We start from the raw sequence: 57,671 nt of genomic DNA, 5'->3' as shown, positions 1-57,671 counted from the left end.
CATCACCTTCCCGACTACGGTCGGGCCCGTCGCAAAACAGTGGCGGCTCGAATCGGCAAGCCCGCACGACGACAACGAATCCTCCGAAGTCGTGAAGATACAGGCCAGTACGGTCACGAAACTGCGCCAACACCACTACGTGACGCTGCAACCGTGTTCGATCTACGTCATGACGTGGAACCAAGCCATCTAGCCTCCCGGGAGAATACGCCAGACCACGATCAACGCCCGGCGCGGTCCGGGCGTTGATCTTTTCGCGAAACTTCGAGAACGCGGGCGCCGAAATAGAAGGACGCCCCGCGCGGGCATGATTGCCACCTATTGCGCGATCCCTCGCCGCCCCGATTCGACTTGATGCGCCTGCGCAGCTACGATGCCGCTGCTCAGGGAGGGCCTGCATCATGAACTCACATCGTATTCGCGCACGGGCCGCGGTGGCGCTACTGATTGCGGCCATCGCGCACGCGGAGGGGACAATCGACTGGGTCGTGACGGCGTATAGCGACGGCGCGCACAACGCGTTCACGGACCTTGCGCAATTCAACGGAATGTATTACCTCGCATTTCGCCACGGCGCAACGCACGCGTCGCTCGACGGCGAAGTCCGCGTTATGCGGAGCGCCGATCTGAAGTCGTGGGAGCCCTGCGGCACAGTCGACACCGCGGGCGACGATCGCGACGCGAAGCTCGTGGCCGTCGGCGACACGTTGTACCTGTACTTTGGCACGTGGGACATCGTTCATATGCCGGGAAACGCCGCGCCGGACCGCGGTGCTGTAAGGTCCTACTTCGCGACAACGAAGGACGGCGTGACGTGGTTCAAAGTACAGGGCGTGTACGAGCCGGGATTCTGGCTGTGGCGGTTGCGGCACCACGACGGCGCGTTCTACAGCGTCGCGTATACCGCCGTGCGCCCAAAGCCGGACGCGCGCGAATCGCGGCTGGTGCGTTCGACCGACGGGCTGAACTGGGAACTGGTGTCCGTCGTCACGACGGAACGGCTCGCCGGCGAGGCCGACATCCTGTGGCGGCCGGACGGCGCTGTGTGGGTGTTGACGCGCACGGGCGACGCTGCTGCCGACGCGGAGTGGCTTGTGTCCGACGCATCCATGAAAACATGGACCGGCAAGGGCACGGGCACGCCAGTGCATTCCCCGGTGTTCGCGACGTGGAAAGACCGCGTATTCGTCGCCGGACGCGATTACCGGAAGGATGGCAGTACGACGAAACTGTGGGAGTTCAAGGACGGCGCGTGCCAGGAAGTAGTGACGTTGCCAAGCAAGGGCGACACAGCCTACCCCGGGCTGCTCGTCGATCCGGCGACGGCCAAGGCCGGTGCGCCGGCGTTCTTCATCACGTGGTATTCGCAGCACGACGCCATGCCCGGCCAGCGAAACCGGGCCGATATCTACGCGGCGAGGGTTGTGGCGGAAGATTAGGGGGACGGACAGACGGGAACGGGGATATTGACTTGGCGGCAATATACGTATATGTTCGTACTCGCGCGTGTCACATCATACTGACGAAGAGGGTTCACCATGCCACCATTCGCCCGAGTTGCCTTCGTTCGCCTCTGCCTGCTCCTCGCATGCTCAACGGGACTGCATGTGGCCGGCGCGATCGTATATGTCTCCCAAGCGGGCGATGGAACAACCGGAGATTCCTGGGAAACGGCGCTGCCTAACATTTCCGACGCGCTGGACCAAGTTGGCGCGGGCGAAAAGATTTACGTCGCGGAAGGCACATATGCCATCAGCGAACCGATGGCCGTTCCGACCGACGTCGAAATCCTCGGCGGATTTTCCGGTTCCGCCAAAGGCAGTTCCGGCGAAAACGATCCCGGCATGTATCCGACAATACTGGACGGAGAAGATATCGCGGGCAGCGCATTTGTATGCAACAACGTCCTCGATGTGTTGATTGACGGATTCACATTTACGGGGTTTGTCGGTTCGGGCGACGGATACGGCAAGGGGGGCGCAATACGCTGCGAGGCGGACGCCGATGTACAAATCCGTGACTGTTTCTTCACTCGCAACGACATCGACGGATATGGCGGCGGCGTCAATGTCATAAACGCGTTTGCTCTAATCGAAGACTGCGTGTTTCTAAACAACTCCGCCCAGGAAGGTGGCGGCGTGAAGGTGCATTCGGGGTCGCTCCTGATGCGGCATTGCATATTCAACAGCAATGACGCGGGCCTTATCGGCGGGGGATTTTCCGGTTATGATTCGGACACTCGAACACGCGACTGCCTGTTTATCGACAACGATGGGCCATACGGCGGCGGGATCGAGTGCCACGAAGGCACGCGCGCAGAATTTGAGAATTGCCTGTTCGCAAAAAATAGGGCAAGCGTCCAGGGCGGGGGTCTCACTTTCACGTTTCAAGACGGAGTAGCGGTGATAAATTGCACGATCGCCGACAATGAGACGGATGGCAACGGCGGCGGCATATTCCTTCATGATTCAACCGGAGAAATAATCAACTCCATATTCTCAAAGAACAACGCGCATGCCATATTCGAAAACAGCACGACCGTCGACCCCTCTGTCGAAAATTGCTTGTTTCACGCCAACCCCGATGGCGCGTACTTCGACGAAGGATCGACGTCGATCGCGACCGCATCGGGCCCGGGCGGCATGAATTCTGTCCTGGCGGAAGCCGAAGGAAACATCGACGGCGACCCGCTGTTTGCCAATCCCAAAGTCGACGATTACCACCTCACGACCGGTTCACCCGCGATCGACGCCGCATCCAAAGATGACGCGCCAAATCACGACATAGACGGCGACAGCCGGCCCATCAAGCCAAGCAAGGCTGGCTCGAAGTTCGATATCGGGTTCGACGAATACAATCCCGGTGCACTCCTTGTCGTCGACGCACCGGGTGACGGCGACAAGCTGAAGATAGGTAAAGAGTACAAAATTCTCTGGCATTCCGACGGCTACACCGGATCCTCCGTGCGATTGGAGTTGGTGCGCGGCGGCGAAGTCGTTCGCGCAATTGGCGACAAAACGCCAAACGACGGTTTCGCCAAATGGACGGTCCCGAACGACGTACCGGCAAGAAAGGGTTATTCGGTCCGCATTACGAACGTGAACGACCCCATCTTCTCGGACGAGAGTGAAGGCGGCTTTAAGATCGTGAATCCGTAGCGCAGGAAGCGCCGTTATCGAGCGCGTTACCCTGCGTCTTTGACCACAACCTCCCGCTTGACGCGGTTCGTGGCGAATTGCGCAAGCGCGCCGGCGATCGCAACTGTGGCCCAGCACGCGGCGACAACCGTTCGGTCACGGCCGAGTTCGAGCGGCTCCTGCATGATATCGAGAAACTTCGGACCGATTAGGAAATAACCCAATCCGCATACGGTGAACCACGCGCCGATCGCGGCCGTCGCGAGGATCACGATGAACTTCTCGAGCGCGACGGCGAGCAAACCACCCAGGACTCCCGCACCGAGCACGGCGAAAACGATCCAGGACTCGGGCCGGCCCAATAGCAGCATGTGCGCGACAAGCGCCGTGGCGAGCATGCCGAGCATGAACAGTCCGAGTTTGAACAGAAAGATGAGCGCCGCCGCGCCGCACAGCCCGCCGATCAAGCCCGCCGCCACGGCAATCCAGTAGTTGCCCTGGCCGAAGTACGCGCCGAGCGTCGCCGCCATTCCGCCGGCGAGAATGAATCCTGTCAGGCAAATAATGACCTTGAGCGTGCGGTATCCGAGGAAACAATACAGCGTTCCCACAAAGATGGCGATGGCCACCGCGCCGTTTTCGGTCAATGGCGGAATGTTCGAGAGCTGTGCGGTCGGTTCCACGGGGAATGATAGTGGCGCGGCGCGGCGCGTGGTGTCAATGCTCTGGCGGCGCGGGTTTCGCTCGCCGCGCGTAGACAGCGGCGCCGAGCGCCAACGCGCAAACGCCTACCCATTGCGCAACCGTCATGCCAAAATGAGTAGAACCGCGTTGCGCGATGAACCAGTCGAACGTGAGACGAAGCAGTCCGTAGCCCGCGAACACAAAGGCGACGGTCGTGCCGGGCCGTTGCGATGCGCGGTACACACGTTCCGCTGCCATCCAGAGTGCAAGCGACGTCACGCTGACCGCAATAGGCACGGGCCAAACCGGCAGGGAACGATGGCTCGATGCGCCTTCGAGGATTCGTGGCGCGGAGTCCCCGGGCAATCCGGCAGACTCGACACGTCTAGCCAGAAATTCCGGCTGAAGCGAAATGACCTGCAGTTCACCCCAGAACGGCGAATCGTCTTTGTGCTCGCCCGGACGGAGCAGATTGTCGGGCACAGCAAGCTTGCCAGCGCGGTACTGGTGTTCGTACGCCGGCGTACCGTAGGGATACGTGATGCCCAGCGCCGATGGGCACAGGGACCCCGCGCAGCACCCGCCAAACAGGCAACCGATTTTGGCGAACGCAAGCGCTACGAACGTCGAGGGCGCAAGCGCGTCGAAGTAGTTCCATGCCGTTCTGCCGATAATCGCCGCGAAGATCAGCAGGCCGGCACACACGCCGAGCAGGAAATACGTGAGAGAGCCCGGCGCCGCGTAGGTGGGCGACAGAATGCGCAGGCCCGCGTCGCGTGCGGTGCCGTCGAGCCAGAGGCCAACGCGGCCGAACAACCAGCCGGTGACGATGGCTATGAGCATACCCTTCGCCAACGTAGCACCATCGAGCGACGCGCGTCTGACGCGAAATATCGCCGTCGCCGCGGCCGCGAGCACGGCGAGAAACATCATCGCCGAATACGACGCGACAAAGTAGTCGCCAATCTGAAACAGAAATGGCCGCATTGATCCAGGTAGCCGCCGTCAGAAGACGTGCGCCCCGCGTGCCCAATTGGGCGAACGGGGCGCGGGCGAATTCGGTTGCTTTAACCCGTGCTTATCGGCGGATCGGAACCACGCAACGGGAGGGCTCCTCGAGCTCGACCGGGCCCGCCGAAGCGATCATCGCGGGCGCGAACAGCCCGGCAACGATCGCTATCAGAAGTCCATACCATACCCAGCGGTTTGTCCATTTAGTGCGCATTGCGCTGTTCTCCCTGGCGACCCCTGTCGCCGATTATCGTTCAGCGATGATAACCGGGCATCGCAGTACTGGTTTTGCCTCGATGCCGGCATTCGCAAACGTCGTTGGCGCAAACAGGCCCACGACTACTGCAAGGACTACTGCGTACCAAATCAATCTCGACTTGTGCATATATGGTTCCTCCCCGACGTTTGTCCAGCGCGCCTCCCTTCGGCGCTCACTACTCCGGCGCAGGCGCTGCGCATCCCTCGGTGTGGTGCTTGGCGAGGTCATCTCCGTTGGCAACGACCGTTGGGGCAAACAAGCCACAGACAACGGCAACAATCAGCGTGTACCACATCCACTTGCGCATGCGCTTCCTTTCTTTCACTTGTCGTGACAAAACGACCGTTGTGAATCGACCCGATTACAGCCCCAGAACGTCGCCCTGCGCCGGAATCGGACAACGGACGCGCTGCTCTGCGTCTAATGCGGTGGCGATCATCGGCGGAACGAACAGCCCGGTGACGATACCGGCCGCCACGGCGTACCAAACCCAATTCTTGAACCGGCGCGACTTCATGGGATTCGACCTCCCATCACCCGTGACTAAAGCACGTCACCGGTTGCGGGGATCGGACAACGGTAACGCTCCAACTCGACTGCCGCGTTCGCGAACATGGTCGGCGCCAACAGTCCGCACGTGACCGCGGCAACGATGAAGTACCACACCCATTTTGACTGCTTGATTCTGCGCATCGATACGTCTCCTTTACCTGTGGTGCAACATGGAAAGTCACCGGCAACCCTTGCCACACCGATTTGCCATGCACCGGATGGATTATACGGTCTGGCGTGCTTCGCGCAAAGGGAATTATTTGCAGCAGATACAAGTTCTTTTTGGCGCAAAGCGGCACACACGATACCCCATCCGGGCCTCGATCGGTCCGGTGGCGGCGGCGCGTTGCGGCGCGCTTCTTTTGCAATTTTTCGGGGGTATTGGTATAGTTTGCCGTTTACTGGAATCCGGGTTTTCTGTAAGGAATTGGATGAATCTAACCATGCCAACCTACACCTACCAGTGCCAGGTTTGCCACGAGCCGACCGATGTCTTCCATGCAATGTCGGCGAAACCAAGGGTGAAATGCGCCTCGTGCGGCAGCGGAAAAATGAAGAAGCTGCTGGGCACGGGCGCGGGAATCATTTTCAAGGGTTCGGGCTTCTACCAGACGGACTATAAGAACTCGGGCGGAAACGGCAAGGGCGACACCGCGGCAAAGGCCGAGGGCAAGTCCGAGGGCAAGTCCGAAGGAAAGTCCGAGTCGAAGGGCGAATCGAAGTCTACGCCAGCGGCGGAAAAGTCGACGGCAAAGAAAAAGGACTGATACACGCTTCGGCGTGATGGCGGGCGCGTTCGCGCGGAACGCGCTCGAATTGTTTTCAGGGTGGCGAATGGGCCGGCGGGGGTACGCATAAGACGCACAGTTGGCATATAGAGTTGCCAACGCGGGGCATCCGCCGGGAGGGTCGATATGAAAACGGACGAGATCAAGTCGCTCACCGAAGCGCACATCATTAACACGTACGGTTCGCGGTCGATCGCATTTGTGCGGGGCGAAGGCACGAAGCTGTGGGACGCAGAAGGCAACGAGTACCTCGATTTCTTCGGGGGAATCGCCGTGGCGGCGCTCGGGCACTGTCATCCGAAGGTAACCGCCGCCATCACCCAACAAGCCGCCACCCTCGTCCACGTCTCAAACCTCTACCTCACCCAGCCCTGCGCCGAACTCGCCTCCCTCCTCTGCAAACATTCCTTCGCCGATAAATGGTTCTTCAGCAATTGCGGTGCGACGGCGATCGAAGCGGCAATCAAGTTGGCGCGGCGGTATTGGGCGCAGCAGGGCACGCCAAAGCCGGTGATTGTATCGATGCAACAGTCGTTTCACGGGCGGACGATGGCGGCGATTACAGCAACGGGGCAGCCGAAGTATCACGAAGGCTTCGCGCCGATGCTGCCGGGAATCGTACACGTACCGTTCAACGACCACGCCGAACTCATGAAGGCCCTGACCCCCGAGGTTGGGGCCGTTTTGTTGGAGCCCGTGCAGGGCGAAGGCGGCATTCGCGTAGCGGACACCGAATACCTGAAAAGCGTGCGCGCCCTGTGCGACGCGCGGAACGTGTTATTGATCTTCGACGAAATCCAGTGCGGCATGGGCCGCACGGGCACGCTCTTCGCCCACGAACAGTACGGCGTGACGCCGGACATCGTCGCGCTGGCGAAGGCGCTCGCGAACGGCATGCCGATTGGCGCGATGGGGTGTACCGAGAAAGTCGCTTCCGGGTTCAGCGTCGGGTCGCACGCGTCGACCTTTGGCGGGAATCCCGTGTGCACCGCGGCGGCAAAAGCGACTGTAGAAGCCATGCTCGAGCCCGGTTTTCTCGATCGCGTCAAACAGACCGGCGCGTATTTCATGGACAAATTGAACGGGCTGAAGGCGAAGCACGATTCCATCGTGGAGGTACGCGGCAAGGGCTTGATGATCGGTGTGGAATTGAAGAACGCCGTTGCGCCGGTCGTTGCGAAGATGCTCGATGCGCGGGTTGTGTGCGGGCCTGCGGGACTCAACGTGTTGCGGTTTGTGCCGCCGCTAATCGTAACGAAGGAACAGGTCGAACACGTCGTCGCAACACTCGACCGGGTGCTTGGAGCAAACTGATGTTCCTGGATTTCATCTCGCTTGCGGACCTCTCGACCGACGAGATTCTCGGTCTGATCGATCTGGCAGACCGGCTGAAACGCGAACTGCGCGCAGGAAAGGTGTCGCGTCCGCTCGAAGGGAAAACGTTCGCGCTCATCTTCGAAAAACCGAGCCTGCGCACGCGGGTGACCTTTGAAACGGGAATCTTTCAACTCGGCGGTCATGGAATCGTCCTCGAGTCGGGGCAGATTCGGCTGGGTGAGCGCGAATCCGTGCCTGACGTTGCGCGCAATCTCGAACGCTGGGTAGACGGAATCATTGCGAGGACGTTCAGCCACGAAGCGGTTGTCGATCTCGCCCGGTACGCGCGCGTGCCCGTGGTCAACGCGTTGACGGACAAGTTGCACCCCTGCCAGGTGGTGGCGGACGCGCAAACGCTGCGCGAGCACCGCGGCAACCTGGGCAGCTTGAAGCTGGCCTTCGTGGGCGACGGAAACAACGTGTGCGCCTCGTGGCTCAATTTTGCGGCGCGCGTTCCGCTTAATGTAACTGTCGTGTGCCCGAAGGGCTACGAACCCGATCCCGAGATTCTCGCGTTCGCGCAGCGCGAGGCGAAGGGCGAAATCGAAGTAACGCAAGACATCGAAGCCGGATTGAAAGACGCCGATGCCGTCTATACCGACGTGTGGGCGAGCATGGGCCAGGAAGACGAGAGCAGCAAACGCAAAAAGATTTTCGCCCCCTTCCAGGTGAACGCGAAGCTGATGTCGCTCGCAAAAAAGGACGCGCTGTTCCTGCACTGCCTGCCGGCAAAACGCGGGTTTGAAGTGACCGACGACGTGATGGACGGCCCGCAGTCGATCGTGTTCGACGAAGCGGAGAACCGGCTGCACGCGCAGAAGGCGATTCTCGTGCAGCTCATCCAAAACAACGCCGGAGAAAGGTCATGAGCGATCCGCGGTTTCCCATCGGGCCTTTCTCGCTCGAAGGCGACATGACGCCGGACACACTGAACGGGTTCATCGAGATTATCGAAAACGCACCCGCGGAGTTTCGCGCGGCCGCCGCCGGCTTGTCGGACGCGCAATTGGATACGCCCTACAGGGACGGTGGCTGGACGGTCCGTCAAGTGATTCATCACATGGCCGACAGCCATATGAACAGCTACATTCGATACAAGCTCGCGTTGACGGAGGACAACCCAACGATTAAACCGTATGCGGAAGATCGATGGGCGGAACTTGAAGACGGGAAGAGCGCGGACGTGGAAGTCTCGCTCTGCCTCTTGAAATGCGTGCATGAGCGCTGGGTCATGTGCATGCGCGCGATGACGCTCGAGCAGTGGCAGCGCACGTTTCATCATCCCGAACGCGGCATTGTTCCGCTCGACGAGACGGCCGCGTTGTACGCGTGGCACTGTAAACATCACCTCGCGCACATCACACATCTGCGCGAGCGGATGGGTTGGTAGATACAAGAATTTGAACTCACTCGTGCTCGTGCTCGTCATTCGTAATCGAGTCTCGTGCATCGATTCACGGGCAACAAGCACGAACCTTTAGAGCAACTGGAACGACAAGGAACACGTTAATGGCAACGAAGGTCAAAAAGATTGTGCTCGCCTACTCCGGCGGGCTGGACACGTCGGTCATTCTGAAATGGCTGCAGGAAACCTACAAGGCGGACGTGGTCGCGTTCATCGCGGACATAGGCCAGATGGAAGAGACCGATGAAGCGAAGGACAAAGCCGTCAAGACGGGCGCTTGCGCGGTGTATTGCGAAAACCTGCGCGAGGAGTTCGCGCGCGATTTCGTGTTTCCGATGATGCAGGCGAACGCGATGTACGAGGGCTGGTACCTCATGGGCACGAGCGTGGCGCGGCCCCTGATCGCGAAGGCGCAGATCGACGTGTTGCGCAAGGAGAAGGCGGACGCCGTCTCGCACGGTGCGACGGGCAAGGGTAACGATCAGGTGCGCTTCGAGCTGACGTACTACGCGCACGAGCCCAACGTCACGATCATTGCGCCGTGGCGCGATCCCCAGTGGGACCTCACAAGCCGCACGAAGTTGGTCGACTACGCGAAGAAACACGGCATATCCGTACCGGTGACGGCGGCGAAGCCGTATTCGTCCGACCGCAACCTGCTGCACATTTCGTTCGAGGGCGGAATTCTCGAAGACCCGTGGGCCGAGCCGCCGGCGGACATGTTCCTGTTGTCGGTCGACCCGACGAAGGCGCCGGACACGCCAACGTATGTGGAAGTGGATTTTGAGCAGGGCGTGCCGGTGGCCGTGAACGGCGAGCGCCTCTCCCCCGCTTCGCTGATGGCGAAACTGAACGCGCTCGGCGGAGCGAACGGCATCGGGCGCGTGGACATGGTCGAGAACCGCTTCGTGGGCATGAAGTCGCGCGGCGTATACGAAACTCCGGGCGGCACGATTCTCTACGCCGCGCACCGCGCCGTGGAATCGATTACCATGGACCGCGAGGTGATGCTGCTGCGCGACCAATTGTCGCCAAAGATTGCGCAACTGATCTACAACGGATTCTGGTATTCGCCCGAGATGAAGGCGATGATGGCGTTCGTGAAACAATCGCAGGAAGACGTCACAGGCACGGCCCGCGTGAAGCTGTACAAGGGCAACTGTACCGTCGTCGGCCGGCGCGCGGCAAAGACATTGTACGATCCGAAGATTTCGACGTTCGAAGAGGACGAGGGCGCGTACAGCCAGGCGGACGCGGGCGCGTTTATTCGATTGAACGCGCTTCGACTCCGCGTTCGTAAGAAGGCGGGGTTGGAGTAGCACGCGATGGCGCATGAAACCAATGGCGCGGCTGGGCGACAATGCCAAGCGTGCTATTGCTTCATGTGGGAAACAAAGCCGGAACACTTCGAACGGCAGGGAATCCCGCGCGGCTATTGTGGTACCTGCGGGATTTGTGGACAGCCTGGCCACACGCGGGCGCATCCGCACGCGCCGGTCACGGGCGCGTGGTGCGATACGTGTTACGAGAAGCTGGCGCGCAGCACGCCGTTGTGGAAGGTCGTACGGCTCGCGTTTTGCCTGGCATTGTTCGCGTGGATCGCGTACTTGCTGTGGCGTAGCGCGGCATAACGTCGGGCCGCGGACCGCGGAAACTAGAGCTCGAATAACCGATTACGAGCACGATTACGGGCACGAGTTTGGTTCGTCCGTATTTCATGCCCGGGAAAGTAGCGATATATGGCGAAACAATGGGGCGGACGGTTCGAGGGGAAGACAGACGCATTGGTCGAGGCACTGGGTCAGTCCGTGTCGTTCGACGCGCGGCTCGCGCCGTGGGACATCCGCGCGAGTATCGCGCACGCACGCATGTTGGGCGCACAGGGAATCATTTCCAAATCGGACAGCAGGAAAATCATCTCGGGCCTGACCGCGATCGCGAAGGACGTCGACGCGGGCAAATTCGCGTTTGACCCGGCACTCGAGGACGTTCATACGAATATCGAATCGGCCTTGGTAAAGCGTATCGGCGACGCGGGCAAGCGCCTGCACACGGCGCGGAGCCGGAACGATCAGATTGCTACGGATGTCCGGCTCTGGGCGCGCGACCAGATTGACGCCATAGACCACCAGCTTGCGCACCTGCAGGAGGCGTTCCTGCGCGTCGCGGAAGCGCACGTGGAAACAATCCTGCCGGGTTGCACACACCTGCAGCACGCGCAGCCGGTGTCGCTCGCGCACCACATGCTGGCGTATTTCGAGATGTTCCATCGCGACCGAATCCGCTTCATCGAACTCCGCACGCGCGTGAACATCATGCCGCTCGGCTCCGCCGCGCTGGCTGGCACGCCGCACGCGATCGATCGCTTTGCCGTGGCGGAGGAACTTGGTTTCGACGCCATCGCCGGTAACAGCATGGACGCAGTATCGGACCGCGACTACCTCATCGAGTTTTGCGCGAACGCGTCGATCGCGATGATGCACCTGTCGCGGCTGTGCGAGGAACTCATCCTGTGGTCCACGCCCGGGTACGGCTTCATCGAGATCGGCGACGCCTACACGACCGGATCGAGCATCATGCCGCAAAAGAAAAACCCGGATGTGGCGGAACTGGTGCGCGGGAAAACGGGCCGGGTGTACGGCGACCTGACATCGCTCCTCACTCTGATGAAGGGCCTGCCGCTGACGTACAACCGCGACATGCAGGAGGACAAGGAACCCGTGTTCGACGCGTCAGACACGCTCCAATTGTGCCTCCGCGTGGTCACCGCAATGATGCCGTCGATCGCGTTCAAAACGGACGCCATGCGCGACGCCGCCCGCGAGGGCTTTCTCGAAGCCACGGACGTCGCGGATTATCTCGTCGAAAAAGGGGTGCCGTTCCGCGAAGCGCACGGGATTGTCGGACGCATCGTCTTGCACAGCACGAAGAACGGCAAGCGCCTGCCGGACCTTACGCTCGACGAGTTCCGAAAGTTCTCGCCGAAGTTCGACCGCGACATCGCGCGTTGTCTTGACCCGCTGACAATCATGCGTCGGCGTGACCACATCGGGGGCACGGCGCCGCGCCAGGTGAAGGCGGCGATCAAACGGGCGCGACAAATTCTCAAAACGCTTGGGTAGCCCCGCCGCGGGTGTGTTATCATGATAAACAACGCCTGCGAGAGACCAGCATGATCGATGACGATTGTATGCAGACCGTGCGAAGCTATTCGGCAGTATGCCGTTCATGAATGATTCCAACCGCATCCTGATCGTCGATGACGAGACCGTCATCCGCGAACTGCTCAGCGACATCCTTGCCGACGACGGGTACACCGTGGAATCGGTGGCGAGCGCGCCCGCTGCCCTCGATCTAATCACGGCGCGCGACGAGTTCGTCCTGTTGTTTACAGACATCATGATGCCGGAGATGGATGGCATCGAGCTGATCCGGCGCGCGCGCAAGATACGCCCTTCGCTCATCCCGATTGTCATGACCGGGTTCGCTACGCTGGAAACGGCGCGCGCGGCGGTGAAGGAAGGCGCGTACGACTATGTGCTGAAGCCGTTCAGCCTGAGCGAGGTGAAGCTCGCCGTATCGAACGCGTTGGACCGCCACCGCCTGCAATCCGAAAACGCGCGGCTGCAGGAGCTGACGGCTATCTTCTCGGTCAGCCAGTCCATGGCAAATATCCGCACCGAATTCGAACTGCACGAGTTTGTGCTCGATTCCGCGCTCAAACAGGTCGGTGCGCAGCGCGGATCGCTCATGCTGGCAACGCCGGACGGGCGCACGCTCGAAGTCGTTGCCAGCCGCGGCCTCCCGCGCGAGGCCGACGGCGCCCGCGTGAACGTGGCGGACAGCATCAGCGGGCGTGTCGTGCAGACGCAGAAACCGCTGCTCGTAACGAACATCCGTAGTCACGAGACAGCGCCCATGAGCCGCCAACTCCCCCACGCGTCATTCGTGTCGGTGCCGCTCGCGGGAGAGAGCGAACATACATCGTTCGCCGCGTCGGGCAAGGGAGCGACGCAAGTCCTCGCCGTGCTCAACGTGTGCGGGAAGACAAACGGCACGGAGTTCAGCGAGGCCGATCTAAAGGTGCTCGACATCATGGCGAAGCACGCCGCGGCGGCCATCGAAAACATTCGGTTGATTCGCCAATGCGAAACCGGGCACATCTCGACGTTGCGGCAACTGGCGGAACTGCAGGAACGGCGCGAAACCAACGGCGTCGGCCGTGCAACCCAGGTTGCGGTGGTCGCGCGCGCGATCGCAGAGCGCCTCGGCCTGGGTCCGAACGAACTCGCCGCGATCGAACTTGGATCCGCGCTGTACGATCTCGGAAAGATTTCCCTGGACGACCGGCTGCTATCGAAAGCGGACGAACTCACTGAAGAGGACTGGGAAGCCATCCGCAAGCACCCGATTGTCGGCTATGATTTGGCGCGGACAGCACAATTCCTGCCTCGGAAGCACCTCGAAATCATCCGGCACCATCACGAACGGCCCGACGGCAGCGGCTACCCCGACGGCCTGCACGGCGACCGAATTCCGCTGCTCGCGCGCGTCATGAGTCTGGCGGATGCGTACGTGGCCATGTCGAGCAAGCGCGCCTACCGCGACGCGCTGGCCGCACCGCAAATTGTCGGCGAGATCAAACGGTTGCGCGGCTCGCAATTCGACGCCGACGCGTCGGACGTGCTGGTCCGGATGATCGAGCAGGGCGAGCTTGGCTGACGCGCGCCCGCGGCTGCGTGTCTGCATCGTCGCGAAAGCGACGCCCTTCATCTGGGTTCACCATTACGTCAAAGCGTTTCGATCCCTGTGTGACGTTGTCACAGTGGGATCGTGTTTGACTCCGTCCGATCTCGCCGCTACCGGCCGATCGCATCTCGCCCATCGTGTTGTTCCCAATGACGTCGATCGCGATGTACATTCGGTTGACGAGTTGGTGGCTGCGTTGCCGCAAGGCTGGCGGCCTGACCTTGTCGTAACCATCCAGTCCGGCGTGCCCCCGATCGAAAACATCGATTGGCTGGCGTGCCCGACCGCGTATATCAGCGTCGATACGTGGCACGACTTTGCAGAGATGATTCACGCGCGGCCCTACGACTTTGTATTCGCCGCGCAGCGCGAGTTCGCCGCGCACTTCGCGAACGCGGGGTGTGCGCACGCGTTTTGGCTGCCGTTGGCATGCGACCCGGACGCCCACCGGCCCGTCGAATGCCGCAAGGACTACGATATCTCGTTCGTTGGCAGCACCGAGCGGCTGCTCCACGCACAACGCATCGCGCGACTGGAACGGCTCGCCGAACGCCACTCCGTGCTCGTCGACACCGCGCTGGACTGCGAGGCGATGTCGCGCGCGGTGTGCCGGGGCCGGCTCGCGTTCAACAGCTCCGTCGCGCAGGACGTAAACATGCGCGTGTTCGAGGCGATGGCGATGGGCGTGCCGCTGTTGACGAACCGCGATGCCGACGCAAACGGACTGCTCGATCTGTTTCGCGATGGGGAACACCTCATCGCGTACGACGACACCGATATCGAACACCTTGCCGGGCACTACATCGCAACCGAAGACGCGCGCCAACGCGTCGCCGCGGCTGCGCGAAATGAAGTGTTGGCGAAGCACACCTATTTGCACCGCGTTCAGACGCTGTTGGATGTCGTTTCGTCCAAGATTGATTGGGAACGGTTTCGAGCGCAACCGCTGTTGCGCGGCCACGGATCGCTCGAGAATTACCTTCCCATAGTCCAAGGAACGACCGCGGAATGGATACCGCAACGGCCCCAGAGTGCGGAAGCGTACGACACTGTCATCGCAGTCAGCAACGTGGACGGTCGAATGACGCGCGAGGCGTTCGCGGATGCCCGCTCGATGTTGCGAACCGGCGGAACGCTCGTCGCCGGACTATCCCGCGATGACGTGCGCGAACTGAGCGGGACCGGCCAGCCCGGCGATGCATGGGCAGCGCTCGAGCCGCTTGGGTTTGTCGTGCTGCGGATGGAACTTCGCGACGTCCGCGATGAGGGCGAGGTCTACGCGTTCGTCTTCGCGCGGCGGCGTGACTGCACGCTGAAAGACATTGCGCGGGAGGTATATTCGCGAAACCCGATACCAGGCCTGTCATTGGAAGAAACCATTGCGCGGGTGCCGTAGGAAAACGTCCAAACGGTTCCAATAGACAATAAGCCGAAGTCCCTGTCCCTAAAAGTTGCGAATAAGCGCCTCGCTGATTTTTCCGCGACGGTCCGCGCGGCTGTTGACACTTCTGCTGGCCAGAACTTCATCTATCGTAAACTTCGCGTAGAGTTCACGGACAAGCGGCGTCATCGAGTTGGATAGCAGCACGTGCACGCCGCGTTTGCCGAGTTCGCGGGCAACATTCGCAAGAAGGCGCTGCCCATCTTCGCCGAATCCTCCACGGTCATATGCCGTGAAAGACGCCGTTTTCGATATCGGATGGTACGGCGGATCGAAGTACACGAAATCACCCGGCTTCGCGCAATCGATCACCGTCTCAAAGTGCCGGTTCTCTATCCTCGCTTTTTGAAGCGCTTTGGATACGGCCCGCAGGTTATCCTCGTCGCAAATCGCCGGGTTCGCGTAACGGCCGAAAGGGACGTTGTACTCGCCCTTGCTGTTCTCGCGATAGAGACCGTTGTACCCCGTTTTGTTCAGGTAGATGATCCGGGCGGCTTGTTCGTATTCGTCCTTCGGCACCCGGGCGCGCACATCGTAATAGTGGCGTTCTGAGTGCTTGCGTTTGTGTTGGATCAACAGCGCGATCACGCGGTCAACGTCGTCGCGCACGCCGTGGTACGCCGCGATGAGATTGGCGTTATTGTCCGAAAGATACGCCTTGGTCGCCGGCAATCTCCCGGTACGCATGAGTTCGAAAAACAGCGCTCCGCCGCCGACAAAGGGTTCGTGGTAGCGGTGGAACGTACCGAGGCCGTCGACCTGCTTCAGCAATTCGCCGAGCAGTTGCCCTTTTCCGCCTACCCATTTCAAAAACGGCCGCGGAATAACGATCTTGCGCGTGACGCGATTACTCATAGCCCAAAATACAATTCAAGCCATGCCTTCAGATCGGAAAGTTCAACGGCCATCCCGGTTGAAAGCAGATACGATTCCATGTTGTTCGAGAAGCCCGCGCCGCAGTACACAACAATCCCGCGAATCGGCCATGCGCGGATGTCCTCGATGGTCGCGGGAATTTTTTCCTCGGCGCTTCCTGAGCCGCTTTGGTACTTGCATTCGATACCAAGGCTCACGCGCGTTTCGGGATGCTTTAGCACGACGTCGATGCGCCGGCGCGCGCCCCAGATGCGGCGGCCCACTTCGACTTCGGTGTCCACGGTCAGCCCGAGCCCGCGGCCGAGCGCGGCCACTTCGCCCTGAAGTTCCTTTCCGGAAGCGACCGCTCTATCGCGCCCGGGCATACGGGTAACTCACACACGTAGATTGCATCGCGAGAGTATGCGTGCGCGCGTGCGCGCGATCAATCTCGCAATATCGCTTGCGCACTGCCTTATAGCGTGTTAGGATGCTCATGGAGACGGGCAGCGCAGTGCGGGGGCATCGTGCGAGAGCCGCCGCAATGTGCCGTCTTGAGGATTGCATGACGGTACCCAGCCCCAATTCGGCGGACTACCAGCAGAGCCAACCGACGATTCTCGTCGTGGACGATATGCCGGAGAACCTCGAGCTTTACCGGCGGTTGTTGACCCCGCGCGGCTACTCGGTGCTCTCCGCCAACGGCGGCGTGGAAGCGTTCGCCATCGTCGCGGCAACTCCCCCGGACGTCATCTTGCTCGACCTGCTCATGCCGGGCATGGACGGATTCGAAGTCTGCGAAAGGCTCAAGCGCAACCTCGCCACACGCCACATTCCCGTTATTATGGTCACCGGCGTCGCCGACCACGACGCCAACATCCGCGCGCTCGAATCCGGTGTGGACGATTTCATCACGCGCCCGCTCGACCCCGTCCTCCTCGAGGCGCGCATCCGCAGTTCCGTCAAGTCGAAAGCGATGCAGGACCAGATTCTGCGGTATCAAAAGCGCCTCGAAGATGACAAGCAAATCCTCGAAGCGCGCGTACACGAGCGCACCGCGGAAGTCGAGCGCACGCAGCAGGCGACTGTATTCGGCCTCGCGCGGCTCGCCGAATCGCGCGACCCGGAAACCGGCGAACACCTCGAACGCATGCGCCGGTACGTGCGCGAAATTGCCGTCGAAATGGCGACGTGGGCGAAGTACGACCGCGTCATCGACAGCGGATTCGTCGAGACGCTCTATTATTCCAGTCCGCTCCACGACATCGGCAAAGTCGGAATTCCCGACGCGATCCTGCTGAAGCCGGGAAAATTGTCGCCGGAAGAGTTCGACATCATGAAAACCCACGCGCTCATCGGCGGCGATACGCTGAAGGACGCCGACGAGGAGGCGGGCGGCAATTCGTTTCTCGCGATGGGGCGCGACATCGCGTATTACCATCACGAGAAGTGGGACGGCAGCGGTTACCCGCACGGCATGCTCGGCCCCGACATCCCGCTGCCCGCGCGCATCGTCGCGCTCGGCGACGCGTACGACGCAATGACGACCAAGCGCCCATACAAGGAGCCGTTCTCGCACGAGAAGACACGCCAGATCATCTTGGACGCCGCGGGCCAGCATTTCGATCCGGAAGTGGTCGAAGCATTTCTAAAACGCGAACAACGTTTCATCAGAATTCAAAAGGAACTCGGCGACCGCGGCAAACTCACCCACCTCGAACAGGTCATGCAACAGGTCGCGCGCCTGCAGGAAGTGCAGGCGAAACGCGAACCCGATATGCGTCGCGCCGCCGAATAGGCCCGCAAGTCCTTGCCGCTACTAATGTTGTAAATTATAATAACTTATGTTATAATTTTCAATATGAAGGATCGGAAATTATATACTCGGTTCGTTGCCCAACGTGTCGCAGCGGCCTTGGCCGATACCCCTATCGTCGTCCTGCAAGGTGCCCGGCAAACCGGAAAAAGCACCCTGGCGCGTATGCTGGCGTCCCGGCGGAACAATGCATCGTATCTCACACTCGACGACGTGCAAACGCTGGCAGCCGCAAAGAGCGATCCCCAAGGCTTCGTGCAAGGTCTGTCCGGCACTGTCATAATTGACGAAATACAGCGCGCGCCCGAGCTTCTGTTGTGCATCAAAGCGGACGTCGACCGAGACAGGACGCCGGGGCGCTTTCTGTTAACCGGCTCGTCGCATGTACTGAACGTGCCGCAACTCGCGGACGCATTTGTCGGGCGCATGGAACTGGTGACGCTTTGGCCACTGTCGCAGTGCGAGCTCACGCGCCGGAAGGTCGACTTCATTCGCGCGCTTTTCTCCGACGAACCGTTGAAACCCACGCGGCGAATTGCGGCGTCCCCGCCAATTGTTGAAATGATCGTGATCGGCGGATTTCCAGAGGCCGTCGCCCGCTCCGACCGCGGCCGGCGCGGCGCGTGGTTCGACGCGTATATCTCGACGATTATTCAGCGCGAAGTGCGCGAACTGGCGAACATTGCCGGCCTGTCGGAGTTGCCGCGGTTGCTCTCCGTGTTGGCGGCGCGCGCAGGCGGCCTTGTTAATTATGCCGATCTCGCGCGGGACGCGGGGCTGAACCAAGTGACCCTTAAGCGTTATTCCACGTTGCTGAACGCAGTGTTTCTCACGCATCCGGTCCAACCCTGGTTCACGAACCGCATCAAGCGTGTGATGAAATCTGAGAAGCTCTATTTCGTTGACACCGGCATACTCGCGCACCTGCAAGCAATCGATGAAACCGATCTCAAGCGGGACACCCGAGCGAAAGGCGCGCTCTTCGAGAATTTCGTCCTGGGTGAATTACTGAAACAATTGGGTTGGTCGAACGTCCGCGCGCAGATTCATCATTTCCGCAGTTACTCCGGCGAGGAAGTCGATTTCGTCTTGGAAACGCCGGGACAGCGGAAGATTGTCGGCATCGAAATAAAAGCTTCCGCAACAGTACAGGCTTCCGACTTTGATGGTCTCAAATCCCTGCGCGCCATCATCGGAAATACATTTCATCGTGGCGTGGTGCTATACGCTGGTGATACCCTCGTTCCGTTTGCGCCGGACCTCTTCGCCGTGCCCATTCACTATCTTTGGACAGCGGTCGCCGCATGATCCGCTGCTGTTGCTAATAAACCAACTCGGCCAGAAAACCTTCGGCGCCATCTTCGCATGGCGGGCCATGGCGCTTGGTGCGAATGGAACAATTCGAACGCAACTCGCCTCACGAGCAGACCCCCGATCGCTAAATCGTACAAACGCCAGCAGCGTGATGCTGCGGGCCACGATGGGTGCGCACGCACCCCATGCCGCACATTTCGTGCGCGCCCGCTTTGCATTTGCCCTCGCCTTCGTCATCGCAGCCAGTAGTCCTTTTCCACTCGTGCGCCGGCGCCAACCTTTCCGAACCGCCGTTCGCGGTGGTTGAACTCGTCGATAGCACACTTCAAATCTCGCGCCGAAAAGTCCGGCCACAGCACCGGCGTGAAATACAGTTCCGCGTATGCGCATTCCCACAACAGAAAATCGCTCAGGCGCTGTTCGCCGCCGGTGCGGATGAGCAGATCGACGTTGGGAATTGTTGTCGGGTTGCCGTTCGCGGTGCAGTGCGTCGGCCTTGTTTGAATACGGCTCGGACGGAGCCTCGCCCCACCCATTCGTTTTGCGGCGGCGAGGATTGCATCGCGCGACGAGTAATCGATCGCGATGCGCAGGTCGAGTTGCTGGCCCTTCGCTGTCGCGGTTTCGGCGGACGCGATACTACGGAGCAATGCGTAGTCCAGCCGTTGGCGCGAGCCAATGACCTGGATGCGCACGCCGTCACGGACGCACCGTTCGCGCTCCGTGTCGAGAAATTCGCGCAGCAACGCCATAAGGTTTTTCACCTCCGGCTCGGGCCGCGCCCAGTTGTCGCGAGAAAACGCGTAGAGCGTGAGCGCGCGGATGCAGAGTCCCGGCGCGGCCTCGACGATGCGCCGGACATTGTCCGCTCCTGCACGGTGGCCTTCCCTGCGATCCCGCGCGTGCGAAATCGCCCATCGGCCATTGCCGTCCATGATGATGGCTACGTGCAGCCCCACCCTCGGCGCCGCCACAGTCGCTATACTCATCTGAAATTTCCCATAATTGCGAAGTACTTTATTCTGCAAAGTAAAATCCCAAAAAAAAGAGGAAAGTTGCGTCTGACTCCTGACTCCTGACTCCTGACTCCTGACTCCTGACTCCCACATCCTCCCCGCCGCCCCTTCTCCTACCCCTACCCCTACCCCTCCCGCACCCGCCGAATCAGCGCCTCCATATGCGCGAGATACTTCTCCAACGTCTTGCGCCCCACCTCGGTGATTTTGAATTCCGTCCGCGGGATGCGCCCGTCGAACGACTTCGTGCAGGTAATGTATCCGGCATCTTCGAGTTTGCGCGCATGCACGCTCAGGTTCCCGTCCGTCGTGCGCAGAATACGGCGCAGTTCGTTAAACGACATCCCGTCGTTGACCGCCAGCGCGCTGACGATCGCGAGCCGCAACCGCTCGTGAATCACACGATCGAACGTCGACGCATCGACCGGTTCCGGCGCGGCAGGCGCGGCATTCTGTTGCGGCGTCGTACGTTTTGCTGTGCTGTGCTTAGTCCGCATTTCTCACCAGCCTCCCGCGGTCGGCGCGGAAGGCTGGTGAGAAATGCTCACGAGAAAACCTTCAACCTTTCGCGATGAGGATTTTTCACGCGCACAGTATGCTCCTATGAGCTTCAAATCGAATCGATGTAAACGGTTTGTGGTCATCACTTTGCCTAACTCCCGTTCCGTGCGCGCGAAAAATCCGGGTTAGCCACCGTGTTTCCTCGCAATGATGGCCCCGAAAACGATCTGCAGACCGCCAAACCCCGCGGCCATGAACCAGTCGCCCCATGCCACCGGCGACAGGAACGCAACGATGCCCAGCGCCATGAAGCACGCGCCCATGACAGGCACCGTGCGCACCGAATACGCGCCCGCGGTGACCACGCCCGCGCCGTACAGCACCAGCCACGTGCCGGGCATCAGGCTGTAGCTGCCGTTCGTATAAAAGACCGCCGTGAGCGCAACCCCGGCGACCAACGTCGGAATAAGCCCCAATGTGAAACGCCGGCCTGGACTGTCCAGCACGGACTCGTTGACGTGCCGCGCCTTGGTGAGCATCGCGCCAAGCCCGCAGGACAACGCCGCGGACGCCGTCGCCATCCACGTCAGCAGCCAGTACTCCGGCGTGGGCATCATGCGGGCCGCGGCCGTGCCGACAAAGGCGACGACCCCCATCCCCACGGTCCCCCATCCAGGCACGGCCGTAAACGAGGTCGAGCGCTCCATGGTCTCGCGGATGAACCTGAGGTTGTCCATCGCGAGAACATGCAAGTTTACCGGCTCGTCGCCAGGGAGCGGCGCTTTATGCGGAGATGACATGGCCCGAGAATAATCCCTTTCGCGTCAAATGTCAAGTACTTTGAGACACAAAGTGAGCATTGGGGAACGCGATCACGAACCGCGCCGGTGGTTCATGCCACTTTGCCATGTGCCTTCCTGTAGCGCCCGGCTTCCACGCCGGACTTAAATGGGGACAGTCACCTGTTATTTTACGCAGCCTGGAGTCACGAAGTTGATACGTTAGACCTTTCGCGTCGTAACGACAGTAAATCGTCTAGCGCAAATGCATTTATCACGTAGGCGCACAATCCACGACTCAGCAAACTAGCGCGTGCAGCCGTCTTCTCGTGCTCGTGCGCGTAATCGTAATCGTAATCGAGTATTTGGCTTCAAGACCGAGACGTGTCCGATCCGGCAGCCACGCAGAATTCTGAATCGCGATAGAGCACTTCAATTTTGCCTGCACACGCGACTGGGATAAGCGCAACAGACTAAACCAAGAGATAGACGGCCGCCTTCTCCACTATTCCACAGCCTGGGCGTAGTCCATTGCACATGTATCGTCGAGTCTGTGGGACTGTGAGTGGCCGGACTTAAATGGGACTTAAATGGGGACAGTCACCTGTTATTTTACAGAGCCTACTGTTGCGGGTTTGAAATTCGCGCCATTTGTCGTGCGCGTAATCGTGCTACTCCGAAAATGCACAATTCGTCTCGCGCGCGAAAGGCGCAACGCAACCCTAGCCAGGGGCATCGCCCCTGGAAAATGTCCACTCCCCTATCACCGCGCGCTGAAAGCGCACCGCGCAAGTTTTCATAATCTCAGGGGGAACTTTCTTCACGAGAGCTCGTAATCGTAATCGAGTATTTGGCTTCGAGACCGAGTCATGTCCGTTCTCGTAGCCACGCAGATTCGTGAATTGCGACAGAGCAGTTTAGATTTGCCTGCACACGCGATTGGGATACGTGCAACAGGGTAGGCCCAAAAATAGACGGCCGTGTTCTACACTCTTCCACAGCCTGAGCGTAGTCCATTGCACAAGAATCGTCGAGTCTGTGGGACTATGAGTGGCCGCGCGAGCCAAAGCGGCGCCTTCCCACCACCGCACCATATGTCGCACGGAATAACTAGAATAACTAGGGACAGCCACCTGTTATTTTACGCAGTCTGGGGTCCGAAAGACGACACGAAGGACCTTCCGCCTCACGCCGACAGTAAATCGTCTAGCGCAATTGCATTAATCGCGTAACGCACAATCAACTACGCTTCGAATAAGCGCGTACAGCCGTCTTCTCGTGCTCGTGCGCGTAATCGTGCTCGTAATCGTAATCGAGAATTCGACTTCGAGACCAAGTCGTGTCCGATCCGGCAGCCACGCAAATCCTTGAACTGCGACAGAGCAGTCTAGATTTGCCTGCACACGCGATTGGGATACGTGCAACAGGGTAGGCCCCAAAATAGACGGCCGCGTTCCCCACTCTTCCACAGCCTGGGCGTAGTCAACTGCACATGAAACATTGAGTCCGTGGGTATGCGGCTGGCCGCCCGAGCCAAAAGGGCGTCTGTCCGAAGCAGCACGATGCAGCACACGGTGCATTCGAAGTTGGTCCGGTACTTAGCCGCACCGTACTGAGCTGCCGGTAAGTCGCGTAGAGTAGGTTTTCAGCAATAGCCTGTCAAAACGCTTCGAACGGCCCTGTAACAATGACGTGGACTGGGGTATTGTCGAGGCGTTTTGGGAGGCCGGGTTGGGATTTTGCCGTATCATCGGTCACGTAGACTTCGATGACCGGTTTGCCAGAGGCGGAAAGGCCGATGCCGTGTCCGACGACGCCGGACTTGGCGAAGAGCGCCGCGGAGTTGCGGGCGAGTGCAGCGCTGGCTCGGCCGATTGCTTTCGCGTTCGCGGAAGTGGACGCGTCGTCACTCTTCGCCGAAGTACCGCCGGCCATGCTGACGCTCAGGCGGCTGAGGACGGCGCCGATGGGGTTCCCAATCGTCGACGTTGAACTGCCGGCGAACAGGAGGCCGACCGCGCGGGGCAATCCGTCCACGGGGCTGACGGATCCGTTCTCGACGATGAGCGAGCCAGAGTCGCCGCCGGCGCTAAATGCGCCGGGCGTGACACGAATCTGATTGGAAAACCGCGCAATCTGGTTTGACGCGCCGCCGCATTCTTTCGAGTAACCGACGTCAACGGTGACATTGATCGCAGCGACGCTTCCGCTTGTCCAGCCGGTGGTACGCCCACTTTTCTGGACGGCCTGCCCGACAAACGCGGACACGGTCTGCGAACTCACAGGGCCAATATCGATGATCGATCCGTCCAACGCGACGGCGCCGTCACGCACGCTTGCGATCGCAGCGTCGACCTGGTTGAGCGGAACGGTGCGCCCCTTCTTAAATTGGATAGTCGCGAACGCGCTCAGGTCCGCGACAATGCCGGTTTGCCCGCAGCTTTGATCGATTTGGCCGGGCTGGTTGATGTCCTCACCGAGGGCCGCCTTGTTCACGCGCGCAAGCACGTGGTTGTTGCTGAGGATGTATTGGTTGCCGACGCTGTCTTCCACGAGCGAGCCTAGGGTGCCGCTGCAACAATAGAGCGAACTGCGGTCGTTGATGTTGCCGCCGCTGGTACCGAGTGCAATGGGACGCGGCTGTTCGGCTTGGTGCGCGGCGCCGCCGTCCGCCGCGGCGTACGGGTTCATTGTCGCCAGTACGAAAACGACTGCCGCCAGCATTACGGAATGGAGTTTTCCCTGATATCCCATCTCTTCGACCCCTTTGCCAAAACCCGCGTGATTGCCTTGCAGGAGGGATAGTCCCTCGTGGAGAGCAGTCTCTCATAGTTTTCTTGCGCTGTCAATGACCGCAAATTCCGCAATAGTAGGCTGTGAAGGGAAGTGTAGCGCCTTGGGGGCATGCGGGGGTCGGGAAACGAAGAGCATCTGCACTTGGGTTTTCAGGTGAGTTTCAACAATTCGGCCGATTGGACTGGAACAGCATGGCTGGGGCTATTCCGCCATACCGCTGTTCGTACGCCTTGCCACGCTCGCCGTCCACCGCTCTGTGATCGCTAATGGTGGTGTTCCGGCGTTGTCGAATCGCATTGGTCACCGCTTGCCCCCGAACCTATCTCCTCCGCCGGATGTGACTCACAATGCCCCAACGCCGGCTTCGCCTGCGACACGTCGCCTTTCGCGCTCATCGGACAACGCGGCCCCGTTTTCTGTCCCTGGCAACATCCCAAAGCCTGGGTTGCAAGGATCGATGCCAACGCCGGGGTCTCCGATTCACAGTGTCCCGCGCTGTCGTATCCCACACCGGGTTCGGCAGACGAAGCGTACGGCGAGGGACCAACCGCTCCGCCCATGCGCGACTGCCCCGTCACTCCCTCGGCCCCCCTGAACTGGAGTGCGCTGGCGACTGCAATCGCCGCAACGGCCGAGGCCCCCATAAGCGCCCAATACGTCTTCGACATTCCCCCTGACATTGCATCACTCCCTTTCCATTCGTACCACGCCACGCACAACCCGCGCAGCGAGGCGCCTTTCAACTCGTAACTTCCACCAGAGGACGCAATAACCATGCCTTCACGGCGAAACGTCGTAATGTTCTGGTGCGTCTGGGCAAACCGAGTCACCACTCCTACACCAAGCGGCCCTTGATGCGCAGAGTCTGGTCATGCGACCGCTCAGTCTCTGATCACTTCGTCCGGTCGCGAGCCTGTACTCCGTAACCCATCGCGTTGTCCGGTGTGAAGTTACGCCGCTCCGCAAGTATTCGGCACGAGAAGTGCTCAATGAATGATGCACATTTTGAATACGCGGCTCAGCGCGCCGATTACAGTTGGACGCTTGCCCCATTGCCGGCGGCAAGAGTCACCGCTGAGAGGATGGTGTGTCATGGAAAACAACGCGCTAATAAGGTTCGTCTTCAACGACGAACCGAACGCATACTCCAAAACGAAACTGAGAATTCACGCCATTTTGCTCCCTGCAAGCTTGAATGACCCTAATACAATCGACTGGGTACTCGCCGAACTCGAAGGCTGCTCCTTCCTGTTTCCCCGTGCAACGATCATTGTGGACTGGCAGGCCATCGACGACGTGTCGTACGGTTTCGTCAGGAAGTTCTCGGACCTCAGACGCCGCATTGAAGCGCGCGGCGGGCTGTTGACGTTGCGAGAAGACGGACACGGCTTGAATAGGGACAACGAATCGGACGCCTACCGTACCTGCCAACCTGTGGCGTGGGAGCTTCAGCCATACGGTGACGGCGCGACGGCTAATCGCGCTGCCCGTGTGTTCGCCACTCGTTCTTAGGCCAATGTTCCCCGCCCGAAGGGATCGAGGGTCATCCGAGATTCCGCCGCATCTTTGTCGATACGGATAGAAGCACCTTCGTGTCCGGCGCTGGTCGACGCCAAGTGTCAGTCCGAAGTCCACCGATCTGGCATTGACTCCGCGCGATTGGAGTAAGTGCAACAGCGTAGGCCAAGAAATGGACGGCCAGGGTCTTCCGCGCATCCTCCGCCAGTCGCAGCCACGCCTGCATGGCTCACCGATTCTCTGGAGTTGCGGGCAACCCGATCAGGCCCTGACCAAGTAGTCACCGACAGACGGCGCCCGCGGTGGCATCAACCCAGAGGTGATCATGAAACCAGCACTTGCACGGATTAAGACTCGACGACACCCCCTTGTATCGTCAAAAAAGAAGATCTCACCCCCACCCCCTGGTAGGGGTACTCAGTCGGAAACGTCATTATGCAATCGGTACTTACGACGATCATGGCCCGGCTGCCCCCTTGTTTCGTCAAATTACCAGGACGGCACCCCTGGCAACCGTGCTGAATTGGCTGCGTCGTTATGAAATATGCACTTACGACGACCACCGTCCGTCGCCCCCCTTGTATCGTCAAAATGCTCTCCGCGCACCCCCCTGTCTCCGTCCGCGGCCCTCGCAGGTAACCGTCTTGCCCCCCAACTTCCTGGCCGCGTTGCTTCTCGCTATTTCGCTTCCCCCACCCGCAGCTTGTCCTCCGAAGCCCGCGAGAGCCTGGGAAGAACCCGACCTCCGAAGCTTCAGGCGAAGGAGAATGCAACACGGTGGGCTATGTAGTAGGTGTGGTTCCCTGCGGACCAGGTTCTGCCTGTCCGTGACTGCCGGAAACGGGCGGATCGTGCATGTCGAGGCGTTTGTCAGTAAAGTAGCCTCGATTGAATGGTCTTGTCGGCCCGTGGGCGGTACGCGGGCGCACCAAGGGGAACACGATGATTGTCCTGATCGTTGCGATGTCCGCGGCGCTGGTGATTTCGGCCCTCTGCTCGCTGCTCGAAGCGACGCTGCTCAGCCTAACCCCGACGCAGGTGGCGCGGTTTGGGGAGTCCCACCCGACCGTGATGCACACGTGGCAAAAGCTTAAATCCGAGATCAAGCGTCCCATCGCCGTCATTCTGGTGCTGAATACCTTTTCGCACACAATTGGTGCGGCGGTGGCGGGCGCTCAGTTCGAAAGCCTGTATGGAAAGGAATGGCTTGCGACGTTCTCTATCGTCTTCTCCATTCTCATCCTGCAATTCACCGAAATCCTGCCGAAGACCCTCGGCGTACGGTACAACGCCCTCCTCGCGCCGATTGTCGGCATACCGCTCTACGCCGTGGTGAGGGCCTCCGCGCCGTTTATCGCCGTGATCAATCTCATTAACAGGCCCTTTGAGGGACGCCAAAGGAAGGACCATTCGGGGGGAACGGTGGACGAAATTGCCGCGCTTGCGGGCATGGCGCGCCTGTCCAACCTCATCGGCGAATACGAGGAATCCATCATAAAAAACGCGACGAAAATGTCGCTCACCAAAGTCGACAGCGTGATGATCCCCCACGATCAGATCACATTTTTGTCAACCGCGCAGACGATGACCGACGCCGTGCTCACGGCGCATTGGGACCCGCACACGCGCTTTCCCATCTGCGACGAGGGCGACCATGACCGCGTACTCGGGTACATCAACTTCAAGGAACTGGTATACCGCGCGCGGACAAACCCCTCCGACCCAAGCTTGCGCGGGATTATTCGTCCCGTCCATTTCGTCCATCAGGACGAATCGGCCGCCGAACTGCTTCGTATGTTTGTCGAGCAGCATGTGCACATGGCGATCGTGCGGGACGATAACGACAAGACGCTGGGCCTTGTCACGATGGAAGACCTTGTCGAGGAATTGGTCGGCGAACTCGAGGACGAATTTGACCGCTTGCCGCGCATGTGCCATGCCCTCAGCGGGGGAACGTGGATGGTCGGCGGGGGATTTCCCGCCTCCAAATTGGACGACGTACTGGGCGTGACGCTCGAAAACGCGCGCGGCAGCACGTCCGCCTGGCTCATCGACCGTATGAAGCGGCTCCCGAGGGTAAACGAGGTACACCAGGAAGCCGGATACGAGTTTCTAATCCGGCGCACGCGGCGCGGGAAGATTTTCGAAGTGTCCGTGTCCAAACCGCGTCCAGTGGCGGCGCGTCCGTGAACAACGATACAAGCATGCTGCTGGTGTTGCCGGTTCCGTACCGGCGGCACGGTGACGCGTTGCTGTTCGAGGCGCAGGCGTGCAACGGAATTGCGAAATGGGCCGACGGCTTTTCCTCCCTCGTCGTTGCATGCCCTGTCATACCGGACCGTCTGCTGGCGGCGGACGCCTCAATTGTCTGGAAGGACGTGCGGGAAATACCGTGCCCGGACCGTGTCCAGTTTGTGCCGTTACCGTGGGCCTACGGCGTGGGCGAGTTCGCGCGCGCGTATGGTCCTACGCGTAAATTGTTGCAGGGGCACATCGCACGCTGCCGCTATCTCCAGTTCGCGCCGTGGGGGCTTCTGGGCGATTGGGCGTCGGTGGCCGCGCTTGAAGCGATAAAGCTAAAGCGCGCGTACGCGCTGCATTTTGACATCGTCAATCACGTCAGGCATTTGCGATCAGCGGCAGGACAAGGCCTTTTGCGCCGCATCAAAGCAACGATCGAGGCGCCGCTGATGGACCGGCTCCACATCCATCTCGCGCGGCGGTGCGCGCTTGGACTGTGGCACGGGTTTGATACTTATACGTACTACAGCCCTTATTGCGCGAACAGCCATAACATCCATGACGTTCACACCAAGCCGGAGGATTGCATTACCGCGGACGATTGCGAAGCCAAGGCGCGCGAAGCCGAGCGCGCGCCGTCGCTGCGCGTTTGCTACCCCGGGCGCATGGTAACGATCAAGGCGCCGCTGGATTGGGTGCGCGCGGTCGGGCACGCGCGCGCACTCGGGGCGAAGATTGAAGGCGCATGGATAGGGGATGGACCCCAGTTGGAGGACGTCCGGGCGCTGGCTAGCGAACTTGGGCTAAACGATTGCCTATCGTTGCCCGGCTTTGTGTCCGATCGCGAACGTGTGCTGAACACGATTCGAAACTCGCATGTGATGCCGTTTGCGCACGTGACTCCCGAGTCGCCGCGGTGCCTCCTCGAATCGCTGCTGTCAGGCACACCCATCGTCGGATACGAAAATGCGTTCGCGCGCGATCTGCTGGACGGATACGGCGGCGGATCGCTTGTGCCCTTGTACGACTGGAAAAAATTGGGCGAGGAATTGGCGCGGTTGGAAAAAGACCGCCACGCGCTGTCCGAGATGATTCGCGCGGCAGGGACAAACGGAGCGCGCTTCAACGACGATGCCGTCTTTGAAGAACGGAGCGCGCTAATCAAAAAACACTTGCCGTGAACTTAGAGCGCTTGTGAATCCGGGACGCGCGGCCGGCGCGGCGGAACTACGCGCCCGCGTTTGCGCCGTGGTGTAAATGGCCTTTTGACGATCCGCCGAATGCTTACGATTCCAACGTCGGTTTGCGACAGCGGGCGAATTCCCGCCAAGCCGCCGATCGTGACCACGTAAACAGGATTGAGCATATTGTTCAGCAGATTGTCGACCATCCACAAAAGGACAATGACCGCCATGCACGCCGTGGGCGCGACGACGGGATGCACCCACCATGCCACCGGCACCTTGCGGAATAGCAGTAACGGCGGCAACAGGATCGCGGCGAGGACCGCGGCAACGCCGAAAGCGCCGTTAGTACCGAGTGTGATGATCCAAAGGCTGTCGGTAATCGTAATATCCTTGCCCCTATCGTCATAGATGCGCGAACGGCCCCAACCGCCCCAACCAAACACCGGTTGTTGGCGGGCGCGCGCCGACAGTGCTTCTTCGTTGTAGAAGCGCGTTTCCACGGACTGCGCGCGCTCCGGCCCAAACACCGTGCGCGTCAGTTCGGTGAGCTGCGAGCCGTCCCACACACCGGCGGACCGCGCGAAAACGTACAAGACGCACACCGCCCCGAGCCCGATCAGCGCCGCCGGCGAACGCAGGTACTTGACCGCTGCGAACAATCCGAGACCGACGGCAAGCAATACGATCGCGCCGCTGCTTCGGCACATGACCGTCGTAACGAGAAGTACGGCAAGGAACGCCCACATCGGGATGCCGCGAATGTGCCGCACGACACCCGATTTCCAAAGCGCAAGCCCGGCGAGGGTCGCCGTGACCATCCACATGCCGACCATCAAGCCGTGCTGCAAGAACACCATCGGGCGGTATCCACCGTACCGGATCGTCTGCATGAAACCGTGTTGATGGTAGCCGTAGGTAAGGCGATGGAGCTGCGGGCTCATTCGCATCTCGAACCAGCAGAACGGCAGGTACGCGAGACCGCCAAGGAATATGCCGAACGCCAAGTCACGCATCGATTCGTAGTCGGTGAAGTACAGTCGCCCGATGAAATACGGCAAGCCCCACCGCAGCAATTGCCCGTTGGACTCAGACAGTCCGTCGTACAGCCCAAGGCCGTTGGACAACGACGACATTAGCGGGCATGCGCACAGCACCGCCATCGGCAGATCGATCCACTTCGGCCGAAATGACAGGACCCGATTTGGTTCGAACAGCAGCGTCGCCAGAAACAATGACATCGACGTCGCGGTCATTTTGTTGTACTCGGGGATGCCCTTGAACTCGTACTCCGCGACGGGCAGGAACAGCCAGGCAACAATTAGCCCGGTGACGACCGCCCGGCGCGCGGGCAACAACATAAACAGCGCGACAAGCGCGAACGGCCACCCGAACATGGCAACCGGCACCAGGAAACTTGCGTCGGCGGGGACCTTCATGCGCGCACCTCGCGGCGCCGCGGGGCCATCGCCCCGTCGGCATTTGCGCGGGAGCGCGATTCGCTCTTCGCGCAGGCGGCGTGAAGCGCTGCCTCGAAACGATCCACGGCATCGTCCCAGGTGTAGCCGCGCGCAGTTTCGTACGCCCGATCGGACATCGCGCGCCACTGTGCGTCACTCATGCGCGCGACGCGAAGAATTGCGTCGGCTATGGCGCGCGGGCTTTCGTGATTGACGAGAATGCCTCCCCCCTGCCCCACCAACTCGGGCGCAGCGCCCGTTGGGGTCGCGATTACGGGCGTGCGGCACGCCATCGCTTCAAGAATGGGAAGCCCGAATCCTTCGGAGCGGCTTGCGACGATCCACGCATCGCATTGCGCGTAGATGTCGCGGATGGCCTCAGCACCGGGCAACAGCGTAAACCGGGTATCCGACGGCACGGGATGCGCTGCGGTGGGTGGGTGCATGCCAAACGAAACGCAGTCGATACGTCCAATCGATTCGCGCGCGATGCGTATACCCTTGCACGCCAGATCGGTGCCCTTCCAGGGAACAACTGCGTGCATAAAACCGACGGTGGGCGCCGGTTGCTTTCCGCGGGCCGGGGCATGAAACACGTCAAGATCGACGCTGTTCGGCACAAGCGAAACGTCGCCGTCGCCGTAGGAGTCGCGCGCGATGTCCGCAAGCCACTGCGCCACCACGATTTTGTGGAACGGCAGCGACCATGTCTGCTTTACACGTTCAACCGGCTGGTTGTCGTGAACCTCGTAATGCTGAATGAAGTACGCTTTGGCGCCCTTGCTCTGCGGAAGCGCGCTGACCCATTCCGCAGTCTCCCACCACGTCGCCACGACTACGTCCGCATCGGGGACATCCTGCGCGGTAATTGGCCGCCATCGGTCGAGCAATTTGCGAGGCACATCAAGACCGTCCAAATGCGAGGGATACACATGCGGCACACGCGGCCAGCCCTGCCCGCGAACAAGACTGCGGACGCGGGCGCGGAACGACGGTTGCGCGTTGGGCGGGTGCACGAGCAACACATCGTGACCACGCCGCTTCAGGCGTTCCGCGTAGACCGCGATCACGCGGATGCCGCCGGAGAGACCCGGCTGCGGAAGTATGAAGGTTATCCTCATCGCCGTCGCGCCTCAGTGGCCCCGTAGCGCACAATACATCGCGCGCCACGATTCGACGGAGAGCGGCTCCTTGCGCAGCGCGCGAAGCGCGTGCTTGCGTGCACTGGCCACGTAGCCCGCCCCCAACGCCCACCACGCCCATTTGCGGTACGACTGCCCGACGCTTGGCGGCGCGACAATGCGCCGATCAAGCCCTTCGGGAACAGGCAATCCGCGGCGAATGTGCGCGTCGCGTACAACGTCAATCGTGGAAGCCTGCTGTTTCTCCGATTTCGAATAACCGATACTCGACAGATGCTGCCGATAGCGAAGGACCACGTCGGGCAGGTTTGCGACACGCCCCACTTCCGCGAGCCGCAGGAAGAAATCGAGGTCCTCCGCCCAGGGATACTTCGCGCTGTACCGGCCGATGGCTTCAATCGCCGAGCGGCGCGCCATCATGGCTGGATGAATAATCGTGCCGCCGCGGCCGGCAAGGTGTGCGGCGTCGATGTCTTCGTGCGTCATCTCGTCGCACATTTCGCACAGCGGCGCACCTTCCGCATCGATCAGAAGCACACGTCCGCCAACAACAACGCAGTCGGGGTTTGCGCGAAGAAACGCGACTTGTTTCTCGAAGCGATCAGGCAGCGCTATATCATCCGCGTCCATCCGCGCGATAAACTCCGCCCGTGCAACCTCGAGTCCCTCGTTGAGGGCCGCGATGTAACCTTTGTTTCCGTGCGATGCGATGCGAAACCGTGAGTCCTTCGCAGCGTACTCGCTAAGGACATCGAGCGAGTTGTCGGTTGACCCGTCATTGATCACGATGTATTCGAAATCGCCGACGGTCTGATTCAGAATGCTGTCGAACGCCTCGCGCATGTATTGAGCGTTGTTGAACACCGGCGTGATGACCGATATTGTGGGCGTGTGGTCTTGGCCGCTCATATCGCGAATCCCAACGTAATCAGGACTATCGCCAATACGAGGCCGGCAAAGTCCAGTTTCGGCAGCCAAACATTGTAGCGGCGCACGGCCCAAACCAAGACCGGGTATAGGAATAGTTCCGGCAGCGTTACACCGATGAGCACGCCGACCATACTGCCGTGGTTCCAAAAGCTTGCGGCCAGGGGCGCGAAGTAGTCTGGCTGAGCGATAACAGGTGTGAGGACGGCGTTCCCGATGAGCGCACCGGCGTAACCGCCAACGAACATCGTCACGCACATCAACACCGTCCGCGTACCTTGCATGATCATGAACCGGTAGGAGTCGCCCATGGCAAGCAACACGGGACCGACCGTGCTGCCAATGACGGAAACGATCGCGCCGGCGGAAAGAATCTGTAGCATCCAGCCCGTTTCCTGGAACTTGTCGGGATAGAACAGTCCGACAATGTCTTGACCCCAAACGACGAGCACGCAGACGGGCGGTACGCTCAGCGCCATGAGGACAGCACGGACTCGGTACGTTTGGCGGCGCAATTCCGCGGGCGTTTCCTCCGCAATACGTGCATAGAGCGGAAACAGGACGCGCTGCGAGATGTGGTGCATGCCCTGCACCAGACCGTCCTTCAAAAACACGGCAATCCCGTACGCGCCGAACATGGCGATCGGCATATACCATCCCATAAGCAACTGATCGCCGCGGCTCGCTAGAAACCCGAAGAGCGTGCTGAAGAAAATCCACTTTCCGAAGTGGAGCAGTTCGTACTTCGATGCCCTGTCCCATGCGATGCGATTCGCGGGGCCCGGACAAAACTGATGGCTCGCAATCATTCGGACGAGAGAAGAGAGCAGAGCGCCCGCAATCAACGCGTAGACGGTACGGCTGAAGTACGCGAAAATAAGGGTTCCAATAATCGCGATGACTTGCGTGCCAATGTTGATAGCGGCGAGGCGGCCGAGCCGCACGTCACGGTTGAGCAAATAGAGTTTTGTGGAATTGAAACCCTCTATCAGGCCTGCCATGCCCGCCAAAGGCAGCGCGTACAGCACAGTCTCGTTATCGTAGATTCGCGAAACCGGCCACGCCAGCAGGGCCGAGACGAGCGAGAAGCAGACGCCCCGGATAATCTGCATCGTCCATGCCGTGTCAAGAAACTTCGGGTCCGAGCCGCGCTTGCTCTGAATGATACTCTGCCCGATACCAAGATCGGAGAACATACTGATGCCCTGCATGAACACCGCGACGATCACATTGACACCGAATATCACGGGGTCGTTTATGATCCCCGCCAACAGGACGTTCGACAGGAAGCGCAGCGCCTGACTGCCTCCGTATTCGACGATGCTCCATGACGAGCCATGAAGCATCATCTCCTTGAGCGAGCGCTTGCGCGGTGGTGCGGGTGTAATAGCCGCATCTCCCGGCGATTCCGGCGTTATGTCAACTACTCCGGACACTACGACTTTCCCTGGGCTATGACCTGCTCGGCTTCGGCCTTGCGCGGAAAATCGAGGCCGAGCTGATTGGCGTACTGCAACGCGAGTTGAATGTTGTTCTTGCCTTCATCGGCCTGATCCTGATCGATAAGGAGCTTTCCGTAGTCGAGCATTAGCGTTGGATCGCCCGGACGCAATTCGAGCGCGACGGTCAGGTTCTTCCGGCCTTCGACCGAATTCCCCGTACGGACCTGCGCTATGCCGAGCGTATGAATTACCTCCGCATTCCGCGGCAACTTCTCGAAGGCGCTTTGCGCGAGCGACAGTGCCTCGCTGGCGTCCCCGCCAGTTTGCAGCAGGCAGTACGCGAGATTATTCGCTGCATACGGATCGTCCGGCATGAGGTCGAGCACATGGCGCGAGGCCTCGAGCAACGCGGGGTAATCGAATTGGTCGCTGTGGAATTGCGCGAGGCGCCGCCACGGCAAATCATTGACTGGCTCGACGGACACCGCCTTCTCCAATGAGGCTTTCTGGCCAACCGTATCCTTCATTGCGCCCTGTACGTCGGCGATGCCGACCCACGCTGCAGCCATGGCGGGGTACTTTTCGGTGAACTGCTGCGCAGCCGTGAGCCGATCCGGAAAGTCGGATGCCCGCGCCAGTGCACTGAGCAAGAACTCGACGAGGCGCGCTTTGCCGGGCGCCTTCTCGTCGGCCGTGCGGAACATCGTGTAGGCATCGCGCCAGAATCGGATTTCGCGCAGCGCCATGCCGTATGCATAGAATCCGAGAGCATCGGGGTCCGCCCTCAGTGCGACCGCCAGTGATTCGCTGTCCTTGTCGATCGCATCGGTAGTGACTCCGAGCGCACGCGCAAGTACGATCGTGGAGGGACCCGTGATCGGTCCGCCTTCCGAGTTCTGCAACGGGCCGCCTGCTTCGGCAATCTTGCCTGTCTTCGCGAGCGCAGCCACGTGCATCAAGCGTGTCGGGACTGGATAATTCGCACGCGCCGCTTCGGTACAGCGCGCGAGGACAACGTCCCATTGCGTGCGGGCAGCGGCGATGAGCGCGGCGAGCAGGAGACGCTGATGCTTGAATTCATCCGACGCCGGTAAGGACGCGAGCACGTCTTCGGCTTTATCGGTTTCGCTACGCGCAAGCAACAATTCCGCAAGCGCGATCGTGAGTTCCTGCTTGTCCGGGAGCCGTTCGATTCCCTTGCGCAGCACTTCCTCTGCGAGGGCAAAGTCGCCGGCATCGCGATACACGCGCGCGAGGTTTAACATCGCGGGGGCATCTTCCGGGAACAATGCAAACGCGGACTCGGCCTGACGGCGCGCGTCCTCGGTGAGTCCTGCTTCGAGCATGGTTTCGAACAGGGCCTGCCGCGCTTCGCGGTTGTCGCCGTGACGCGAGATCAACTGTTTTAGCGCGCCTATCGCGAACTTTGGCATGGCAGCGCTTCGGAACATGCTGGAAACGTTGTAAAATGCGACGCCGTTGTCGGGAAACTCTTTCAGGCACTGGGAGTAAATGCGAAGCGCCTGCGCGCGCGCGCCGAACATCGCCAACGCAAACCCCTCGGCATTGGCGCGGAGAATTCGGCGATCCGGGATGGCCTCCTGCCACGAATCGATTGACTCCTTGAGCCTCTGCGCGTCGCGGCTGAACAGGGCGTTGATATACTTCGCGACGGGCGAATCCGGTGGCAGCGAATCCGCCATCGCGCGCGCCACCGGCAGGTCCTGCACAAATACAGCCGCCAGCGCAATCGTATCCGCCACATTGTTCTCCCGCGTGGCCATAAAGGCTTCGCGGTCCTTCAGGAGTGCGCGCAGGGACGCGCTGCGCCACAAGGCCTGCCACGTTACAGCGCCAGGCTTTTCGACGTTTGGAGACGGGGTCGATTCCGCCGGCGTTGCGGCTAATGTCTCCGCTCGCGACTGTGCTTCGGATAACAGCTTCGCGATCTGGGGATCGTTTGGCAACGCACCCGCCGCCGCTTCGAGGCAATTCACGGCATCGTCGCGTTTCCCCTTCGCAAGCAGGCAGGCGCCGATCACGTAGTTGGCCCAGGGAGATTCCGGCGTTTCTTCGAGGATAGGTCCAGCGATTTTTTCGGCCTCGTCCAGCTTGCCGCTCGCCAGTAACGTGCGCGCCAGCGACAACTGAATCGCCTTGTCGTCGGGCCGTTGATCGGCCAGGGAGCGGAATTCATTTTCGATTTCCGACAACTTGCCCTGCGCGCGGTAGGCTTCGACCAGCATCATGCGCGCGGGCATGGACTCCTTGTCGGCATCGAGAGTCGCCTTCAGTTCCTTCTCGGCGGCGGCGGGGTCGTTGGCGGAAATCAGCGCGCCGGCAAGATTGACGCGGACCTCGACCGAATCGGGGTATGAGTCGCGCAGGCGCTTGAGTTCCTCGACGGCCTCCGACGCGCGGCCGGTGTCGCGCAATACCGCTGCATGCAGGATGCCGCCGAGGTCAGGTTTGATTGCGGAGTATTGCGATGCCAATTCTTCCGCCGCCGCGGTGTCTTTCAAGGCGAGCGCTGCTCGCACGCCTTCGAAGTATGCCTTGTCTTGCGACGGATCAAGCGCGACCGCCTCTTTGTAGGCCTTCAATGCGGTTTCGGTCTGTTTTTGAAACCATAGGCAACGCGCCTGGCCCAGCTTGGCGGCCCCGCTCTTGGGATCGACTTCGAGCGCGCGATCGAATGCTGCAGCGGCTTCCTGAACGTTTCCGAGCAGCAAGTAGGTATTGCCTTGCTCGGTAAACTGCTCGGCACGGCGCTGGGAGCAGCCTGCAAACAATAGCATGGCGCACGCGCCCGCGAGCGCGGCTGTCTGCACTATCTTCGCTATTGTCATGGTCCGTCTCCTTGTCACTCGATGTGCTCGAGCATTACGGGCGCGAACTTGGTCGCGAAGTCCTCGAGCGTATCGAATGCAGCGCGTTCGCCTGCCGGCCCAATTGGCGTGGCCAGTTTGATCATCGCGGAAGTCGGCTCGCCAAACGTGATCTGGTTTCTCGTCCATTCGAGTGCGTTGCGGAAAAAGTCGCCGGTAACGTGGTCGCCGGTCTTGAACCAATACAGGACGGCCTCGCTGCGGTCGGCCTTCACGAGCACGAGCTGCTTGGCAGAGAACAGGATACCAATCGGCACCTGGCGCTGTTTGACGATTTCCCATCCGTCGCCGACAAGGCACACCTCGGGAAAGTGGAGGCTGCGGCGCGTGGACCCGGCGTGGACGATGCTCAACTGAACGAACCGGCCGCCGGGCGCCGCGTAGTCGCGAATCATGATCGCGCTGGTTTCGAGAATGCGGCGCGTGGTTTCGTCGATCTCATAGTCCTTGCGTACACGGTAGTCGGCGATTTCACGGGGAATTTCGAGTGTTTCGGGCGCAGCCGCGTTCATGTTCGCCGACGATTGCGCGCGGACGATTTGCAGATGGAGCACCATGACCATGCCAAGGAGCGCGATCGCCGCCAATGCGACAGTCATGCTAACCGATCGAACGGGCAATTGAGCCGCACTCCGCGGTGCACCGACGTCTGGGGACGCCGGCGCCCAACGGCGCAACGGAATGTCAATCGCGGTGAACAACGCAATCGCAACCGCGTAGATCAGGAAGCCGGAGTAGTCATGTACCCAGCCCCCGGCCACTTCGCTTCCCCAAAAATAGCCCACGACGCACAGCAGAAAAATGCGCACGATGTTCGAGACAATCGCGATCGGGCCCGCCAGGACCAGGATGAGCAGGCGCGCCCACGTCTTCGCGGGGCAGATGTACGCCGCGACGGCGCCAATCGCGAGGAGCGCGATGAGCGATCGCAGGCCACCGCATACGTCGCCGACGAGCAGCCGATCCGTGCCAAAATAGATGTATGACCCATCGCGGATCATCGGAAGCGTGATGGCGTTCGCCATCCATACCGCGCACGAGGCGGCCATTAGCTTGAGTTGCAGCGCGATGCTTTGGGTGAGCGACGGCGGTATGGGGATCATGAAAAACAGGAACAACAACGGAAACCAGAGGCCCAGGGCAAGCCGCGTGCCCGCGAACGCAATGACAACGCCTGCAAGCATCGGAACGAGGGATATATGAGCGAAGACACGAAAGCCGAGAAAGTCGCCCAGCACAAGGAGCAACGAGGCCATCGCGACCCACACGATTCCCCACGCGGAAGAACGCCACGAAAATGCGAGCAGGGCGGCCCGGTTGCGCCAGGCAAAGTACGCGCTGATAAACGGCACGAGAAATCCATGCGTATAATACGAATCGACAAGCATCCAGTTGACGTACAACTCGCCGCACGAGCGCCAATACGTTATGACGAGCAGCAAGGCCACAACGGCGAAAAGCATCACGGTGGTTGCGTCGGGCCGCGATGAGGCGCGCGGTGCGGACGTTGGCGTCGAGACATCCGTCATGCCGCGGCCTCCTTGCGTTGAATCGCTTCCTGCAACTGATCGAGTCGCCTCGCATCGACGACTTCGCCTGCGCCGGCTTTGGCGCGCGCCTTGTCGAGGTGCTGTCGCGCGAGCTCCAGCTCGTTCGTCGCGAAGTAGGCTTCCGCGAGCGCGACGTCGAACTGCGCGGGGACTTCCTCCGTTTCGAGAGCATACGGGCGTAAGTCGCGCAGTGCGCGTTCGTATTGGCGCATAGCGACAAGAATCACGCCGCGCGTGCCCTTGTATTCGGGGCGGTCGTCCAGTTCGATGGCGCGGTCCGCGGATGCGAGGGCTTCCTGCAAGCGGCCGTTGATCTGGCCGAGTAAGCGCGCCCGTGTGTTCAGCATGTCCGCGTCGTCGGGGTTGCGCGACAGGTACCGGTTACATAGGCTGAGCGCTTCAAGATTGTCCTCTTGCCGCAGCCGCACGGCGAGCATCGCGCGAATCGCGGGAATGTAATTCGGGTCTGCGAGCAGCGCGCGCGTAAGACACGTGGACGCTTCGCGCCAGCGCGATTCGCTTTCTGTTTTCGCCCACCACTGCGCCAGCGCGACCCATACGGCGGGATCTTCGCTGCGTCCTTCCGCGAATGCCGTGACCAGGTTTCGTGCCTCGTCTTCGCGGCCCTGCCGCATGACTACGCTCGCGAGCGCTTTCAATGTCTCCAAATCGTCCGGGTGCGCAGCGTATTCCGCGCGGAGCGGCTCTTCGGCCGCACCGTCTTCGCCGCGCGCTACAAGCAGAGCGCCGCGCAGCGCGCGAAGGCTTTCCGCATAGGCGGGATCGTCCGCGACGAGCGCTTCCAGCTTGCCGAACGCCGCCGTCGCGTCGTTGCGCGCTCCGCGTTGAAGCAAACACGTCACGAGCATTTGCCATGCCGCCGGGTCCGCAGGATCGTCTTCGAGAATGCGGCGAATCACCCGCTCGGCTTCAAAAAGCCGGTCCGTGTTCAGCAGCGCGTCAGCTTCGAGCAGGCGGAGGGCGGATACATTCGGCGCCAGCGCCATCGCACGCTCGATGTGCGTGAGCGCGCGCGGATAATCCAAACGCGCGAGCGCGACCTTTGCAAGCCCCCAATGCGCGCCGACAGCGGAGGTGTCCATGGCCACGGCGTTTTCGAACAAGTTCTGCGCGCGATCCAATTCGGGCGGAGTCCGCCGTAACAGCATCAACCCGTCGGACACCTGGAGCATCGCGTTGCCGGGGTCTTCCTGGCGCACGGCGTGGACCAACCTCTGCGCGTCCTGCTCCGCCTGTTGCGAGGGATCGGTCACGAGATAGGTTTGAGCAAGCTGCAGGCGCGCAGCGTTTAGCCGCCGACGCAGCGTCGTTCCCGAATTCACGCGTGGCGCGCACTCATCGAGCCACTGAGCGGCCTTCGCGAGTTCCCCGTGGCGCAACGCAAGCGCCGCCCGCTCGACTTCGAGACTGACCCTCGCTTCGCTTTCGCCCAGTCTGCCGATGCCGCGCTCGAGCATGGCCATCGCTTGCTCATAAAACCCGTGCTGCGCAAAGAATGTGGCCCATTGGGCGTACTCGGAATGACCCAGGCTCGCATCGGCGGTGGCTTCGTCGATGATCTTGGCCGCTGCTTCCGGGTCGTTGGCGACGAGCGCCGCGCTTGCGCGCATCAACAGGAACTCGGTGGGGTCGCATCCCTGGGAAATGGCCTTATCAATGACCGCGGTAGCTTCGCCGGGCCTGTCTTGGAGCAACCAGAGGTCCGCGAGAATGCGGTACGGCATCGGCGCGGCGGGATCGGTCTCGATGGCTTTTTCGAGCGCCGCGCGAATGTTGTCGTTGTACTCGGCGATTGCGTCGCGCCGTACCGCGGAATCGAGCAGCGCCGCCGCAGTGGTGACCAGCAGTTGCCGATCGGGATTCGACTGCTTGGCGAGGTCTTGCGCGCGTGACGCAAGCATCTCGATGGACACCGGACGACCGAAGCGCTGCGCCATCAATCGTTGTGCGCGCACATCGGTGGGGTTTTTCGACAGGTACGTTTCAAGCGCATTGCGCGCGAGCTCGATCTCGCCGGTTGCGAGGTAGGCCTCGGCAAGCGTGTACTCGGCCAACGCGAACCCCGGTCGAAGCTGCGTCACCGAGGCAAGCCGCTTGACCGCTTCTGACGGCTCGCCGCGGACGAGCAACTCCTTCGCCGTGAAATACTCGCTTATGGGAAGTTGGTCGGGGTACGCGGCCGAGTATTCCGCGATAGTCGCCTTCGCGTCCTCGAACGCGCTCATCCCCAATTGCAGATCGGCAAGCGTAATCAAGATGACGGGCGTGTCGATGCGAACGAACACATCAGCCTGCTTCAGCGCCTTAATTGCGTCTTCCATCATGCCCTGGTACACGTAGGCGGATGCGAGCATGAGATATATAGGGCCTTCGTCCGGCTTCGCCTGGATCGCGTTGCGCAGGTGTTCGATGGCGCTCGCGTACTGCCGCCGCAGCAAGTCCGCCTGCGCAGCCGCGACAAGCACGTCGGGATCGTTCGGCGACAATTCAAGCGATTCATCCAGCATTGTCTGCACTTCGGACCACGTGCTCTTTCGCGCAAGAAATCGCGCGTAGTCGGCGACGATACGCCCGTCGTCGGGACGCGCCGCGCGGGCGCTTGCGAAGACTTCTTCCGCTTTGGTTTCAAGTTCTTTGTCGCGAAGCAAACGGGCGTAGTTCCCATACACGTCGGACCGATCGGTGTTATTCTGGATCAGGGCCTCATACCCCGCCATGGCTTCGTCGATCTTGCCCATACGGTCGAGCGCCAGCGCACTGTAATAGAGGTAGTCCGCGTTGCCCGGCGCTCGGCGCAGCCAGTCGCGTGTGAAGTACTCGAGCGTACTCCAAGCCGATAGCTTTACGTTCAGATCGACCATCTTCTGGCGCACGTCGTCGCGGCCGGGATGGTACCAGAGTATCTGCTGGTACGCAGTGGCGGCCGCGCGGAGCGACCCGATCCGATCCTCGGTCAATCTGCTGCACGCGTCAGCGTATTTCAGCAGGAGATCGGAGTTCTTTGGGTCCTGAGGAAGATAGCGCTCGAGGAGTCCTTTGGCACGCGCCCATTCGCCGTTGTCGTACGCAGCCAGTGCATCGTGCAGCCACGCGCGGTTGCGGTATTCGAGATACAGGAACGCTCCGCCAACCGCCACGGCGCCGATCGCGACGACGCTCGCAAGTAGTACGGCAAGGATGATGACCGTCTTGCGTTTCATGAGGTCGCAGAATCCGGTTTCGGTCGCGAAACATAGACCGACCAGAGCTCGGCAAGCAGCAACTTTAGAAAGAGCGCGTCTTCGACAAGATACCGGCGCCACAAGCGGCGCGGCTCTTGATACAAGCGCCAAACCCACTCGAGGCTGGCCCGTTGCATCCAGACAGGCGCGCGCTTCACGCGGCCGGACAAGAAGTCAAATGCAGCGCCGACGCCAATCATTACAGGCGCTCCGCATGCGCAAGCGTTCGCGTGCATCCAAATTTCTTGTTTCGGCGAGCCGAGGGCAACGAAGACAATGTCGGGCCGCGCGTCACGCACGAGAGTTGTGGCCGCGGCGTTCGCCTCCGGGTCGGCATAAAAGCCGAACGCGGGCGAATGCACGCCGGCGATTTTGAGCGCCGGAAATCTCCGCTTAAGCTGATCGGCGGCCTCGGCGGCGACACCCTCTTGCGCGCCAAAGAAGTACACCGAGTACCCGCGGTCGGCAGCGTGACCGGAAAGCCACGTGATCAAATCCGACCCGCTCAGCTTCTGCCGAAGCGGACGTCCGAGCAGTCGTGATACCCAAATGATGGGCATACCGTCGCACAAGACAAGCCACGCGTTTTCGTACGCGGCGCGAAACGCGTCGTCGCGATGGTAACGGCACACGTGGTCGACATTGGGCGTTACAATGCACTGTGGCGTGCCGGCCGCAATTTGTTCGTCCACCAGCATCACCACTTCATCGAGCGTCACGTCGCAAAACCGCATGCCGCACATGCGGCGCTCGCGCACCACGCTCGCATGCGGGGCGCGGCCTGGCGGTGCGCCAGCGGCAATGAACCGCGCCGCGCTTCCGGTGTTTGGAGCAGCCGTGTTCACGAAAACTTCTCCGTGGGATGCCAGGGGCCGTTGACTATTTCGCGCCGCCGTTCGGAGCACGCGGTATCGATTGGCGGCCCCTTTGCACGAATTCCTGTTGTCAGCCGCCGGCGCGCCGTGGCTAGGCGCCGTCCTGCTTGGGCCGAATCGCACGGTCTTCCAGCAGTATCATTGTGGGCAATTCGTCTCCATCAATCTTTTCCGGCGACGGCCCGATGAGGGATTCGTCGGCGGACGCCGACGCGTCGACCGATTCTTTGCCGTAGTTGTAGAACTTCTCAAGGTTGTCGCGCATATAGCCGCCCGCCACGGGCTTGGCGCGGTTCAGCACGACACCAATGACGTTCGATCCGATCTGCTGCAGTTCGGAGAGGGCGCGCCGCACCATTCCCAGGCTCGACACTTCCGCGCCGACTACCATGATCACGCCGTCAACGACCGGTGCGAGCAATTTTGCGTCAGCCATCAATAGCGTAGGCGGCGAATCGATCAGCACATGCTCGAACGCTTCTTCCGCCTTTTCAAGGAACTCGACCATGTCGCGCGACGCGAGCTTGCCGATGACTTCCGTTGTCAGAAAACCGGGACCCATCACGTAGAGATTGGCAATGGGCGCGGAACGCACTGCTTCCTGCAACGAGACTTGGTTCGCGAACACCTCGCCAAGCCCCGTTCCACGTTCCATCCCGAGCGTTTTCTCGACAGACGGACGGCGCGCGCAGATATCGAGCAACAACACGCGGCGATTGGCCTGTGCCAGCGAAATCGCAAGATTGCATGCAAGCGTTGTCTTACCGTCGCTGCGCGACGCGCTCGTCACCAGGCACGTGTTCAATTCGGCAGACCCCTCGGGCGGATAGATGATGCGCGTGAGAACGCGGCGGAACTCGTCCGCCGAAATCGAGTCGGGATGCTCCGCAGTCAGCAGCGCAGCCTTCGTATTGGACGGAAGTTTCTCGGCACTCAAATCGGGAATCATCGCCATCATCGGGAGATCGGTGACATACTTCAGATCGAGCACCGTCCGGACCTGCTGGTCTGTCAATTCGCGGTAAAGGCCGAAGGCAAATCCCGCCCCGCACGCCATCATGCACACGAGTATCATGACCTTGAGCCGCTTTTTGAAATCGGGCACTGACGGCGCCTGTGGCGCGACCGCTACGTCGATGCTCGCGGGGGCGCGGCTGTCGGCGCGCGCAATGCGGATGCGATCCTTGACGTTTCGCAGCATGTCGCGCACGTCCGCGAGTTCGGCTTCCTTCTCCTTCAGTTCCGACATCGCCTTGCCGTACTCGATGTTGTCGGAGGCATGTTCACGCAATTCCTGATCGAATTTGTCAACGCGCTTGCTGGCGTCAGCGACGCGCTTGGTTGCGGCCTCGAGGTCGATGTCCGTTTTCGCGTTCTGCGACAGCAGCGCCTTCGAACGGGCCTGCTGCTTGGCCGTCTCGACGCCCGCCGCCAACGAATTCCGTTCTTTGGTCAGCGCGACGTAGCGGGGCGAGTCCTTCTGGAAATTCGCACTCCGGCTCAGTTCGCTGTCTTTCGCCGCAAGCTGGTTGGTCTGTACCTGCACCGCAGGATCGGAAGCGACGATCGTTTCGATGCCAAACTCGTACACGGGTTCCGACGGCTTCGCCGCGTTTTGTTCGATTAACTCGGCTATTCGCCGCTGTTGCGCTTCAAACTGCTCGACCGCGGTCTCGGCAGACTCCTTCTCGTCGATCGCTTTCCCGAGATTGTCGAAATACGCTTGCCGTTCCGCGTCGACGCCGATACCGCCACTCTCGCTGATGACCCCGCCCACGTTCTTTCGCCGGTCCGACACCGCCTGTGAGAGGGCGGAAATCTGGGTCTCCAGATCGTCTTGTTCCTTTTGGAGTTCGCGCGTAATCTCCGCGTCTTTGACTTGGTTCGCCTGCGATGCGTGCTTGAGGAATTCTTCTACGGTAGCCCTCACTATCGTATGGGCGGTGTTGCGGTCGCTCGATTGATACGACACTTGGACCAACTCGGAACTGGGGATAATCCGCGCCTGAAGTTCCTGGGCGAGATAGTACGCGGGGTCCCTCCGGTTCACCATCGACGGCAGGGTGCGGACGTCTTCCCGTTCGGAGACGCGGCCCAGGACCGCCGCGCCCTTAATCAGGTTCACCTGCGTCTCGACGTATTGCCCATAGTCGGACGCAACAGCGATCTCCTGGTTCGTGCTCAATATTGTTGGCCGCGTGTGCGAGAACCGAATCATCGCGGTTGCTTCATATTCGCGCGGAATAACAAACCACACGGCCACAAGCAGCGGAACCGCCAGCGCGGCCGAGATTGCGATCATAACGGGGCCGCGCGTGCGAACGAGCCGCTTCAGGTTGATGCCGCGGCCGGCGCTGCCCGCGGAAGGAGCGGCGCCGATCGGTATCAGTTGGGTTGCCGTTTCGGTCGTGAAATCCGTGGGCATGCGATCGTTCCTACGGTTGCTGCTGCTGCGCAGAGAGAATCGACAGCGTCGAAAGCGCGGCCGAACTGTTGTTTCCCGTTCCGATAAAGCCGCGAATGGTCTGTAGCGTATTCAACAGATTGTTTCCGTCGTCGCCCGAGTCCACCAACAGCCGGTTTCGTTCGTCCGCATAGTATGCGTCAAAGGTCTGTGTGTACAGGCTGAGCACGGAGGAAATCGTACCGGTCAGGCGTGACACAAATTCCTGCACGCGCACGAGGGACTTGCGCGGGATGTAGATCACGTCGCCGGGTCTCATCGGGAAATCGGCGCCGGTCTTGAGAACTTGGCGCAGGTCCACACGGTAAACGTCGACGTTTTCGGCGTCCACAGGACGAATTATTCCGACCTCGCGCAGTTTGCCCTCGGACTCGTTAAAGCCGCCGGCCTGCGTCAGCACCTGCAGCAGTGTCTGTCCTTCATACAGTTGGAAGACCGACGGCTGGCGCACTTCGCCGAGCACGTACACCAAGTTCACGTTCTCCGGGATGTACACGACGTCGCCCGGTAACACCGGCGTTTCCGACGGATGTGGGCCGACCTTCGTCAAACCGCGAAGGTCCAACTCGATGACTTCGCGTTTGCCGGAGGCCGAACGAATGAGAAACGCTTTCGTCAAAGTGCCTGTCGTCGCGGCATATGACTCGCCGCCGGACCGCTGCGTAATGCGCAGGCCACCTGCAACGTTTACCGCTTCGAGAATATTGATCTTGTTCGTGTACGGGAAGCGCGTAGGGTTCGCCACGTCGCCAAGCACGTAGTAGTACTTGCTCGTCGCGGCGCTTATGTTGAGCGCAAGTTGCGGCTCGATAAATATCTTTTTGTACGCCTCGACGGCCATGGCCTCCGCTTGGGCGCGGGTCTTCCCGTTTACCTGGAGGTCTTCCTTGATAAGCGGCAACGAGATAGTGCCGTCGAACAACACGATCACCTGTGTGCGGGAGAGCGTGGGATCGTCAAACGACTGAAACGAGAGCGTGTCTCCCGGGCCCAGCGTGTACTCGGCGGGCGCCTCTTTCACGGACCCTTCCGGTGTCGCGGCGCTCTCGGCCGTTGTGCTCTGCTGCGGCGCGGCGTCGCCGGGCTGCAACGATTCGGGCAGCAGCCCCTTCGTTGACACGCGAACGGACTCGACAATCGGAGACTTGATTTCTGCCACCGTCTCCTTCTTTTTCAAAACGCCCGCGTGCGCGGACACTGCCGCGAAAAACACTGCAAGCACAAGTACGGCCCCATGCCGACCGGCCCACATCGTATGATGCGTCATGACTTTCTGGCTCCCTTAAACCTCGTCCTGCTCGATGCCACCCGCTTTGCCGATTTGATATGCGTCAATCCGGCGTAACAATGAACTATAGCTCACTTTCAACAGCTTCGCCGCCTTGCGCCGGTTCCACAATGTGAATCGCAATGCCTCCTCGATCATGGCGCGCTCCGTCTCTTCGACGGCTCGCTGCGTCGCCTCTTTAAGCGGAATGAAGCGCTTGGCGGCGGATTCGCCCGGTCCATTCGACGGTTTGACCTCGACGGGCCTTGGCGAAGCCCCCGCGGGCGCCAAGTCAGGGCTAATCGCTTCGCCCTGCAAGGCCTCTGGATCGTCTGTCGTAACATACTTTTTGACGCATGCGCCGAGCTCGCGGATGTTGCCATACCATTCGTACTCGACCATGCCTTCCAGAATGCTTGCGGGAATGGGTTTGTACGGCTTTCCGAGCCGCTCGCAATGATTAAAGTTGAAGTGCTCCGCAAGTAGCGGGATGTCCTCCTTGCGTTCGCGAAGTGGGGGCATTGACACGACAACTTCACCAAGCCGGAAGAATACGTCCTCTCGCATGCGGCCTTCGCGCACCGCCTTCTCGAGGTCCACGTTCGTCGCGGCAATCACACGCACGTCCACGACGATGGGTTGCACGCCACCGATGCGCATGAACGGCTCGCCGTCTAGCACTTGTAGCAGTTTGCCTTGAACAGTATAGGAGGTCTCGGCAATCTCATCAAGGAAGATCGTCCCGTGGTTGGCGAGTTCGAATCGCCCCGGCTTCGATGTGCGCGCGCCCGTGAACGCGCCGCGTTCATAACCAAACAGTTCGCTCTCCAGGATGCTCTCGGGTATGGCGGGGCAGTTCACTTTGATGAAGGGTTTGCCGTACCGCTCGGAGTACTTGTGAAGGAGCCGCGCGGCGATATCCTTACCGGTCCCGCTTTCTCCATTGATGAGGACGGTAATCGACGATTCGGCCAAGCGCTGGATCACCTCGCGCACGTGCTGAATCGCCGGGCTAACGCCGAGCAACCCCTCATTCAATGGCGCCCGAATGATCTCCTCGTGAGACCTGGGCGCCTGGGCCAATTCTGGCACAACTACCTCCTGCGGAGTGGTGCGTACCGTTTGCGACACGGTATGCCCCGGTATCCCTTCGGGGACTCCGTCCAACTGTACCGTCCGGCGAGGCCGTACGTTCCACGGGGAGACAAAACAATTGTCATGCCAGACAATTCTTGAATCCGGCTCGCTCGATTTCATACTTACGAGTTCTCCTTGGATGCCATTATATGGTATGAGACTCAGAGAATATACCAAATATTGTGGTCAAATCGGCCAGCGTCGCTTTGCCCCTCCACCTGGCGTCTTGAGCAGTCGGTATTACGGTTGTTCAGGGGTGACAAACTTACGTCCTTACTGTACAAAAATGACCGATAGATCCGCATCACAAGCCTGGCGAATGTAGAAGTCTTGTCATACCCGGTTGTAGCTCCCCTCACCCACGCAGGTCAACGCCGCGCGAAGGCCCGAGATTGGACGTGATGTGGTTTTGGCGCCGATTGGGCGGTCGTGGTGGGCATCGTTGGGTGGTCGGGAGACCGGCGTCACAAAAGTGAAGCGGTGGGCCGGCTTGGCCCACCGCCTCACTATTCAGCACTAACGCAGTCACTCACAGCGTGACCGCCACACAAGGAGGTCGACTCTAGTGATTCTTCCGGAACCGGCGGTACGCAACCGTCGCCAAACCAAGGCCCAAGAGCGCCATCGAGCTGGGCTCGGGGATTACGGTCCGGTTCAGCGTAATCTGCACGAGGATGTCCTGGTAGTCCTGGTCGCCAATGTCCTGCTGCTTCGCGGCGCCATCCACGAGGTAAGTATATGGCAGGTCTTCGAAGCACAATAAATACGTGTCCGCATAAGGCGTCGTCAGGATTAGCACGTGGATTTCGTTGTCGATGGTTTGGAACTGACCATTGTTCAGGTTCGCTTCCGAGAACCAGTCGAAGTACACGTTCGGGTCCGAGGGAAGCGCGGCATGATCGTAGAACCCGATGGTGCCAAGTCCAGTCGCATCGATCGTGATGGGATCCATCACGATGGGGCCTTGGCCTACGTTCGGGTCACTGTTGTCGAACGGACCCATTATGTCGGTCATGTTCAGGGCCATCTTCGATTGCGACGGCGTGTAGTAGCCGATGGTATCCGTCAGGAAGGCTTGGCGCCACAGGGCATCGAACGAGATGGATTCCACATCGGGGTCGATTGTCATTGTCTCCCAGCCCGTCTGCAAGGCTAGAAAAGCCGCATCGTCCGCGGCTGTAAAGTTCGTGCCGTAGATGCTGTTATAGATCGTGTGAAGCTCCGGCTCACCCCCGTTCGGTGTACCGGTCACCACGACTGCAGGGGCCGAAACGCAGACAATGCTTGCGGCGGCCACCAGCGTCAACACTCTAAGGGACTGCATTGAACCTACCTCCACTTCCTGCCCCCGCACAGAGGGCCTGGCATTCGAGTCAACCCCTGGCTCGGCCAGGTACAATAACTACCGGCACTGCACGCTGCAGATGCCGTGCCAAAATTGGCTGAATGCTCACAACCGCAACTCACAAAAGAGCTTAGATCGTGATCGGACTCACCGCGTCTGTGCTCTCCCACGAACTTCGGCATCAATAGTTGTCATGAGTGACAACTAATTACTCATCCGAGAAGCAATACTGCCTCAACGAATGCAAACGAGGCGGATAATAACGCACGCTACAATTCAACCGAACCGCGACCTTGGCCTCACCTAATAGTACACATCAGTCGCTTGAATATGTCAAGTAAAAAGTCATGCCTTGCTTATTGCGCAGCCACCATTTACGGGGGTGAGGAGCTAGCGCCGATCCAGCCCATATTGTTCAATCCGGCGGCGCAACGTTTGATAGCTGATGCCGAGGTCGTCCGCGGCCCGCCGCCGGTTCCATTGGTGGCGTTCGAGGGCTTGGCGGATTTGCTCGCAATCGTCCTCTTCCGAAATAGGCTCCGGAGTTGGCGTGGGGGCGTAAATTCCTTGCGTTGTCCGCTCGCTTTTCGGGCGCATTGGCGCGGGACGGTCGCCAAGCGCAGACTTGCCGAGCGCGAGCCAACGTTTGATCGTGCTTTCGAGTTCTCGCACGTTGCCGGGCCAGGGGTGGTTTGCAAGCGAAGCCAAATCTTCCGCCGAGATGTTGAATCCGCCTTCTCCCGTGAACCTTCCGTGCTTTTGCAGGAAGTGCCGTACAAGCAACGGCACGTCCTCCTTTCGGGACGAGAGGGAGGGTACCCAGATACACACTTCGTTCAGGCGAAAGTACAGATCCGGACGGAAAGAGCCGTCGCGCGTTTTCTCTTCGAGTTCCGCGTTGGTTGCCGCGATGATCTGCACATCTACTTGGATGTGACGGCGCCCGCCGAGTTTCGTGAATTCCTTGTGCTCGATCACCTGCAGGAGTTTTGCCTGCAAGTTGGGGTGCATATCGCCGATTTCGTCGAGGAAGATGATGCCTCGGTTGGCCAGCTCGAAGCGGCCTGGCTTGGTACTGACCGCCCCGGTGAACGCCCCTTTTTCATAGCCGAATAGTTCGCTCTCGAGAAGCTGTTCGGGCAGTGCGGTGCAATTCACTTTGACAAATGGTTTGTCCGACCGGCGCGATAAGCGGTGGATTTCGCGAGCGACCATATCCTTGCCGGTGCCGCTCTCGCCCCGGATAAGGCAGTTCAGGTCGGTTTGCGCCACCTGCTTGATGATCGTCCGGAGTTCCTGAATGGCCGGACTGATTCCGATGAGGAGGGACGGATCGTTTGTACGCTTCGCGGGCGTGCCGGCGGCACGGGCCATGATTGACGGCCCGGTGTCCAGCGCGCGCGACAAGGCGGCACGGATTTCGGAAAGGCTGAAAGGCTTCGGCAAGAAATCGGCTGCGCCACGGCGCATGCACTCGATGACAAGTTGCGGGGCGGAATCAACCGCAACGCAGATGACGCGGGGCCCGCTTGGGGACTCGATGAGCATCGTGAGGACATCCTGCGTCAGCCCCGCTTCGGGCAAGAGCTCCATCACAATGCACGCGATGTTGCGGTCAGCGGCAGTGGCGAGCGCGTCCGCAACCGAGCCGACGGCCGTCACGTCGAAGCCGGATTTCTGAAGACCCCTTTCGAGCGCCCAACGAACACCGGGATCCGTGTCCACAACCAAGACAGTGCGATCATTCTCACGTCCGCCTTCGTCGCTATCGAATGGGGCAAACAGCATCAGCCGACACCTTCGCGGCGCAGGGCGGCGGTGGTGGCGTTACGCGGCAGCACAATCCGCAGCACAGACCGGCCATCTTCCGAAATCTCAGATGTCAACGTGCCGCCGCACGTATGAATGGCGCGTTCGGCCAACATGAGACCCGGATTTCCTCCGGACGCATCCGTGCCCGCAAGTGCAGGCGCGGACGAGGGCAGCAGCCCGCGCGGTCCGCCGTGGCTGATTTCGAAGGTGATATGGTCGCGGTCCATCTCGTACAACCGGAGCGCCAGCGATCCTCCCATGTCAACGTGCCGCACCGCGCCCAAGATGAGATCGAGGAAGGTCCGGGCGAGAGCGGTCCCGTTGAGCAATACGCACTCGCAGTCCGGGATGAATTCCTTCTGGACGATGACGCCGCGGCTTTGCACGGCGACCGACAGCATTTCAAGCGCCTGGTCCACGTATTCGTCCAGACGGACCGTCTCGACGGCGTTCTCGCGCAGAAGGGAGAGGCGGCGGAATTCCTGGGTCTGCCGGCGCAGCTTGTCTACGTTTTCGCCGACGATTTGCATGCCCTTCCGCTCGTCGTCGGACGTAAGGGATTCGTTAATGAAATCGGCGGCGGTCTGGATGGCCGTCAAAGGTTGTATGAAGTTTCGCGCGAGTTCAACGGCAATGTTTCCGAGACTCGCGTGGTGTGCAACATGAAACAGCAACTGCGCGCGTTCCCACTCGAACGCGAGGAAGTACGCCGCCGTGTCAAGAAACTCCTGATCGCCGGGCGTCATCTCGAATTCCGAATCGAGGAAGAATCCGACAATCGTAGTCGATCGCTTCCAGAGCGCCTGTGGGAAAACGACGGCCGTCAACGCCGTCGTGTCGAGCGTTGAATTGCGGTCCAGCCACTCCTGCATCATCATTGTCGGCTCGGCCTCGGCCATCAATGGATCGAACCCGCCGACGGTCGCGTTCGATCCCACCGACGTAAGGACATCGATCGCCATTTCCCCGGGGGGGCACGTGGCGCACATCAATTTCTGGCGCAGGCAGTCGCACAGCGCAAGCGCGCGAATGGGGACATTGTGTGTCAGTTCGGAGAACACCTGTCGAAAGAGTTGGTCTTCGGAATAGTACTGGTTGGACAGTTGGGCGAGCTTTAGCAGTCCGCGCAGGCGCGCGTTGCTCAACTCGCGCGCGGCGGCGTATTCGCGGATGTCGGCGGTGGCGGCCTCGACTTTAGCGCGCAATTGTTCCCGCTCTTCGAGCAGCAGGCGGAACAGTTCGGTCCGCTCACGCGACACGGCGTGGTGCGACAACGCACGGCCAACCGCGGCCCGCAGCGACACCGAATCGAGCGGTTTGGTCAGGTAGTCAAATGCCCCGCCGCGCATGGTCGAGATGACCGTCTCCGCGGAGGAGTCGCCCGTGAGAACGATGGTAACGAGGCAAGGGTCCTCCCCGGTGAACTCGGAGAGCAATTCGAGACCGCTCCCATCGGGGAGACCCAGGTCAATCACCGCGCAGGCAAAATGGTCCTTCTGAAACAGGGCGCGCCCCTCGGCGCAGGTAGCCGCCAACTCGCACTCGTGCCCTTCGCGCGCGAGCACGTCATGCAGGAACGTGCGCATCGGTTGGTCATCGTCGACGACGAGCAGGCGATACGCTTGGGCGTCCCCCATTTGGGTGGTTCCACCGGGCATTATTTGTCCCAAACTCTGCACATTTCCGGCCAAGAGCCCCCTCAGTTTTCTCTGTATTGTAGTGTCATTAGCACGACACGGATTCGGACTCACCGCTAAAAAAGTTGTCACGCTTGACAACCTTCCGGCGGCGTCCGTCAACCAACTATTTTACACGATCTGGCCAGCTCTTGCATAACTCTTTCATTTTGAGCATCTTCGTGCTACAATCCGCGAAATCATGCCCTTGGCATGTGATTTGCGCCTTCTGGACTACGCGGTTGGGAGGTCCGATGGACGATATCGCTAAACTCAAGTCAGTCATCGAGGAGCTACAGGACCGGCTTCGGGAGGAGGTACAGCTTCGTACCGAACTCGAACGGCGCTGCCACCTCCTCGAGAAACTGGCTTATCGCGACCCGTCCACCGGCCTGCGCACGGAGACCTACCTCCATGCCAGGGTTCGCGAGGAGATTGATCGATCCATCCGGTACCCCGCCTCGGCGACTCTGCTGACGCTGTGCGCCCCTCAGGGGGCGGACGAGTCGGTACCGAAACTGGGCGTTCGCCTCACCGGCGAACTGCGGGCCACGGATCAAGTCTTCACGCTAAGCACCCACGGACTGGCCATCCTGCTCGTGGAGACGCCGGAAGATGGCGCCCGCAGGGCGCTGGACCGGCTGCAGGCCGATATCGAGCAGTTTATCCGCGGTTACGGCTTCACCGTAACCACCTTCCCCGTAGACGCAAATCAGGCTGAAGACTTTCTCAATCTGGCATTAGAGCGCCATGAGAAGGTGGCGCAGCAATTGCGCCCGGAGCCGGCCGGCGCATTCGCCTCCGCCCGCGTCCACTAACGCTCCCGAACCATCTTACCGGAACACGTCCGCGAAAAACGCCTTCATGTCGTTCCACGACTTTTCGGCGGCGGCGGCCTGATACTTCGCGCCATTCAGGTTGTGCCGGTCCACGTCCGGATTCGTGAAACTGTGGACCGCCCCTGGGTACGCGACAAACGTGTACTTCACCTTTGCGTCGTCCATTTCCTTCTTGAACGCGGCAACCTCAGCCGCAGGCACAAAGGGGTCGTCCGCGCCGTGGCAGACCAGCACGGCGCCTTTAATGTTCTTCGCGTCCGCCGCGTTTGGTGTGCCGAGCGCACCGTGGAAACTCACGACGCCCCTCACCGGCGCGCCGCTCCGCGCGATCTCGAGCGCCGTCGTCCCGCCGAAACAATAGCCAATGGCGCCAAGTTTCGAGGGATTAGTAAACTTGAACTTTGCGAGCGTATCGAGCGCGGCCTGCGCGCGTGCTCGGAGCGCGGGGCGATCCCCTTTCAGCGCGCCGGACAACTTGCCCGCCACTTGAGGGTCATCGGTCGTGACGCCCTTGCCATACATGTCCGCAGCGAACGCGACGTATCCCATTTCCGCCAGTTTCTTCGTGGAATTCTTCGCGTGATCGTTCAAACCCCACCATTCGTGCACCACGAGCACTCCGGGCCGCTTCGCGCTCGATGAATCGTCGTACGCGATCATGCCTTCGAGTACGGCGTCGTGGTCCTTGTACTGAATCATTTCGGTCTTGATTGCCGCGCCCGCCGAAAACGCCGCGCATACACACAAAAGGCACGTGGACTTGAACATGGGAGGAACTCCTCGCGGATATGGATTCGATCGCAGCGAATTGAGCGTAGCTCGGACGCCATCACAATTCAATGCGCGGGGGTAGGCAGGGAATCGTCAGGGGCGAAATGGGGGGAGCGCATTTGACCCGGCTGGCTCCATTTATGAATTCGAGAATGCGATGTCGGCAGTCTCGCCCGAGCGTATTTCCACAAGTTGTTGTCGCATTTCTCGATTCACGCCAGTCCTCTTAAGCATCAACACGGTATATCTGCCAGGTTCCAGTGCGCCAAAGCGAATCGGTTCAAGTACCCTGGTGGATGCGCTTGCCACCCATCCGGCGTGACTCTGGTCGGGGTCCTTCAAGAAATCCTGCTCTCCCGAATAGACATTAACGATCACGCTACTGTCGTCATCATTGTTGACAAAAGAGGATACGTCGCAGACTAATGCCGAGTCGGAGCCAAAGACGATGTCCTGCTGGACATACTCCTGTTCCCCGATCTGTACATCAACGCTCCGCGACACAGAAAGTTCGCCTTCACGCGAGATGCGAGCTGAAATGGTCAGTGTCCCTGCGGCAACGTCCTCTATCTCAAAGTATCCCTCGCCGTTTTCGAAAACGTCATACCTCATTATTTCGTCGCCTGCCATTACGTTTGCCTCGACGGATACACGATTGGGCCGCGTCACGTCGCCGATGACGTGTCCCGTAACCTTGCTCCTTCCGCGCAAGAGCGCAAAGTTGACGGTCGTCTCTTTTCCGGCGGCAACTTCGACATACTTGGAAACCGTTACTGGGTACCCTGCGTTCAACATGTTCAATCCTTGGGCGAATACTCTGACCCTGCCACCGCGGACTTTTTCCACGGTGTAGAATCCGTCGCGATCGGTCCTAACGTTTCTCGACCCGTCAGCGGAGACTAGGGCATTCGACACCGGTCTCCCGTTCGACGTAACGTGCCCGTTCACCACACCATAACCCGTTAGCCGAATGACCGTATTGGGTACTACGCCGCGAACAACCGTGAGTTTCGCGCGGCCTTTACCTTCAACAGGATGAATAGCATCGATAATCAACGTACCTTCAACGACACCCCCAAAACTGAAGCGGCCGCCGGCATCCGACCTCAACGATTCCTCGGTTGCAACTTCGTCGAAATTGCTGGGATCGCCGTAGGGATATACTTTGGCGCCGGCCACTGGGATGCCGGACGCTGACAGCACGGTACCCTCCACACGACTGCCCTCTTCAACCACAATTTCGAGCGGTGCGATTTCTTCGCCAGCAACAATATTCAATTCGGCAAAGCCCGGTAGGGTATCGTCCCCTTTGGCAAACACTGTCATTGGTCCTTCGCGTTTGCAGAACACTTCGAATCGGCCCTCGGGGTGTTCTCCAAGTACAACATCCTCGTCGTACCGCAGGTACGCTGCCATGTCCACCATGAGCACCTTCGGACCGCCTGTCGTGACACGGAATTTCGTAACGGGTTGACGCGTTCCCGCATGCACCACGCGGCCCGTGATCTTGACCGCGTACGGCAACGTAAAGTTCACGTTTTGCGAACCCGTCATTACATCCTGGCGCCGGGCCCACATGTGCTTGGGTGTGGGCCGCGGTCTATCTGAAAACCTAAAGTGGTCGGGAGGTGTCACCGATACGTCGTAAGTGCCCTCAGGGATCTCGCTGATTACATACTGGCCCGCCAGGTCGGTTGACGCGTAACACTGACGGACGCTTTCGACGCGTACATGCGCCCCCGCGATTGGCGTGCCGTCCTCCGCGGTTACCGTGCCGGAAATGGAGGACCCCATATCTCCCGCGACGATGCGTATGCCAAAGACGTGTTGGCCATCCGCAATCTCTACAATCCCCCGGCTTGCCCGCTCGGGTCCCGTCATGTCGGGCCGGCTCAGACGCAGGTCGTAGTTCGCGGCAGGCAGTCGTTCCAATCGAAATTGACCGTGCGCGTCTGTCTCCGCGTTGGGACGTTCGTATTCACTGAGCGCAAGACTGGCCACGCCGTACACCGTCACGCCGGCTTGCGGCGCGCCATAGATATTGACTACGACGCCGGAAATGGAACCGCTGCCATCGAGCGGCTTAGGAAACACAACGACATTGTTCTTCGTTGAGATAGGCATGTTCGCTGCGACACTCGTGGGCTTCTGAGGTTCCGGCGTTTGCGACGAAGTCTGTGCGATCGTCTCTTGTTGCTGTTTGGGCGATGTTTCGTGTCGCAGGCGAGGGAGCGTGACGCTGAACGCGATCAGCGCGGCGACCGCGCCTGCGCCGACGATTGCTTTCTGTGTGGTAGTCACGATGAGCGCTCCTTTAACCAGCGTCGCTGCGGTTGCAGTCCCCAGCACGCCGCCTGCTGGCGTAATCCCGCCAATCGCGATCTTCGCGATGGTGTACCCGAGTGCGTCGGGTACTTGGATCGGCTGTTGCCGGATAGTTTCGAGCATTGACATGAGCGACACAGCCGGATACGAATGGCCCTGTTGTTTCAATTCGTCCCGAATGCGCTCGATTGCTCGCCCAATGCGGTGCGTCACCGCGGAGCGCGTGACGCCCAGCGACGCGGCAACCGCGTCGTGGGTTTCGCCGAGGAAGAAATGCGCGACGAGCGGCGCACGAAGTTCGACGGGCAGGTTTTGGATGAGTTCGTCGATACACGCATAGACGTCGTCGTGTACGGGTGCGGCCACGATTGCCACGGTGCGCGCGGCTTCGAGTTCGCGGCGCGCGCGCCGATTACTCGCGCGAATCGCGTTGAGGGCTTTATTCGTCGCGACCCGGTGCAGCCAGGGACCGATGTGGTCGGGAACGCGTTGCCGAACACCCGCCAGAGCCTCGAAACACTCCTGCGCCACGTCTTCCGCGTCCGCGGCGTTGCGCAGGATACGCAGGCAGGTCGCGTACACCATGGGAAGATACTTTTGCGCGAGTTCCCGAAACGCCTCGGCGTCACGCGTATCGATCCATCGGCGAAGTAGGACCGCGTCCACCGTTTGAAGTCTCCGTGCACCGTGACACAATTCTATCGGATGGACACCGAACGCGCCGAAAAGGTGAACGCGGACTCGTCACGGGGCAGTGCGCGCCCGGACTACACCTCGAATTCGCGCATGGCCCTGGGCGGACCGAGGATTTCGCTGAGGATGATGCCGCGGCGCAAATCATCGGGCGATGTGAGCCAGCGGCCACGGCGGCGCGCTGGGAGTACGCGCGACTCTTCGCGCTTCGCGCGCGGGAACGGCGTAGTCGGGCCTTCGTCGGGATCCATGAAACGCTGCGCTGGACGCGGTTGCTGCCGTCGCGGCATGGGCGCGGGGCGTTGCTGCGGCACTTGCATTTGGCGCGGCATGGCGCCTTCGGCCTGTTGCGGCACCATGCGCGGCGGTTGCGGTCGCGGGGCCTGACGCGGC

General features: G+C 60.5%; 46 protein-coding genes (1 of these 46 running past the window's edge). 18 read left to right on the top strand and 28 right to left on the bottom strand.

Annotated features, from left to right (window positions below):
- The 3 genes from HUU46_13960 to HUU46_13950 form a co-directional block, all read left to right on the top strand.
- On the top strand, positions 1–193 hold the 3' portion of the coding sequence (locus HUU46_13960; protein NUM54746.1) for a hypothetical protein. Its footprint begins 2,399 nt before the window's first position; 193 of the gene's 2,592 nt are visible here — the last part of the coding sequence; the start codon falls outside the window, past its left edge; the stop codon is at positions 191–193.
- A gap of 208 nt (positions 194–401) precedes the next feature.
- Complete coding sequence (locus HUU46_13955) at positions 402–1,439, top strand: hypothetical protein (GenBank protein ID NUM54745.1); 1,038 nt, start codon at positions 402–404, stop codon at positions 1,437–1,439.
- Positions 1,440–1,538: 99 nt separating this feature from the next.
- Entirely contained in the window at positions 1,539–3,158 is a 1,620-nt protein-coding gene (locus HUU46_13950) for a right-handed parallel beta-helix repeat-containing protein (GenBank protein ID NUM54744.1), read from the top strand.
- A gap of 26 nt (positions 3,159–3,184) precedes the next feature.
- Here HUU46_13950 and HUU46_13945 read toward each other — a convergent pair whose 3' ends face one another.
- The 4 genes from HUU46_13945 to HUU46_13930 all read right to left on the bottom strand — a co-directional run bounded on the left by HUU46_13945 (position 3,185) and on the right by HUU46_13930 (position 5,784).
- Entirely contained in the window at positions 3,185–3,820 is a 636-nt protein-coding gene (locus HUU46_13945) for a TMEM198/TM7SF3 family protein (GenBank protein ID NUM54743.1), read from the bottom strand.
- 34 nt (positions 3,821–3,854) lie between these two features.
- Complete coding sequence (locus tag HUU46_13940) at positions 3,855–4,808, bottom strand: prolipoprotein diacylglyceryl transferase (GenBank protein NUM54742.1); 954 nt, start codon at positions 4,806–4,808, stop codon at positions 3,855–3,857.
- A gap of 644 nt (positions 4,809–5,452) precedes the next feature.
- Positions 5,453–5,608, bottom strand: a complete 156-nt coding sequence (locus tag HUU46_13935; protein NUM54741.1) for a hypothetical protein — start codon at positions 5,606–5,608, stop codon at positions 5,453–5,455.
- Positions 5,609–5,634: 26 nt separating this feature from the next.
- On the bottom strand, positions 5,635–5,784 hold the full coding sequence (locus HUU46_13930; protein NUM54740.1) for a hypothetical protein: 150 nt from the start codon (positions 5,782–5,784) through the stop codon (positions 5,635–5,637).
- Positions 5,785–6,086: 302 nt separating this feature from the next.
- On the opposite strand from HUU46_13930, the gene HUU46_13925 reads away from it, so the two are divergent.
- The 9 genes from HUU46_13925 (at position 6,087) to HUU46_13885 (ending at position 15,358) form a co-directional block, all read left to right on the top strand.
- Positions 6,087–6,410, top strand: a complete 324-nt coding sequence (locus HUU46_13925) for a zinc ribbon domain-containing protein (GenBank protein NUM54739.1) — start codon at positions 6,087–6,089, stop codon at positions 6,408–6,410.
- Between the two features lie 147 nt (positions 6,411–6,557).
- Complete coding sequence (locus HUU46_13920; GenBank protein ID NUM54738.1) at positions 6,558–7,745, top strand: aspartate aminotransferase family protein; 1,188 nt, start codon at positions 6,558–6,560, stop codon at positions 7,743–7,745.
- Positions 7,745–8,677: an ornithine carbamoyltransferase gene (gene argF, locus HUU46_13915; GenBank protein ID NUM54737.1), complete on the top strand. Its 933-nt coding sequence runs from the start codon at positions 7,745–7,747 to the stop codon at positions 8,675–8,677. Before HUU46_13920 ends, argF begins: the two co-directional genes overlap by 1 nt.
- On the top strand, positions 8,674–9,198 hold the full coding sequence (gene bstA, locus HUU46_13910) for a bacillithiol transferase BstA (GenBank protein NUM54736.1): 525 nt from the start codon (positions 8,674–8,676) through the stop codon (positions 9,196–9,198). The genes argF and bstA overlap by 4 nt, the downstream gene beginning before the upstream one ends.
- A gap of 119 nt (positions 9,199–9,317) precedes the next feature.
- Positions 9,318–10,532: an argininosuccinate synthase gene (locus tag HUU46_13905; GenBank protein NUM54735.1), complete on the top strand. Its 1,215-nt coding sequence runs from the start codon at positions 9,318–9,320 to the stop codon at positions 10,530–10,532.
- A 6-nt stretch (positions 10,533–10,538) separates the two neighbouring features.
- Positions 10,539–10,844 (top strand): hypothetical protein, encoded by a 306-nt coding sequence (locus tag HUU46_13900; protein NUM54734.1) that lies wholly within the window; start codon positions 10,539–10,541, stop codon positions 10,842–10,844.
- Between the two features lie 108 nt (positions 10,845–10,952).
- Positions 10,953–12,335: an argininosuccinate lyase gene (gene argH / locus HUU46_13895; GenBank protein ID NUM54733.1), complete on the top strand. Its 1,383-nt coding sequence runs from the start codon at positions 10,953–10,955 to the stop codon at positions 12,333–12,335.
- 106 nt (positions 12,336–12,441) lie between these two features.
- Positions 12,442–13,935 carry a response regulator gene (locus HUU46_13890; protein NUM54732.1) on the top strand — a complete coding sequence of 498 codons (1,494 nt, stop codon included), beginning with the start codon at positions 12,442–12,444 and terminating at the stop codon, positions 13,933–13,935.
- Complete coding sequence (locus HUU46_13885) at positions 13,928–15,358, top strand: glycosyltransferase (GenBank protein ID NUM54731.1); 1,431 nt, start codon at positions 13,928–13,930, stop codon at positions 15,356–15,358. The genes HUU46_13890 and HUU46_13885 overlap by 8 nt, the downstream gene beginning before the upstream one ends.
- 48 nt (positions 15,359–15,406) lie before the next feature.
- On the opposite strand, the gene HUU46_13880 is transcribed toward HUU46_13885, so the two are convergent.
- Positions 15,407–16,258: a DNA adenine methylase gene (locus tag HUU46_13880; GenBank protein NUM54730.1), complete on the bottom strand. Its 852-nt coding sequence runs from the start codon at positions 16,256–16,258 to the stop codon at positions 15,407–15,409.
- Entirely contained in the window at positions 16,255–16,644 is a 390-nt protein-coding gene (locus HUU46_13875; protein NUM54729.1) for a hypothetical protein, read from the bottom strand. Before HUU46_13875 ends, HUU46_13880 begins: the two co-directional genes overlap by 4 nt.
- A gap of 179 nt (positions 16,645–16,823) precedes the next feature.
- Here HUU46_13875 and HUU46_13870 point away from each other — a divergent pair, with 179 nt between their 5' ends.
- The gene (locus HUU46_13870; GenBank protein NUM54728.1) at positions 16,824–18,056 is read left to right on the top strand and encodes a two-component system response regulator; all 1,233 of its coding nucleotides are present in this window, start codon (positions 16,824–16,826) and stop codon (positions 18,054–18,056) included.
- Positions 18,057–18,119: 63 nt separating this feature from the next.
- Positions 18,120–19,382 carry an ATP-binding protein gene (locus HUU46_13865; GenBank protein NUM54727.1) on the top strand — a complete coding sequence of 421 codons (1,263 nt, stop codon included), beginning with the start codon at positions 18,120–18,122 and terminating at the stop codon, positions 19,380–19,382.
- 239 nt (positions 19,383–19,621) lie between these two features.
- Here HUU46_13865 and uppS read toward each other — a convergent pair whose 3' ends face one another.
- From uppS to HUU46_13840, 5 genes are all read right to left on the bottom strand, one after another.
- Positions 19,622–20,377, bottom strand: coding sequence for a di-trans,poly-cis-decaprenylcistransferase (gene uppS, locus HUU46_13860; protein NUM54726.1), 756 nt, complete (start codon positions 20,375–20,377; stop codon positions 19,622–19,624).
- A gap of 152 nt (positions 20,378–20,529) precedes the next feature.
- Positions 20,530–20,901 (bottom strand): transcriptional regulator, encoded by a 372-nt coding sequence (locus HUU46_13855; protein ID NUM54725.1) that lies wholly within the window; start codon positions 20,899–20,901, stop codon positions 20,530–20,532.
- 189 nt (positions 20,902–21,090) lie between these two features.
- Positions 21,091–21,705 carry a hypothetical protein gene (locus HUU46_13850; protein ID NUM54724.1) on the bottom strand — a complete coding sequence of 205 codons (615 nt, stop codon included), beginning with the start codon at positions 21,703–21,705 and terminating at the stop codon, positions 21,091–21,093.
- Positions 21,706–23,343: 1,638 nt separating this feature from the next.
- A complete protein-coding gene (locus HUU46_13845; protein NUM54723.1) occupies positions 23,344–24,438 on the bottom strand; it encodes a hypothetical protein in 1,095 nt (364 codons plus the stop codon).
- 305 nt (positions 24,439–24,743) lie between these two features.
- The gene (locus HUU46_13840) at positions 24,744–25,310 is read right to left on the bottom strand and encodes a hypothetical protein (protein ID NUM54722.1); all 567 of its coding nucleotides are present in this window, start codon (positions 25,308–25,310) and stop codon (positions 24,744–24,746) included.
- Positions 25,311–25,572: 262 nt separating this feature from the next.
- On the opposite strand from HUU46_13840, the gene HUU46_13835 reads away from it, so the two are divergent.
- From HUU46_13835 to HUU46_13825, 3 genes are all read left to right on the top strand, one after another.
- Positions 25,573–25,992, top strand: coding sequence for a hypothetical protein (locus HUU46_13835; protein NUM54721.1), 420 nt, complete (start codon positions 25,573–25,575; stop codon positions 25,990–25,992).
- 948 nt (positions 25,993–26,940) lie between these two features.
- Positions 26,941–28,188, top strand: a complete 1,248-nt coding sequence (locus HUU46_13830) for an HlyC/CorC family transporter (protein ID NUM54720.1) — start codon at positions 26,941–26,943, stop codon at positions 28,186–28,188.
- Positions 28,185–29,420 (top strand): glycosyltransferase, encoded by a 1,236-nt coding sequence (locus tag HUU46_13825; protein NUM54719.1) that lies wholly within the window; start codon positions 28,185–28,187, stop codon positions 29,418–29,420. Before HUU46_13830 ends, HUU46_13825 begins: the two co-directional genes overlap by 4 nt.
- Positions 29,421–29,422: 2 nt before the next feature.
- On the opposite strand, the gene HUU46_13820 is transcribed toward HUU46_13825, so the two are convergent.
- The 14 genes from HUU46_13820 to HUU46_13755 form a co-directional block, all read right to left on the bottom strand.
- Positions 29,423–30,862 (bottom strand): O-antigen ligase domain-containing protein, encoded by a 1,440-nt coding sequence (locus HUU46_13820; protein NUM54718.1) that lies wholly within the window; start codon positions 30,860–30,862, stop codon positions 29,423–29,425.
- Complete coding sequence (locus tag HUU46_13815) at positions 30,859–32,004, bottom strand: glycosyltransferase family 4 protein (protein NUM54717.1); 1,146 nt, start codon at positions 32,002–32,004, stop codon at positions 30,859–30,861. The genes HUU46_13820 and HUU46_13815 overlap by 4 nt, the downstream gene beginning before the upstream one ends.
- Positions 32,005–32,016: 12 nt before the next feature.
- Positions 32,017–32,934 (bottom strand): glycosyltransferase, encoded by a 918-nt coding sequence (locus HUU46_13810; protein NUM54716.1) that lies wholly within the window; start codon positions 32,932–32,934, stop codon positions 32,017–32,019.
- Positions 32,931–34,388 carry an oligosaccharide flippase family protein gene (locus tag HUU46_13805; GenBank protein ID NUM54715.1) on the bottom strand — a complete coding sequence of 486 codons (1,458 nt, stop codon included), beginning with the start codon at positions 34,386–34,388 and terminating at the stop codon, positions 32,931–32,933. The genes HUU46_13810 and HUU46_13805 overlap by 4 nt, the downstream gene beginning before the upstream one ends.
- The gene (locus HUU46_13800) at positions 34,388–37,243 is read right to left on the bottom strand and encodes a tetratricopeptide repeat protein (GenBank protein ID NUM54714.1); all 2,856 of its coding nucleotides are present in this window, start codon (positions 37,241–37,243) and stop codon (positions 34,388–34,390) included. Before HUU46_13800 ends, HUU46_13805 begins: the two co-directional genes overlap by 1 nt.
- A gap of 14 nt (positions 37,244–37,257) precedes the next feature.
- Positions 37,258–38,811 (bottom strand): EpsI family protein, encoded by a 1,554-nt coding sequence (epsI, locus tag HUU46_13795; GenBank protein NUM54713.1) that lies wholly within the window; start codon positions 38,809–38,811, stop codon positions 37,258–37,260.
- Entirely contained in the window at positions 38,808–42,053 is a 3,246-nt protein-coding gene (locus HUU46_13790; GenBank protein ID NUM54712.1) for a tetratricopeptide repeat protein, read from the bottom strand. Before HUU46_13790 ends, epsI begins: the two co-directional genes overlap by 4 nt.
- Positions 42,050–42,919 carry a WecB/TagA/CpsF family glycosyltransferase gene (locus tag HUU46_13785; protein ID NUM54711.1) on the bottom strand — a complete coding sequence of 290 codons (870 nt, stop codon included), beginning with the start codon at positions 42,917–42,919 and terminating at the stop codon, positions 42,050–42,052. Before HUU46_13785 ends, HUU46_13790 begins: the two co-directional genes overlap by 4 nt.
- 121 nt (positions 42,920–43,040) lie before the next feature.
- Complete coding sequence (locus HUU46_13780) at positions 43,041–45,374, bottom strand: polysaccharide biosynthesis tyrosine autokinase (protein ID NUM54710.1); 2,334 nt, start codon at positions 45,372–45,374, stop codon at positions 43,041–43,043.
- 10 nt (positions 45,375–45,384) lie between these two features.
- Entirely contained in the window at positions 45,385–46,680 is a 1,296-nt protein-coding gene (locus HUU46_13775; protein ID NUM54709.1) for an SLBB domain-containing protein, read from the bottom strand.
- Between the two features lie 15 nt (positions 46,681–46,695).
- Complete coding sequence (locus HUU46_13770; GenBank protein NUM54708.1) at positions 46,696–47,772, bottom strand: sigma-54-dependent Fis family transcriptional regulator; 1,077 nt, start codon at positions 47,770–47,772, stop codon at positions 46,696–46,698.
- A 607-nt stretch (positions 47,773–48,379) separates the two neighbouring features.
- On the bottom strand, positions 48,380–49,141 hold the full coding sequence (locus HUU46_13765) for a PEP-CTERM sorting domain-containing protein (protein NUM54707.1): 762 nt from the start codon (positions 49,139–49,141) through the stop codon (positions 48,380–48,382).
- Positions 49,142–49,552: 411 nt separating this feature from the next.
- Positions 49,553–50,950, bottom strand: coding sequence for a sigma-54-dependent Fis family transcriptional regulator (locus HUU46_13760; GenBank protein NUM54706.1), 1,398 nt, complete (start codon positions 50,948–50,950; stop codon positions 49,553–49,555).
- Entirely contained in the window at positions 50,950–52,611 is a 1,662-nt protein-coding gene (locus tag HUU46_13755; protein ID NUM54705.1) for a response regulator, read from the bottom strand. The genes HUU46_13760 and HUU46_13755 overlap by 1 nt, the downstream gene beginning before the upstream one ends.
- Positions 52,612–52,904: 293 nt before the next feature.
- Here HUU46_13755 and HUU46_13750 point away from each other — a divergent pair, with 293 nt between their 5' ends.
- On the top strand, positions 52,905–53,468 hold the full coding sequence (locus HUU46_13750) for a GGDEF domain-containing protein (GenBank protein NUM54704.1): 564 nt from the start codon (positions 52,905–52,907) through the stop codon (positions 53,466–53,468).
- 15 nt (positions 53,469–53,483) lie between these two features.
- On the opposite strand, the gene HUU46_13745 is transcribed toward HUU46_13750, so the two are convergent.
- From HUU46_13745 to HUU46_13735, 3 genes are all read right to left on the bottom strand, one after another.
- Positions 53,484–54,257: a dienelactone hydrolase family protein gene (locus HUU46_13745; GenBank protein NUM54703.1), complete on the bottom strand. Its 774-nt coding sequence runs from the start codon at positions 54,255–54,257 to the stop codon at positions 53,484–53,486.
- Between the two features lie 141 nt (positions 54,258–54,398).
- Positions 54,399–57,251, bottom strand: coding sequence for a sigma-70 family RNA polymerase sigma factor (locus HUU46_13740; GenBank protein NUM54702.1), 2,853 nt, complete (start codon positions 57,249–57,251; stop codon positions 54,399–54,401).
- 101 nt (positions 57,252–57,352) lie between these two features.
- Positions 57,353–57,671 (bottom strand): hypothetical protein (locus HUU46_13735; protein ID NUM54701.1); only part of this gene is annotated, 319 nt, incomplete at its 5' end.

The organism is Candidatus Hydrogenedentota bacterium, assembly GCA_013359265.1.
Taxonomy (GTDB): Bacteria; Hydrogenedentota; Hydrogenedentia; order Hydrogenedentales; family SLHB01; genus JABWCD01.
This window is presented reverse-complemented; position numbering and strand designations above follow the sequence as displayed.

Bases quoted from the DNA above. Each gene is read 5' to 3' on its own strand.
- HUU46_13955 (NUM54745.1), top strand. From the start codon at position 402: ATGAACTCACATCGTATTCGCGCACGGGCCGCGGTGGCGCTACTGATT.
- HUU46_13950 (NUM54744.1), top strand. From the start codon at position 1,539: ATGCCACCATTCGCCCGAGTTGCCTTCGTTCGCCTCTGCCTGCTCCTC.
- HUU46_13940 (NUM54742.1), bottom strand. From the start codon at position 4,808: ATGCGGCCATTTCTGTTTCAGATTGGCGACTACTTTGTCGCGTCGTAT.
- HUU46_13935 (NUM54741.1), bottom strand. From the start codon at position 5,608: ATGAAGTCGCGCCGGTTCAAGAATTGGGTTTGGTACGCCGTGGCGGCC.
- HUU46_13930 (NUM54740.1), bottom strand. From the start codon at position 5,784: ATGCGCAGAATCAAGCAGTCAAAATGGGTGTGGTACTTCATCGTTGCC.
- HUU46_13925 (NUM54739.1), top strand. From the start codon at position 6,087: ATGCCAACCTACACCTACCAGTGCCAGGTTTGCCACGAGCCGACCGAT.
- HUU46_13920 (NUM54738.1), top strand. From the start codon at position 6,558: ATGAAAACGGACGAGATCAAGTCGCTCACCGAAGCGCACATCATTAAC.
- argF (NUM54737.1), top strand. From the start codon at position 7,745: ATGTTCCTGGATTTCATCTCGCTTGCGGACCTCTCGACCGACGAGATT.
- bstA (NUM54736.1), top strand. From the start codon at position 8,674: ATGAGCGATCCGCGGTTTCCCATCGGGCCTTTCTCGCTCGAAGGCGAC.
- HUU46_13905 (NUM54735.1), top strand. From the start codon at position 9,318: ATGGCAACGAAGGTCAAAAAGATTGTGCTCGCCTACTCCGGCGGGCTG.
- HUU46_13900 (NUM54734.1), top strand. From the start codon at position 10,539: ATGGCGCATGAAACCAATGGCGCGGCTGGGCGACAATGCCAAGCGTGC.
- argH (NUM54733.1), top strand. From the start codon at position 10,953: ATGGCGAAACAATGGGGCGGACGGTTCGAGGGGAAGACAGACGCATTG.
- HUU46_13890 (NUM54732.1), top strand. From the start codon at position 12,442: ATGAATGATTCCAACCGCATCCTGATCGTCGATGACGAGACCGTCATC.
- HUU46_13880 (NUM54730.1), bottom strand. From the start codon at position 16,258: ATGAGTAATCGCGTCACGCGCAAGATCGTTATTCCGCGGCCGTTTTTG.
- HUU46_13875 (NUM54729.1), bottom strand. From the start codon at position 16,644: ATGCCCGGGCGCGATAGAGCGGTCGCTTCCGGAAAGGAACTTCAGGGC.
- HUU46_13870 (NUM54728.1), top strand. From the start codon at position 16,824: ATGACGGTACCCAGCCCCAATTCGGCGGACTACCAGCAGAGCCAACCG.
- HUU46_13865 (NUM54727.1), top strand. From the start codon at position 18,120: ATGAAGGATCGGAAATTATATACTCGGTTCGTTGCCCAACGTGTCGCA.
- uppS (NUM54726.1), bottom strand. From the start codon at position 20,377: ATGAGTATAGCGACTGTGGCGGCGCCGAGGGTGGGGCTGCACGTAGCC.
- HUU46_13855 (NUM54725.1), bottom strand. From the start codon at position 20,901: ATGCGGACTAAGCACAGCACAGCAAAACGTACGACGCCGCAACAGAAT.
- HUU46_13850 (NUM54724.1), bottom strand. From the start codon at position 21,705: ATGTCATCTCCGCATAAAGCGCCGCTCCCTGGCGACGAGCCGGTAAAC.
- HUU46_13845 (NUM54723.1), bottom strand. From the start codon at position 24,438: ATGGGATATCAGGGAAAACTCCATTCCGTAATGCTGGCGGCAGTCGTT.
- HUU46_13835 (NUM54721.1), top strand. From the start codon at position 25,573: ATGGAAAACAACGCGCTAATAAGGTTCGTCTTCAACGACGAACCGAAC.
- HUU46_13830 (NUM54720.1), top strand. From the start codon at position 26,941: ATGATTGTCCTGATCGTTGCGATGTCCGCGGCGCTGGTGATTTCGGCC.
- HUU46_13820 (NUM54718.1), bottom strand. From the start codon at position 30,862: ATGAAGGTCCCCGCCGACGCAAGTTTCCTGGTGCCGGTTGCCATGTTC.
- HUU46_13815 (NUM54717.1), bottom strand. From the start codon at position 32,004: ATGAGGATAACCTTCATACTTCCGCAGCCGGGTCTCTCCGGCGGCATC.
- HUU46_13810 (NUM54716.1), bottom strand. From the start codon at position 32,934: ATGAGCGGCCAAGACCACACGCCCACAATATCGGTCATCACGCCGGTG.
- HUU46_13800 (NUM54714.1), bottom strand. From the start codon at position 37,243: ATGACAATAGCGAAGATAGTGCAGACAGCCGCGCTCGCGGGCGCGTGC.
- epsI (NUM54713.1), bottom strand. From the start codon at position 38,811: ATGACGGATGTCTCGACGCCAACGTCCGCACCGCGCGCCTCATCGCGG.
- HUU46_13790 (NUM54712.1), bottom strand. From the start codon at position 42,053: ATGAAACGCAAGACGGTCATCATCCTTGCCGTACTACTTGCGAGCGTC.
- HUU46_13780 (NUM54710.1), bottom strand. From the start codon at position 45,374: ATGCCCACGGATTTCACGACCGAAACGGCAACCCAACTGATACCGATC.
- HUU46_13775 (NUM54709.1), bottom strand. From the start codon at position 46,680: ATGACGCATCATACGATGTGGGCCGGTCGGCATGGGGCCGTACTTGTG.
- HUU46_13765 (NUM54707.1), bottom strand. From the start codon at position 49,141: ATGCAGTCCCTTAGAGTGTTGACGCTGGTGGCCGCCGCAAGCATTGTC.
- HUU46_13760 (NUM54706.1), bottom strand. From the start codon at position 50,950: ATGCTGTTTGCCCCATTCGATAGCGACGAAGGCGGACGTGAGAATGAT.
- HUU46_13755 (NUM54705.1), bottom strand. From the start codon at position 52,611: ATGGGGGACGCCCAAGCGTATCGCCTGCTCGTCGTCGACGATGACCAA.
- HUU46_13750 (NUM54704.1), top strand. From the start codon at position 52,905: ATGGACGATATCGCTAAACTCAAGTCAGTCATCGAGGAGCTACAGGAC.
- HUU46_13745 (NUM54703.1), bottom strand. From the start codon at position 54,257: ATGTTCAAGTCCACGTGCCTTTTGTGTGTATGCGCGGCGTTTTCGGCG.